We start from the raw sequence: 57,671 nt of genomic DNA, 5'->3' as shown, positions 1-57,671 counted from the left end.
ATCTAGAGAGAAACATGGCTGAACAACACACCAAAACTGCTTTAATAACGGGTATAACAGGACAAGATGGTGCCTATCTAGCAGAATTCTTATTAAAAAAGGGATACAAAGTACACGGCTTAAAGCGTCGAAGTTCTTTATTTAATACGGATCGTATTGACCATCTTTATCAAGATCCTCATCTTGACAATAGAAATTTTACTTTGCATTTTGGCGATTTGACTGATTCAACCAATTTAATTCGTATTATACAAGAAACCCAACCAGATGAGATCTACAATCTTGCTGCTCAGTCTCACGTAAAAGTTAGTTTTGACACCCCAGAATATACTGCAAATGCAGATGGTATCGGTACATTACGTATTCTTGAAGCGGTGAGGCTATTGGGGATGATTGAGAAAACCCGGATTTATCAGGCCTCTACTTCTGAGCTTTATGGTTTGGTGCAAGCGGTTCCACAAAGTGAAACAACACCTTTTTATCCCCGAAGTCCTTATGCTGTAGCCAAAATGTATGGTTATTGGATTACTGTAAATTACCGCGAAGCCTATAAGATGTATGCCTGTAATGGTATTTTATTTAATCACGAGAGCCCGGTAAGGGGAGAAACCTTCGTGACACGTAAAATCACCAGAGCAGTTGCAAAGATAGCTCTTGGACTTCAGGATAAGCTATACCTCGGTAATCTGTCCGCGCAACGCGACTGGGGGCATGCGAAGGATTATGTGGAAGCGATGTGGTTGATTCTTCAGCAGGAAACACCCGAAGATTTTGTAATAGCAACAGGTGTGACCACTACCGTTAGAGAGTTTGTGCGGATGGCATTTGCTGAATTGGGTATTGAGATTGAATTTAGTGGAAAGGGAGAACAAGAAAAGGGTGTTATTATCGATATTGATGAAGAGCGTTTGCTGCAGTTGAATATCGATCAGTCAATGATTAAATTTGGTCAGACTGTTGTCAAAGTTGATCCTGCATATTATAGGCCGACTGAGGTCGACTTACTTATTGGTGATCCGACAAAAGCAAATACAAAACTTGGATGGCAGCCAAAATATGATCTCCAAATGCTGGTAACAGATATGGTACAATCTGATCTTCACTTGATGAGGAAGGAAGAATACTTGAAAAAAGGAGGATTTGAGACTTTAAATTATTTTGAATAAGTTACAATCTGTAGCAGAAAATAAAACTGGAATAATTTTTGTTTAAACATTCAATGGTATAGATCTATACTATGAATATGACAGTATATTATGATAAATTCAGACGTTGTTTCGAGTAAGAAAGAAGAAGAAAAAAAGAAAGATTCTTCGAAAATTTACTTCTTTATCATTGCGATAGCAGCATTACTTGCAACGAATATATATTTTTATGTTAAGTTTAAAACCAACGGTGAAAAGGTTTATACGCTTACAGTAGAAAAAGAGAATCTTCAGGTACAGATAGATCGTATTGAGGCTGAATTGGATAAAATTGATGTAGAAAATGTGCAATTGACTCCTGAGATGACGCTGCAAAAAGAGGATTCCAGAATGGAGATTGCGGTGCTTCGTAAGAAGCTCGAAAATAAAAGTATTACTCCCAAAGATATCGATGAAGCGCAACAGAAGATCAACCAGCTTAAAAAACAGGTTGATACCTATCGCGTAAATGTTCAAAGGCTGATTCAGGAAAATCAAATTTTATCCAAACAAAATCTCAACCTGAACGAATCTGTAGTCGAAAAGGAAAAGCAAATTACTTCATTGGTTACTTCAAATTCTGAATTGAAAGAGAAGGTTGCAACAGCTTCTGCCCTGAAAGTTTCAAGCATTAGTATGAATGGCCTTGAAGTCAAAAAAAATGGAAAGGAATTAGTTGAAGAACGTGCGAAGAAAATTGACAAGTTAAAAATCAGTTTTACCATTGCTGATAATCCTTTAGCAAAAAATGGAGAACGTGATATATATGTTAGAATTATCGACCCACAAGGAAATCTAGTCGTGCAGGACGATAATATTTTCTATGTACATGGCGAGAAATTACAGTATACATTTAAACATAATATTTTGTTTACCAACAAGGGGGAAGATTATATCATTTATTGGGCAGCAGAGCAGGGATTTTCTAAAGGTGCCTATACGGTATTGTTATATGAAGATAATGCAATCATGGGACGATCTACGATTGTATTGCGTTAAGAGGAGATAAACAAATAAACTAAAAGCTCTTTACATGATTGTAAAGAGCTTTTTTTGTGAAGTACAAATTCTTACTATATCGATCCGTAACCATAAGGGCATGGCTTTCAAGTAGCTTTAACGTATCAAAATCCATCAATACTGAGCTATAAGCTGGATATACTTGGTTTCTCCAATTTCTCTTATCTCTGTTGTGGCTAAATCACTATTAAGATTCTGCCTGCTGTAAGGGAAGCAGGATATGAAATGTCGTGCCTTCGCCTTCTACGGTCTCAAAATAGATCTGACCGTTACTGGCTTCGATTGTTTTCTTGACAAGTACCAATCCTAAGCCATTTCCCGAACTTTTTGTGGTGAAATTTATCTGGAAAATTTTATCCTGCATTTCCTTCGGAATTCCATACCCATTGTCTTTGACATCGATTTTAACAAAATTATCCGAGTAGCGTTCAATGGAAATTTCGATCTTCATGTTTTTTCGGCCATAGCCACCCTCGATAGCATTTTTTATTAAATTATTGAACGTCCGCAAGAGTTCATTACCATCCGCTTTTACAATCAATGTTTTATGATCAGCGTTATTGATGAGACGGATACTTACACTCGGCGTATTATTGTATAACGAAATAGACTTTGTTATTTTTTCAACGATATTGATATTCTCCATCATCGTATTTGGAAATTTTGCAAAATGCGAAAATTCGGATGCAATATGCGTTAGAGCATCGATTTGCTCGATAAATGAAATAGAGAATTTATTAAATCTGTCTGGAAATTTAGGATCATCATCTTTGTAAGATCTGCGTAGTTGCTGAATACCCAATTTCATTGGTGTCAATGGATTTTTAATTTCATGTGCTATCTGCTGAGCCATCTCACGCCAAGTGGATTCCCGCTCCGTATCTTTGATTTTATTGGCATAGTCTTCAAGCTTTATGATCATAAGGTTGTATTCTTTGATCAATGTACCTATTTCATCATTTCGCTGCCAAAATAACGGCTCATTGGGTTGTCCCAAGCGCAGCTGTGAAATTTTCTTACTGATGATGCTCAGTGGATTGGTGACACTGTTGGCAACAAACGTGGCATAAAACCCAAAGCCAATGATGATCAGCGAATAAATGTTTACTATGGTATTTAATAGAAGATTTTTATTGATATTTTCTTCTTTTTGAAGGGAGAAGTTTGGTATGCCAATATAAGCCAGGGTATTGTAATTTTTGTCCCTGATGGTGGCATAACTAGTTTCAAATTGGAAAGTACCTATCCGCTCATCTTCAATCGTCTCTGACTTTTTTAATATCGATAGATTCTTCAGTGCAGCGGGATTGATGAATGTAGAGAAAAGCTCCAAATCGTAAATTCTACGCTGTGAACTATAGAGCAACCTGCCTGATTTGGAATAAAGATTAAAGTCCTTGGAAATTGTTTCGGACAATGTCTTTAGAATGCTGATGAGTTGAGTTTCGGTGGAAATTTCATCCGTATATGTCAGCATATTTTCCATCCGTTTGCCAAGTTCAATTATAAAACGTTCTTTACTTGTTTTATTGTTGTTATAAAGTTGTTTATTGATACTGATATAAGAAATTACACCTGAAATAAGAATAGCGAGTATAACGGAGGAGATAATAGATGTCTGAATACGTGTAGAATATTGTATCTTATTCACAATTCTGTAGAACTGATACTTTAAATTTCGGAAAGTAAGCTTGGTGTTTTTAAGAAAAATATAGAGTGATTTTATGAAGTGGTACAGCATAAAAATCATAAAGAACACCAGGAATAGAAAAGATGTCGTTGCTAAATAGTCCCAAAAAGAAGGTTTTTGTTTACTGATAACATAGGTTGAAAATTTATTGGCGATGTAGGCCATGTGCAGGTATGCATCTTTGTCTAGGATCTCAATATATTCTCCAGGAGTACCTTTGAGACCTCTTAAATTGTTTTCATATGTATATTTTCCAAATTGTGTTATTAGAGAACCTGCTTTATAAAGGGCTATCGAATAGTCTCCTTTATTATAATACTGTGAGTTGTTGATCCGCATATCGGTAAGGATTTCGGGATAAGGGACCGTGTAACTGAAGTCTTTATTGGAGAGATTGATAATAACGTTGACGATTCTATTTTGGTCAATCGACACTGGAATGATAGAAAAGTATTCATGTGTACCGAGTTCTCCGCCGGCACGATAGAAGTTTTGAGTTACTTTTATCGACTTATTGATCACTTTTTCGCGATACTCATTGAGCTTATTCTGGCTTGCAGCATTCAGCGGATTATTGTTCTGATCATAATAATAGGCTTTGAATTCGTATTTGGAGAGATAGCCGCTAAAGTATTTTTTCTTAATGAAGTCGTTGATGCCCTCTGTGTTTGTGTAGGGTAGACTGATATTAAATAGATGCTTTAATTCTTGATCGTTTGCCAGGCTGCTTTCAATATCGGAGAATAACGACACAGCATTCACATCATCTTCGGACTGTAGGTTGCCCAACAATATCTTCATATCAATCAAGTTTCTTTCCTGGTAGAAACGAGCGTGCGTAATAGCACTTATGATTGCCCAAAGTATCAGTACCGCGATATAGTTTGTGAGTATATGCCGATTGAAATATTTCTCACCGAAAGATTTAATAAGAATAATTAGCGCGAGTAGTAAGTTGACAAGGCTATTTTTTTCTATATAAAAGGAAATGATCAAAATGACAAAGATGACGCATGCCAGTTGGATATTTAGTAACTGTGTTGGCTTTAACTCTAATTTTTTAAGAAAAAAGAGCACAAGGTCGATGTAAATACTTAAGGCCAAAATACCTATGCCGACAATGCCAAGATCGACCCAACTTAAGAAATGTAAATCGACCAGTTTTGTAAAATCAAAATAAATATTGTTGGAGTGCGTAATTAACGTTCCGGCGATATCGTATAATAGCCCGAACGACAGGTATATACTCAGAATAAATCCGATGGCTATGGGCACTCTAAAGAGCCGGATATTTTTTATTTTGTCAAAATTAAGCTCTTTGCGAATTGAATAGATAAATAGAATGAGCCATAATATTAAAATTGTGGTGGACATGACCGACCAGATGTTCGGGAAGAAACGATTATAGGCATAGTTGCGCGAGTCGAAAATTGAAAATGTCGCATTTTCAGATAGCAAATTCCATTTGAGATCGGCGAATTTGACCAAACTAAATATCGCCAACAGCAGTAGTATAGACCACCAGGCCCTGCCTGTTTTGGCCATATGAAGGCAAAGGCTATTGAAGAAGATCAACCATGCAATTAAAGCAAGTAACCAGCAGAAAAATTGCAAAATTGTGTAAGCATTTTCATGCTCTCCGTCTTTGAGCTTAACAGAAAAAAGGTAAGATCCCTCTTTACTGTAAATGTTTTTAATGGTTACCGTATCTGTATAGGAGGCAATATCAATATTTCTGGAGTCGAAGAAGTTTCTCCGCAGTGAACTGCTTAAATAGAGATTGTTGTTATTGGTATATCCTTTTACAATAATATAGGCGAGTATACTGATATTACCAATTGTTTTCTTTCTAACGACGTAAGAGCGGTTATCATCTTGGATAAAATTGGATTTTTCAGGAAATCCCTGATCAGTAATCGGTACAAATAGATGTGTGCTCCACATCTTCGGCTCGTGGTCCTTAAAAAGAAATAGATAGACATTTTCTTTGGTTTTGAATTTTTCAAAGGCCTGATAAACCGCGATTGGATACTGATCGTAGTTTTTGAAAGTTTTGAGCAAAAGAGAATCGTTGAAAATACGGTCTACTTTTTTCTCTTGCTGAGCGATATAGTTATTTAGTGATTTTGTATCAATGTCTAATATTTCCTTATTGGTAACAGATTCTTTGATGGTGATAGCTGTTCCTATAAAGCATAGCGTTAAGATAAGTAAGAGTAGTCGAATTTTTATACCAGAATTCACGTTCATCAATTTACATTATTGTAAATATAAAAAAAAGTCCTTGCTTTCTTAGGGCAAGGACTTTTATATTATTTTTCTACATGACCTCCTTTGATTGGTCAGAGAGAATTTTTGCACTATTTTCGCTGCTTTGTAAGCTATTGAAAACACGAAAGGTATCGAATACCAATAATTAAACGTGAGGCTCTTCTTGTCTGAAGATTTTAGCAGTCAAGTACTCACGGTTTAAGCGAGCAATGTTTGTTAATTTGATACCTACAGGACATTCAGCTTCACAAGCACCAGTATTGGTACAGTTACCGAAACCTTCAGCATCCATTTGATCTACCATTGCCTGTGCACGTTCGTAACGTTCAGTTTGCCCTTGAGGTAACAAAGCAAATTGAGATACCTTTGCCGATACGAATAACATTGCAGAAGCATTTTTACATGCTGCAACACAAGCACCACAACCGATACATGTTGCTGATTCGAAAGCTTCGTCAGCAATACGTTTAGGAATAGGAATAACGTTTGCATCAGGAACACCACCTGTATTGATATTCACATATCCACCTGCTTGTTGGATACGGTCAAATGCGGTACGGTCAACCGCAAGGTCTTTCAATACTGGGAATGCCGCAGCTCTCCAAGGTTCAATCACGATAGTTTGTCCATCATGGAAGCTACGCATGTGCAATTGACAGGTTGTAGTACCTTCTTTAGGACCGTGAGGGCGACCATTGATTACTAATGAACACATCCCACAGATACCTTCACGACAATCGTGATCGAAATATACTGGATCTTCTCCTTTACGAGTCAATTCTTCATTGACAATATCAAGCATCTCTAAGAAAGACATATCATCAGCGATATCGTTTGCCTGATAAGTTACAAATTGACCTTTATCTTTATCATTTTTTTGACGCCAAACTTTCAGCGTTAAATTCATATGTTGTGCCATGATAATTTTCCTTCTTATTTATAACTTCTTTGTGTTAACTGAACGTTCTCGAATACCAAGTCTTCCTTGTGTAATTCCTCAGGTACATTGTCTCCTTTGTATTCCCAAGCAGATACATAGGCGAATTCATCATCGTTACGTTTTGCTTCACCTTCTTCAGTTTGGCTTTCCAAACGGAAGTGACCACCACAAGACTCAGCGCGTTGTAAGGCATCAACAACCATTAATTCACCCAATTCTAAGAAGTCAGCTACGCGACCAGCTTTTTCTAACGAAAGATTTAATTCTTCGTTCTCTCCTAGAACTCTAACATTTGTCCAGAATTCTTTTTTCAACTCTTGGATCAAACCTTGTGCTTTTTGTAGTCCTTCAGCTGTACGAGCCATACCACAATACTCCCACATAATGAGACCTAATTTTTTGTGGATATCATCAACAGTTTGTGTACCGTTTAAAGACAACAATTTGTTGATTTTCTCTTCAACTTCCTTACGTGTAGATTCGAAAGCAGGATGGCTGTGATCTACTGGTGCAAATGAACCTAATTTTGCTAAGTAATCTCCAACAGTGTAAGGAATGACGAAGTAACCGTCGGCAAGACCTTGCATTAATGCCGATGCACCTAAGCGGTTTGCACCGTGATCAGAGAAGTTACACTCACCCAAAGCATATAAGCCAGGGATTGTTGTCATCAAGTTGTAATCAACCCAAACACCACCCATTGTGTAGTGTACAGCTGGGTAGATACGCATTGGTTGTTTGTAAGGGTTCTCGTCAGTGATTTGATAATACATGTCAAATAAGTTACCATATTTAGCACGTACAGCGTCCTCTCCTAGACGGCCGATAGCTTCTTTGAAATCCAAGAATACCGCGAAACCAGTTTTACCGACACCACGACCATCATCGACAGCTTCTTTCGCATTACGAGAGGCCACATCGCGTGGTACCAAGTTACCGAATGAAGGATATTTACGCTCCAAGAAATAATCTCTGTCTTCCTCTTTGATATCATTGGCTTTGATCTCACCTTTGCGCAATCTTTCAGCCATCTCCTGAGTTTTAGGAACCCACACACGGCCGTCATTACGTAAAGACTCTGACATCAATGTTAACTTCGATTGGTGATCGCCAGTTACAGGGATACAAGTTGGGTGAATCTGTGTATAACAAGGGTTAGCGAAGTAAGCGCCACGTTTGTGTGCTCTCCAAGCAGCTGTAACATTACAACCCATCGCATTTGTAGACAAGAAAAATACGTTACCGTAACCACCTGTACACATCAATACTGCGTGTGCAGCATGCGTTTCTATTTTACCTGAAACCAGGTCACGAGTGACGATACCTTTAGCATGACCATCGATCATAACAAGGTCTAACATCTCATGACGCGTATAGGATTTTACTTTCCCTTTTTTTATCTGGCGGTTCAATGCTGAATAAGCACCTAACAATAATTGTTGTCCAGTTTGACCACGGGCATAGAATGTACGGCTTACTTGCGCGCCACCGAAAGAGCGGTTATCTAATAAACCTCCATATTCACGTGCAAATGGAACACCTTGAGCGACACATTGGTCGATGATATTAACAGATACCTCTGCCAAACGGTAAACGTTGGCCTCACGGGAGCGGTAATCACCACCTTTGATTGTATCGTAGAATAAACGGAAAACAGAGTCTCCATCGTTTTGGTAACTCTTTGCTGCATTGATACCACCTTGTGCTGCAATAGAGTGTGCACGACGTGGTGAATCTTGATAACAGAATGTAATTACATTGTATCCTAACTCGGCTAATGACGCTGCTGCAGATGCACCAGCAAGTCCTGTACCAACAACAATAACTGTAAATTTACGTTTGTTAGCAGGGTTAACCAGCTTCAGATTAAATTTATGATTTGACCACTTTTGGGCTAATGGGCCCGCTGGTACTTTTGAATCTAACATATCTCTTAATTTTATATTGATCGATAGAGCCGGAGCTTTATCTTAAAAGATTCTGAATTATTTAAAGAAGAAAAACAATGGCATTATTGCAAAGCCAATTGGAATTAATACCCCAAATACCCAAACACCGATTGCTCTGACAATTCCAATATATCTTCTGTGGTTAAAACCTAAAGTTTGGAATGCAGATTGGAAACCGTGAATTAAGTGGAACGCCAAAGCTGCCATCGCAATAACATACAAAGCTACCAATGCAACATTTTTGAAAGCAAAGTCAACTTGCTTGTACAAATCTCTTGCTTTTACGATTTGAACATTGTTTTCTACCGTTTCTTGGTAGTCATGAAATTCAGATGCTTGAAGTTCTCTCGCTGTGGTTTGCCCTGTTGCCAAATCAGTACGGTATTCGATGTACGGCACTTCATCATTGTGAAACTTCCACCAAAAATTAGACATGTGTGTCGCTAAGAATACTAAAATGACAGTACCTAAGATACCCATGTTGCGTGAATTCCACTTGCTGTTTGCTTGACCATCATATTTGGCATAACCAATAGGACGGGCGGCCTTGTTTTTCATCGACAATGTAATAGCATAGATGACGTGAACAATTACCGAAGCATACAATAAGTAAGAAACAACTTTGATTGGTGTAAAGTGAGTCATAAAATAGGCGTACTTGTTGAACGCTAGACCCGCATCATCTTTAAATAATTGCAAGTTACCAACCAAGTGAACAACTAGGAATAAACATAGGAAGATTCCTGTTAAGCTCATGATTAGCTTCTTCCCAATCGAAGAACTGAAAACTGGCTTTGATTTACTCATTATCCTTGTAATTTAATTTTAATTAGGCAAATCTACTATTTGCTATTAAATATGATACCATTTTGACAAGAAAAAGCAATAATTTAGAACGGTTCTAAAGTTTATTCAAATAAAAAGTCCGTTTTGAAAAAAAACGGACTTTCGAACGGTATAGAAACGCAGCTTAACCTGCTATAGAATACTAAATAATCTGTAGCCTAAACCGATACTCCACATATTGATTTTTGGATTAGCCTGACTCTCATTGTTGACTTTATTTAAGCCCATTTCATAACGGAGATCTATGCGCAAACTGGAAACATCAGCACCTACACCAAATGCCCATGAAGTACCACTCTTTTTATAGTTATTTGGATTTAATTGATCAATGAATTTAGCCTGCTTGTCATCTACATTAAATGAAAATATTGGACCAGTTTGAATCCGTGCGCCAATCGGTCCCAAACCAAAACGTTTACCCAATAAAACGGGAACATCAATACTGGTGAATTTAACATTAGTGGTAGTTGTCGAGCCATTTTCATCCTTTCCATTAACAGTCGTGTTTTTACCTGTTAAATATAACTCAGGTTGAATATGGAAACCTAATACACCAACACGGCCATAAAGGCCCGCTTGGTAGCCAGCTTTCGTGTCAGAATTGAAATATTTGCCATCGCTTTTAAGCTTTGAGAAGTTTAACCCTCCCTTAACACCCACCTCAAATCCAGGTAGAAGCTGCGCCTGTGCCGTTGCTACGCTACCACAAATCAAAAGTAATGCTGGTAAAATCTTTTTCATAATCTTTTATTTATGTATATATTGTATCTTTAAAGAAACTTTTACAGTTCAGTAAAGATATACAAATTTTATACCTAAATCTTAGTTATGCTGAAAATTAACGAAGAACAATGGCAAGTAGCCAAAGAAAAACTCCGTCGCAAGTACAATCATTTAAGTGACGAAGATTTAGCTTTTCAAGCAGGAGAAGAAGATAAGTTGATCAGTAGGTTGTCTTTGCGTTTGCGGCGGAAGCCTTCCTATATTTTATTTACAATAGGTAAAGAGATTCAGGATATCAGTAGCAATAGATTATGAGTAATACCATTAGCTGGAGCGATTTTGAGAAGGTGGATTTGAGGGTAGCAACAATTTTGGATGCGCAGGATTTTCCAAAAGCGAAGAAACCGGCCTATCAATTGAAACTCGATTTTGGTGATAAGATAGGTATACTGCAAAGCAGTGCCCAGATTACGGTACACTACAGCAAAGAAGAACTGATCGGAAAACAAGTCGTTGCAGTCGTGAATTTCCCCAAAAAACAGATCGCTAATTTTTTTTCGGAATGCTTGGTGACCGGTTTTCCAGATGAAAATGGGGATATTGTTTTGACTTCTGTTGATAAAAAATTACCAAATGGATCTAAACTTAGCTAAGTTTGTGTCATGACATTTCTAGATTTTGAAGGAACACAACTGATCGATAGCGATGAATCTTTTATGCGTATGGCATTGAACGAAGCAAAGATGGCATATGAAGAGGGAGAAGTGCCTATTGGAGCAGTTATTGTTCATCGCGGGCGCGTAATAGGGAGGGGGCATAATTTGACACAACGATTGAATGATGTGACAGCTCACGCAGAGATGCAGGCATTTACAGCAGCTGCGAATTATCTTGGTGGTAAATACCTGGATGAATGTACTTTATATGTCACCATAGAGCCTTGTATTATGTGTGCTGGAGCAGCTTATTGGACACACATCGGGAAAATAGTGTATGGAGCAAAAGACGAAAAGCGCGGTTATTCACATTTTCATGATAAAATATTGCATCCCAAAACGGTAATTTCACACGGTGTTTTGCAAGCAGAATGCGCTGATTTGGTAAAATCATTTTTTCGTCAAAAACGGTAGTAAGATATTGAATTTATTGTAACACATAAAAACATAACGTTATATATTGTGTTATATTTGTATATATAAACAAAGTAATAATCATTTAAATTAAAATAGATATGGCATTTGAATTAGAAGCGTTACCATACGCAGCCGACGCATTGGAACCACATATTGATAAGACTACAATGGAAATCCACCATGACAGACACCATCAGGCCTATGTGGATAATTTAAATAAAGCAATCGCAGGCACAGACGCAGAGAATCTATCATTATTGGATATCATCAAAAATGTAAGTAAATATTCTGCAGCTGTACGTAACAACGGCGGTGGCCATTATAACCACTCTTTGTTTTGGAAAGTTCTGGGTCCAAACGCTGGCGGAGCTCCAACGGGTGAATTAGCTGAAGCAATCGATGCTACTTTTGGTTCATTTGATGAGTTGAAAAAACAACTTCAAGCTGCTGGAGCCACTCGCTTTGGATCTGGTTGGGCTTGGTTAATCGTTGATGCTGATGGAAAATTAGCGGTAACTTCTACACCAAATCAGGATAATCCATTGATGGATGTTGCTGAAGTGAAAGGTACACCAATTCTAGGTATTGACGTTTGGGAGCACGCTTATTATTTGAAATTTCAAAACAAGCGTCCAGCGTATCTGGAAGAAATTTTTAATGTGATCAATTGGGATGCCGTAGCGCAGAACTATGCCGCATCAAAATAAAACTTCATTTGATAATAAAATCAGAAAAGCGACAATTCAATTTATTGTCGCTTTTTTTCTGAAAGTTTCCCGCGGTATTAGCTATGAAGAATCTTCAGTTCGCTCTACTTGCTGTTTGTATCTAAGGTATCGCGAAGATTTATTTCAGTAAACTGAGTCTATTTTACATATTATTTGGATTTGTGCAGCATTGCTGATAAAACTAGTACGACATCTATCGTGTACAAACAAATAGACAACTATGCATATGAAAAATTTTCTTATAATTTTTGTGGCACTTGTTACCTTTACATCCTGTCAGGGGCAGAAACCGCAGACCAAGCAAGAGGACTTCTCTAAATTGCCATTAAAAAATGCGGCTAAGCTGGATACAGCGACATTTGCCGCGGGCTGTTTTTGGTGTACCGAAGCACAATTTAAAGAACTGAAAGGTGTTGTAAATGTTGTGTCAGGATATACCGGAGGATGGACCAAGAATCCGACATATGCCCAAGTTTGTAGCGGGAGCACCGGGCATGCCGAAGCAACTCATATTATTTTTGATCCCAATCTGATCAGTTACGATAAGCTATTAGAGGCATTTTTTGTAGCACACGATCCTACTGAACTTAATCGACAAGGAAACGACGTTGGTACGCAATATCGGTCAGCTATATTTGTGCATACTAAAGAACAGCTTGACAAGACCCGGTATTATCTTTCGGCTTTGGAAAAAGAAAAGGTTTTTAATAAACCTATTGTAACCGAAGTAGTTCCGGCAACGATATTTTATCCGGCAGAAGACTATCATCAAGATTATTACCGCTTAAATGGAAAGGAACCTTACTGTCAATTGGTCATTAAACCGAAATTGGAAAAATTTAAACGTATCTTTTCCAAGGTGGTAAAAGAGGGACAGTAACTTTGGGTATTCATAATATTTAAGGTAATTTTACGCTATTAGCGCTATTTAGTGTCAAGTCAATAAGTTGAAATCATGTTCTTTCATACCAAATAATAGGTTGGATAGACTTCATGATTAATAAATAGTGTTTTTGATTGAATAATAAATACTTGTAATATGTCTAAAGGATTTTTTACAGTTCCTGTTCCTACCAATGAACCGGTGTATACTTACGCTGTCGGAACAAAAGAACGCAAATTGTTGAAAGCAGCAATTGATGAGGCACGTTCAAAACAGATCGATATCCCAATGTATATTGGCGGTAAAGAAATCACTACTTCTAAAAAAGTAACAATAGCTCCTCCACATGACCATCAACATATTTTAGGTCAATACAACCAAGGTGATAAATCTCACGTAACAGACGCAATCAATGCCGCTTTAACAGCAAAAAAAGATTGGGAAAATCTTGCATGGGAAGATCGTGCGGCGATTTTCTTAAAAGCTGCTGAATTGATTTCAGGAAAATACCGTTATGAGCTGAATGCTGCGACGATGTTGGGGCAATCTAAAAACCCCTATCAGGCAGAAATCGACTCAGCATGTGAAATCACTGACTTTTTGCGCTTTAATGTGCAATACATGACTGAGATCTATAAGCAACAACCTCCTATTTCAGGAAAAGGTGTTTGGAACCGTGTGGAACAACGCCCTCTGGAGGGGTTCGTATTTGCATTAACCCCATTTAATTTTACAGCTATCGCAGGTAATTTACCTTCATGTGTCGCCATGATGGGAAATGTCGTGGTATGGAAACCATCCAATACACAGATCTATTCGGCGAATGTACTAATGAAGATCTTCCGTGAAGCCGGACTTCCCGATGGAGTTATTAACTTGGTATACGTTTCTGGTCCTGATGCAGGTGATGTGATTTTCCAACACCCTGATTTTGCAGGTATTCACTTCACAGGTTCAACAGGAGTATTCCAGGATATCTGGAAAACGATTGGTAATAATATTCACCGATATAAAACGTATCCACGTATTGTTGGTGAGACAGGTGGTAAGGATTTTATCGTTGTTCATCCCTCGGCAGATCTGAAAGTTGCTAATACGGCATTGGTTCGTGGCGCCTTTGAATACCAAGGTCAAAAATGTTCAGCAGCATCACGTGCCTATATTCCTAAATCATTGTGGCCTGCATTGAAAGAATCTATGACGAACGATGTGAAGTCATTTACAATCGGTGGAACAGAAGATTTTACAAACTTTATCAATGCTGTTATTGATGAGAAATCATTTGATAAATTGGCAAAATATATCGATAGAGCTAAAGAATCTACTGATGCAGAAATTGTAGTCGGTGGTACTTACGATAAATCTAAGGGCTATTTCATTCATCCAACAATTATTGAAGCTTCAAAGCCAGATTACGAGACCATGGTTGAAGAGTTGTTCGGGCCAGTTTTGACTATATATGTTTACGAGGATGCTCAGTTTGAAGAAACATTAGCTATCGTCGACAAAACTTCCATTTATGCTCTGACAGGTTCCATTATTGCACAGGACCGTTATGCTATCAATTTAGCGACAGATAAATTAAGACATGCTGCGGGTAACTTCTATGTGAATGACAAATGTACTGGTGCTGTCGTAGGTCAACAGCCTTTTGGTGGTGCTAGAGGTTCTGGTACAAATGACAAAGCCGGGTCAATGATCAACTTGCTTCGTTGGGTGTCTCCACGTACAATCAAAGAGACATTTAATCCGGATACAGATTATAAATATCCTTTCTTGGAAAAAGGAGAATAAGGAAGCGAAGCTACCTTGATAAATGGAAAAGAACGCTTAAAGCGTCCTTTTCTATTTTTAAAAGAATTTCACTTCTCTACGCACATTTATTCTATTTGCATAGGATTAATTTTTATTATAGCATTAGGCGCGTTCAGCGAATTTTTTAGTGCGTTTGATTGTGAACATAATAGTATTCGATTTCTTGTAGCTTTACGGACTCAGTCTTTGAACTTTTTAACCTTGTGGCAAGGTTAAAAATAGGTCCTATAAAAAAGTAGCCATCCTATACAGAATGGCTACCTACATTATACTAATTTTTACAGCAACTAGTCTTCGTTTTCCTCGACGTTAAGCATAGGATCTTCTCCTGTTACTTCGGCGCGGATTTTTCCCTCAAGTTCATCCATTAAATCAGGATTGTCGAATAACAAGGATTTGACAGCATCCCGGCCTTGTCCTAGTTTCGTGTCACCATAGCTAAACCAAGAACCTGCCTTTTTTATGATGCCGTATTCAACACCTAAATCGATGATTTCACCGACCTTAGAGATACCTTCACCAAAAATGATATCAAATTCTGCGATACGGAATGGAGGGGCTACTTTATTTTTTACGATCTTAACTTTTACGCGGTTACCCGATACTTCATCAGAGTCTTTGATTTGTGATGTACGACGGATATCTAAACGAACAGAAGAATAGAATTTAAGTGCGTTACCACCCGTTGTCGTTTCTGGGTTCCCAAACATTACACCAATTTTTTCACGCAACTGGTTAATGAAAATACAACAGCAGTTTGTTTTTGAAATTGTACCCGTCAGCTTACGTAAAGCTTGGGACATTAAACGAGCTTGAAGTCCCATCTTAGAGTCACCCATCTCACCTTCGATTTCGCCTTTTGGTACCAAAGCTGCAACGGAGTCAATAACAATAACGTCGATTGCTCCAGAACGGATTAGGTTATCCGCAATTTCTAAACCTTGTTCACCGTTATCTGGTTGAGAAATCAATAAATTCTCCACATCTACGCCTAATTTTTGAGCGTAGTATTTATCAAAAGCATGTTCAGCATCGATGATAGCTGCAATACCGCCTTTTTTCTGTGCTTCGGCAACAATGTGTGTTGCTAAAGTAGTTTTACCTGAAGATTCTGGTCCATATATTTCAATGATACGGCCTTTTGGTACACCACCTATCCCTAAGGCGATATCCAAACCAAGAGATCCTGTAGAAATAGCCTCGATAGGCTCAACAGCAGTATCTCCTAATTTCATAATTGAACCTTTTCCAAAGTTCTTCTCTAATTTATCTAACGTCAGCTGTAACGCTTTTAGTTTATCTGTGTTGCTCATATTTTTAGTATATATTTCTCAAAATTAAAAATTAAAAATCATAAACCAACTATTATTCACTAAAAAAATTAGCTTTTTATTTCTAGCTTATCCGAAACACTTTTGATACGATGATTTTTTTCGAAATATTTGCACATATAAGTGATCGGGCATTTCTCGCAGCGTGGTTTTCGGGCTAGACAGATGTATCGTCCATGTAAAATTAGCCAATGATGCGCAATCGCAATCGTATCTTTAGGCAAGTTTTTCACCAACTGTTTTTCTACGGCCAACGGCGTTGTGGCGCGATAGGTTAGGCCTAAACGATTTGCTACACGAAAAACATGTGTGTCTACGGCCATCGCTGGATTATGGTAGACGACAGAAGAAATGACGTTAGCAGTTTTTCGACCAACGCCCGGAAGTTTCACAAGATCCTCGATTTTTTCCGGCACCTTATTGTCGAACTGCTCAAGCAGCATTTTAGCCATGCCGACAAGGTGTTTAGCTTTGTTATTCGGATAGCTTACCGATCGTATATAGCTAAATACTTCTTCTACGCTAGAAGCTGCCAAACTATGTGCATCGGGATAGCGCTCAAACAATTTGGGCGTAACCTGATTGATCCTTTTATCTGTACACTGTGCAGATAAAATAACCGCAACAAGTAATTCAAATGCATTACCATAATTGAGTTCTGTCTGTGCATCAGGACTATTTTTGGAGAAATAATCTACGAAAGCCTTGTATCGTTCTTGTTTTAACATTGCTTCAAAACTAGCCAAAATTTCCATCAAAAAAGAAATTTTGGAATGCATTACATGGGGAATAATCTACCCTTAGATTGCAAGGTGCAAAAAAACTGTCGCTGGTTTAGACCAATTGTTACTAGCGATGTAAGTTTAAAAAAGAAAGGCCTAATCTCGAGATTAGGCCTTTCTTTTTTCCAGTTGTTTAGAATATGCGAGGATATTCTTAATACATCTTTTGCTTGGATGAAGCAACATTTTTGGTAATTGAAGTTTCAATTCATTTTCAATGTCCTCGTCTGTCATTACCTTTTCATTTTGGGTGATCAAATTTTGAACTTCGTTTTCTGATTGGGTAAAATTTTCTACCATAAGCATCTTGTGTTTTGTCTCTGTAAGTTAAATAATTAAACGGACAAAAGATGGTTTTGGTATAAAAAACGAGAAAATATTTATTTTTTCTTTCTATTGGTATATTCCTCTGCTTTAATGATGGCATTATAGGCATTGACAATACCTCCAGTGACGGATATATCGGCTAAGCGAACCGTTTTTGTTGCATCTTCACCAACTTTCACGCGTACCAGTTGGTCTGGCTTTTCCACAGATTCCATAATAATCTTTTTGGTCTCCACAGCACTTAAAGTTGGATAATAAGAACGGATCATTGCGGCTAAACCGGCAACAACGGGAGCAGCCATACTAGTACCCTGTTCTTCTTTATACTTCGAATCCGGTATGGTTGAATTGATGCGCACACCAGGTGCAAAAACATCGACAGTTTTTTTGCCATAATTGGAAAAATCCGCAAGAAGTTCGTTGTCCAGGTGGAGGCCAGTTGCACCTACTGTGATCCAAGCATTGGCAACTCCGGTTGTATCCCCTTTTGCATCAGTATAATATTTCATCGGAAAATTAGGCTCAATATCGTTATCTTCACTGTCATTCCCTGCGGCATGGATCATCAATACATCTTTTGATTCAGCATATTTGATTGCATCATCTACCGTCTGTTTATTATAGGTGTAACCCTTTCCGAAGCTCATATTAATTACTTTTGCGCCGTTGTCTGTTGCATAGCGAATCGCATTTGCCACATCTTTATCGCGCTCATCACCATCAGGGACAAGTCTAACGGTGAGTATCTTAACATTGTCTGCTACTCCGTTAATACCAATGTTGTTATTACGTTTTGCACCAATAATTCCCGCCACATGGCTTCCATGTAATGCGTCTGGCCCTTTCACATCGGCATTACCATAGTATCGCTCCGAAGCATCTTCGTAATCATCACCAACGATAGGTCGAGAATTGTACGTTTTATTTAAATGGTAATCTACCTGGTTATTGAAATATTTTGCGCCTTCGGTAATATCATCGAAAAATTTGGCAAAACCACCATTTTGTATTTCATCTTTTGCATAGCCAAGTGCAATCCGTTGGGTGCTCGAGGTTGCTTTAAAATTGTCTATATCTTCTTGCGTGATGTCTTCGGGTTTCTTGCCGATTTCACGCACGACAGCATCTATATTGCGTTTAAGCGCGTCATATGAAAACTGTCCCATTTTCGCTTCTTCGAGTTTGTTTTTATATTCAGCAGTCATCTTTCGATAGTTGGCGAAGGCTTTTCGGCCTACGTCATTGAGCTCAGATGCAGCTGTGATGTTAGCAAATTTTTGATCCAATGCCTTAAGCAGCCTTGTCAATTCCAAGTTGTCAAACTGAACATTCTTTCCATCAGCGTTTCCAATAAAATTCCAGCCGTATTTATCGTTGATATAACCATTGCCATCATTGTCCACACCATTGGCGAGAGTATCTTTGGTATTGATCCACACCACATCTTTGAGATCCTCATGATGAATATCCACCCCACCATCCAGTACACCAACAATGACTGGGATAGATTTTTTCCCTTTCAACAAAGTTTTATATGTTTTTTCGGTACTGATTCCCATAACCCCATCCGTTTTATAATCCAGATTGAACCAATTTGCTGGAATGGTATCCGACTGCCCGAAAGAAAAGAGGGGTAAAGCGCCTAAAGTAATGAGATATAGTGATTTCTTTAAATTCATATGCAAATAATTATTGATAAGGTGTCTGCACTCATTTTTTTCAATGAAGCTATGACACCATGATAAGCTATTCTGTTTATATTAAATTTTCTTCCTGCGCATGTTCTTCCTACGCAGGTAAGTGCAACAACACCCGACTGAAGTAGGATAGCAAAGATAATGCTAATGGCTCTTCTGAAACTGTTAATTTTTATTAAAAGTGCCTATAATCTATCCCTTCACGCCGAACTGTTGAAGAAATATCTTAAATTCAACCCATTTATAAACAAATTCTGTTTTACTCCAGTGAAACAGTCCGTTTCCTAAAAAGAGTTCATCAAAATAGCATATTAAAAGAGCATGCAACACCATAAAAAAATATATTGGCCTAACGTGATGGCCCCAAAAGCAGCTGTTTATCCCCATATCAGAAAGGTACATAATGATACTGTTCAAGATGATTATTACTGGATGATCGATTACTTTAAAAAGGGAGAAAAAGCGCAAGAAGTGATTGATTATCTAGAGGAAGAGAATTCTTATACCAACTTGATGCTTGAAGATACTGCGCACCTGCAGGAAGATCTATTTCATGAACTTAAATCCCGTATTAAAGAAAAAGATGAGTCAGTGCCTTATTATAAAAACGGCTACTATTATTATAGCCGGACAGAAGAGGGAAAACAATATTTTAAATTCTGTCGGAAAAAGGGTACACTCGATGCCGAAGAACAAGTATTGCTTGATGTAGACCAGCTTGCTCAGGGACATGCATATTACACAGCAAAAGGATTTTCAGTGAGTCCGGATAACCGGTTGCTCGCTTTTAGTGTAGATACCGTTTCCCGTAGAGAATATACCATATATGTGAAGGATCTGGAAACTGGAGCAATTTTCCCCGATCAGATAAGGAATACCGAGGGGGCGGCAATTTGGGGAAATGATAACCTAACCCTTTTTTATACCGCAAAGAACCCTATTACGTTGCTCAGTGAAAAGATTATGCGGCATACATTGGGAAGTGATCCGGCTTCGGATGTGGCTGTTTATGAAGAAAAAGATAACACAAATTATATTGCAGTTGGTAAATCGAAAAATGGAAAATATATCTTTATCAACTCGGAGGGAACATTATCCTCGGAAATCTGGTTATTGAATGCGGATTTCCCGCAGTCAGCATTTCGTGTTTTTCAGCCTAGGATTCACGATGTTCTTTATTCTGTTGTTGTATTGGAAGATCGGTTTTTAATTCTTACGAATGATGGGGCTATTAATTTTCGAATCATGCAATGTCCATTGGATCGCACCGAGCGTATTCATTGGCAAATATTCTTAGACCATCGACCAGATGTATTGATCAGTGATATCGAAGAATTTAAGGATTTCTTGGCGATTGCTGAACGGAAAAATGGATTGACCCAATTGGCAATTTATAATTTAAGGAGTAAGCATCAGCACTATTTGGATTTCGGAGAAGTTGCCTATACGGTATACCCGGGTATTAATGTTGAATACAACAGTGATAAGTTACGATATGGTTATACCTCTTTAGTGACGCCAAATTCGGTTTACGAGTATGATATGGCCGAACAGCGTAAAGTATTATTGAAGCAACAGGAAGTTTTGGGGGGGTATGACCAAGCAGCCTATATTACCGAACGTATCTTTGCTATTGCAAGAGACGGTGTTCGGGTACCTCTATCTATTGTATATAAGAAAGGAACCAAACTGGATGGCACAGCCCCTTTATTGCAATATGCATATGGCTCCTATGGGGCTTCGATGGATCCTACTTTTTCAAGCAATAGGCTGAGTTTACTGGATCGTGGATTTATCTACGCCTTGGCACATATTAGAGGTGGAGAAGAAATGGGGCGTCAATGGTATGAAGAGGGAAAAATGATGCACAAGATGAATACCTTTTATGATTTTGTGGATTGTGGTCAATATTTGATTGACCAGCATTATTGTACATCGGAACATCTCTATGCGCAAGGGGGGAGTGCCGGAGGTCTGCTAATGGGAGTAGTTGCTAATATTGCACCCGAGCAATACCATGGCATTATAGCTCAGGTTCCTTTTGTGGATGTTGTGAATACGATGCTGGACGATACAATACCGTTGACGACAAATGAATATGATGAATGGGGTAATCCAAATGATGAGGAGGCTTATTTTTATATGAAAAGCTATTCGCCTTACGAGAATATTGAACCGAAAGAGTATCCAAATTTGCTTGTTACCACAGGGCTACACGATAGTCAGGTGCAGTATTTTGAACCGGCTAAATGGGTGGCCAAACTGCGTGCAACAAAAATTGGGGATGCGGTTTTACTCTTGAAAACAGATATGGATTATGGCCACGGTGGAGCCTCTGGTCGGTTTGACTATTTAAAGGAAATCGCATTGGAATATGCTTTTCTCTTTAAATTGGAAGGAATTATTCCAGACTATGCAAACGAACAATAAAAAAAGCGGTATTAACCGCTTTTTTTATTGTTGAGCATGATTAATACTATCCTGTTGTTTTTGTAAACGCTCTTCTCTTTCGATTTCTCTCGAATCTATCTGATGCTGTTGATAATTGTCCATTGCCACTTTACTGGCTTTCTGCGACACGTATATAGCCAATATGGCAACGATAGTAATGATTGCTATCCCCCAGGCATACTTATGCTTGTCTTGTTTAACGAGCCAATACATAAATACAATGTAAGGGACCGCAAAAATAATATAGAAAATTAAACTCGGTGACATATTATTCTCCATTAAATGATCCTTACAAAAGTATCGTTTTTGACTAAAAATAACGAACCTATAGAGAAAACAACAATTTCAATTGATAAAGCGTTAAACCTTTATCTGTTTTATTGTTAAATTAACATCGCTAATATGTGCAGTATAGTCCCGTATTGTTGCGGATTAATCGCTTGAAAATGAAGCTTACATAGTAGCCTTTATGTTAGATTTTGAATTTTTAATTTTTGCAAAAAATCAATGAGAATATTGTGGAAAAGAAAAAAATATTTTTATACATTTGCATCGTCAGAAACAATTGACAGATCATAAAAAAATGAAACAGAACAAAAAGAAAGATTATTCTTATACGCAAACTTTTGAAAAGTTTATGAAGAAGGTCTTCTGTGCTTTCATTTTCGTAGAAATACCTGTTTTACGCTTCCGACGACCCATACTACCTCGGGCTTGATTTGAGGTAGTGAATCTTTCCAAGTAAGACCATGATTGTCCGATGGTTTTGAATCCGTTATTTTAATTTATTTAGTCAACAAAACACGGCGGTAGTTGTTGTTTTATTATTAGGGTCGTAAGTCAATGACTATATCAGATTTTTTAATTATCCCGGCTAAACCTGAGCATGCACATTATGCAGAGGTTATTTGCGACGAAATGTTCGAGTCTGCAAAGGCTCGTGGCACTGGTATTGCGCGTCGTAAACCAGAGTACGTTGCCAACAAAATGAATGAAGGTAAAGCAGTGATTGCTTTACATAAAGATGGCCGATGGGCAGGTTTTTGTTATATAGAAACTTGGGGACATGGTGATTATGTTGCCAACTCCGGTCTGATTGTCAATCCCGAATTCCGAAAAGTAGGTTTGGCCAAAGCAATCAAAAAAAGAGTCTTTGACCTTTCTCGTGAAAAATACCCCAAAGCAAAGATTTTTGGCTTGACAACGGGATTCGCCGTAATGAAAATCAATTCGGAATTGGGTTACGAACCGGTTCCATATTCCGAACTGACTACAGATGATGAATTCTGGAAGGGCTGCCAGAGTTGTGTCAACTATGAGATCCTGATGAGTAAAGACCGTAAAAATTGTATGTGCACAGCCATGCTTTGGGACCCGGAAGAAAAAGAGCGTGAATTGCGTGAGAAGATCCAGCGTAAGCATGAAGCCAAGGAACGCTTGGAAAGAATTACACAAAAACAATCTTTGTTAAAACGTATACAGGCGAAGTTCTGGAAATCGGCAAACAAGTTTGCGTCTATCAATTTGTCTAAGCACAATAAAGTCGCAAAGGGATTTTGATAAGTTTAATAGGAGCGATTTGATGTCATACATCGTTCTCCGCAATTTCATACATAGTATGTCAACTGGCTTAGCAGCCATTGAAAATAAATAATGAACAGTGATGAAACAGCAGGCTTCAGGCTTAATTAAAGCCGGTCGCTTAAGAAGAGTTTCAGCATAATAAAAAAACAATTTATCTCAATGAAAAAAGTAGTTTTAGCATTCAGCGGAGGATTAGATACTTCGTTTTGTTGTATTTATCTTACGCAAGATTTAGGTTTAGAGGTTCATTCCGTCGTTGTAAATACAGGTGGTTTTTCGGATGAAGAATTGAAGAATATTGAGGCACGTGCTTATGCATTAGGTGTAAAATCACATACGGCGATTGACGAAACAGCAGACTATTACCGCGAAACTATTAAATACTTGATCTTCGGTAATGTGCTAAAGAATGCGACTTACCCATTGTCAGTGTCTGCCGAGCGTGTATGTCAGGCTACTGCTATCGCAAACTATGCAAAGCAAATCGGCGCTGAATGTGTCGCCCACGGCTCTACAGGTGCAGGAAATGATCAGGTGCGTTTTGATATGATTTTCCAGACGTTAATCCCAGGGGTTGAAATTATTACGCCTATTCGCGATCTACAATTGTCCCGCGAAGCAGAAATAGAATATTTGAACAAACATGGGGTTGAATATTCCGCCGAAAAAGCGAAATATTCGATCAATAAAGGACTTTGGGGTACCTCTGTTGGTGGAGCAGAAACATTGACATCCAATCAATATCTGCCAGAATCGGCTTGGCCGACTCCAGTGACTTCTTCAGAACCACAGCAAATTACAATAGATTTTGAAAAGGGCGAGCCAGTAGCTTTAAACGGAGAAAAAATGGCTTCTGTTAAGGTCATTCAGGAATTGCAAGCTATTGCTCAACCTTATGGAATCGGTCGTGATATTCATGTCGGAGATACCATCATCGGTATCAAAGGGCGTGTGGGTTTTGAAGCCGCAGCTTCAGTGATTCTAATTAAGGCACATCACACCTTAGAAAAGCATACCTTAACCAAATGGCAATTATCCTGGAAAGATCAGATCGCTGCTTTCTACGGTAATTATATGCACGAAGGTCAGATGCACGATCCGGTGATGCGCGATATCGAAGCATTCTTACAATCCTCACAAGAGACTGTGACTGGCCGCGTGATAGTTGAACTTCATCCATATCGTTTTGTAGTTATCGGTGTGGAGTCTGAGCATGACTTGATGTCTAATAAATTTGGTAGTTACGGTGAAATGAATAAAGGTTATACAGGTGACGACGTGAAAGGTTTCTCCAAAATTTTTGGAAATCAAACGATCATTTGGCACAAAGTGAATCAAAAATAAACCATGTTTTATGCAATGTATTTTCCCCTATGACGAAATTAATAGAAAAAAATGCATTGCATAACATTTTAAAGCATACCTAAATACTAAATTCAAGAAAATGATAAGAGTTGGGATAATTGGTTCGGCAGGATATACCGGTGGTGAGTTATTACGTGTGTTGATTTACCATCCTGAGGTGGAAATCGTATTTGCCAATAGTGCTTCTAATGCCGGAAATAAGTTATATGAAGTACACAATGATTTATTCGGAGATACGGAATTGACGTTCTCCTCTGATTTTCACTCTGATATTGATGTCTTGTTTTTATGTGTTGGCCATGGCGATGCACGTAAATTTTTGGATGCAAATGCAGTTGATGCATCTGTGAAGATTATTGATCTTTCACAAGATTACCGGCTCCGGGCAAATACGGCTTATCAAGGACAGCAATTTGTATATGGGCTTCCGGAATTAAACAAAGAAGCAATCAAGATCGCACAATATATTGCAAATCCAGGATGTTTTGCAACAAATATACAGTTGGCGCTGTTGCCATTGGCTAGTAAAGGTTTGTTGCCAAATCAGCTTCATGTCAATGCAACTACTGGGTCTACGGGAGCGGGACAGAAACCAGGAGCGACGACACATTTTTCTTGGCGCAACAATAATCTTTCGGCCTACAAGTCTTTTGAGCACCAGCATTTGCAGGAAATTTCCGAGTCGCTGGATCAACTTCAAGCGGGGTTTTTACCTGTGTCCAGCAAGTCATTACTGGAACGTGCCGCTGAAAGAATTAATTTTGTGCCGCAGCGTGGTGATTTTGCCAGAGGAATTTTTTCGGCAATTTATGTTGATACGGACTTGTCCGAAGAAGAGGCTTATGAAGTGTATGAGACGTATTATGCAGCCCACCCTTTTACGCATGTCAGCAAAAAAAATATCGACCTCAAGCAGGTTGTCAATACGAATAAAAGTATTATCCACCTCGAAAAGCATGGAAACAAGTTGCTTATTTTAAATGCAACAGACAATCTGCTGAAAGGGGCGTCTGGACAGGCGGTGCAAAATATGAACTTAATGTTCGGTTTAGATGAACGTACAGGATTAAATTTAAAGAGCGTTGGTTTTTAACTAATCAGCTCAGTGATAACCTTACAATCGATGTAATGTTATTAACATAGTTATTAACATCATGTGGAAAAGTGAAGAGTCAAGCCCTTCACTTTTTTTATGCATTGGTCATTTGTAGTACAAATCTTGGTGGTTTGATACGTTTTATCTCCTTTTCTCATCAATCGATTACAGCTGGAATCTTCTTCTTTTTATGGCTGTTTTTTTACACAATCGATTGATATACATTTGATTTCTTTTTCTCTAAATCTAACCCTTATCTTCATCCAATAATCCGGCTCAGGAACCGATACCATCCTTATTCAATAGTAAAGTGAAGGATAGCTTATACGTCAAATTTCAGAACGGATATAGCAGTTGGGCGATGTGAGGGCTTCGGGTATAACGGTAGCTTAAATTCATGGAAAGCATGAATGACCAAGTTGGTATACTAATCTGTGCATATATACATTGATAAATAAAATATGAAAAGAAAACACTTTATCCAGTACTTCTTTATGGGGGCCTTATTCTGTGGGTCAATTTCGAGTATCGCGCAGACAGCGCAACAGACTTTTACAGTTCCGCTTGCAGGCAATGCTTTCATTACCGCAGGACAAACTGGTAATGCAGAGATTTCTGGTCGAAATGGTCTTGTGAGATGGTCCAGCGAAAAAGAAGTGGCATCGGTCTATTTTAGAGCACAGAAAGCAGGGAAGTTAACACTAAAGCTGAAAGCAAAAAATGATGGTGGTAGATCTAAAATCGAAATCGCAGCATTGGGAAAAAAAGCGATCGTAGATGTAGAAGGTACTGAACTATCGGAAACAGCTGCTTTATTAATTGATATCAAGGTTCCAGGTTATGTACAGGTCAACTTAACAGGAGTAAGTAAATCAGGTCGTCGCTTCGCCGATGTAACAGCATTAGTTGTTAGTGGAGAGGCTGCATCCAATGGTCTTATCTACTCGAGTGATCCCGAATATTATTACTGGTCCAGAAGAGGGCCTTCCTGCCATTTAAATTACACAGTACCTACAGCAGGCAATGTCAGCTACTATTATAATGAGGTGACGGTTCCTCCAGGAGAAGATAAAGTTGGTTCCTATTTTATGGCCAACGGTTTTGGAGAAGGATATTTTGGTATACAGGTAAATTCGGAAACAGAACGGCGTATTCTTTTTTCAGTATGGAGTCCATTCCATACGGATGATCCGAAAAGTATTCCGGAGGAACAGAAAATCCATTTGCTGAAAAAAGGAAAAGAGGTGCATTCCGGAGAATTTGGCAACGAGGGTTCTGGCGGACAGAGTTACCGCAAGTATTTTTGGAAGGCGGGGGTAACCTATAAGTTTCTCTTGAAAGGAGAGCCCGATGGAAAAGGAAATACTGATTATACCGCTTGGTTTTTTATTCCGGAAGAGAATGCCTGGAATGTGATTGCAAGTTTCAAACGCCCACAAACGAATACCTATCTGAAGCGATTCCACAGTTTCTTGGAGAATTTTAGCCCTAATCAAGGGTATCTAGGTAGAAAGGTTGAGTTTGGCAATCAATGGGTATATGATGGGCAGTGGAAGGCTGTTCAAGAGGCGTCATTGAGTGTCGACAATACGTACCGTGCTAATCAGCGAATTGATGCAATTGGTGGTATAACAAAAAATGGTTATTTTCTAAAAAATGGTGGTTTCTTTAATGAAATCGTTAAGCCAGGAAGCAAATTTGAATTTGTTAATAAGGGAAAAGCTCCAAAAATTGACTTTGATAAATTACCTTAAAACCTATGTTTAATTTTCTTTTAAATATTTAGTAATCAATGGGCGCGGTTGGATTAAAGTTGAACAGGGGATTTTTACAGGAGCGTTGGATGCCCAATATCATTATAAATATGATCTGCAATTTAGAGATGGCAAAACTCGATTCGAACCCATTTTTGATTGTGTAAAATATGGCTCCAGTACAACGTTAAGTTTAGTTGGAAAGAAAACATTCGGATCAGGGGCAAGCGGTCTTTTTACTGAAGAAGGAAAAATAATTAGTAAAAGAGAGGTGCTGCTAATTGACAAAAATGTAACTGAATTTATTCATTCGTTGAAAGAAAAAATTTCATCAATTACTAGTAATAATTGGTAAAAAATAAAAGAGTCGCATCAAAATGCGACTCTTTTATTTTTTAACCTCTATTTCTCAATGAGCTTAATATCTCGTTCTACCGAAACATTATCACCTGTAATTGCATTACCTTCTTTGTCTACTAAAGTCAGTTTTACTTTAGTATCGCCTAATGGTAAGCCTTTTATTTCATAAGGCCCCCATTTATCCAATGTAAATGTCTGCCCGTTGATATCCGCTACGACCTTATTTCCATCTGGTGCAAGTTTAGTATTGACCAAGTAAAAATCCAACAATAGATTTTTTGTTTCATCACCCTTGTACTCACCTTTAGGTCGAGAATAGAATAGCGACGGTTCCTTTGGCATTGCATCCGTTGTCAATTTACCTGTGGCATCAATTTTAAATTTTACCAACTTAGACGCTTCAGTAGTTTTTATGGACTCATGATACGATCTCGATAAAAAAGAGAGTAGATAATGCTCCGAATTTAACGCTACAGTCACGGAGTGCTCTGGCTTATAAAGAGCCGTGTAAGGTTTATTATCTAAAATAAAATGAATGTGTTGTCCATCGTGTGAGTTTGCCATGTGAGTAGCATGGGCATCATCGGTCATTTCAGTCAACTTGAAATTTTTAATTGCATATTTTACCGATACTTTTGCGGAGTCAGTACCTACCTTTTCCGAACTGATCGATGCTATCTGTAGATCAGCTCCAGGAAATTCTTTGGAATCTGCAATTGGGCTAACCGTGATAGCGTCCATTTTTTGTGCGGTATTGGTATCAATACTGCTGCTTGAGTCAGCCCCATCTGTACTTTTTGTAGAAGAGTTGTTACATCCGATAGCGCCTGCCATCAACGCTAATGCAGCAGTAATACCTGTAATTCTGTAATACTTCATAATTTTTCTGTTTAATTTTTTAATCACTCAGCATCTTAAGTAACAGTTGGTATGCATGTTTTGTTTGTAATAAGGTTAAAAATAGGTCTTTTTCAATACCGATTTAGGAATAATCTACTGTGAAATAAATAATCTTAAAAAAATAGTCATATTAGATGTAATAAATCAATATGCTGAAATGTCTTGATGATATAAAAGGCGGAGGTGATATTGAGATGGTGCAAGAGCCGATTAGAAATTAAAAACAGAATAAATCTCAATATTGATGATAGCATGAACCAAGAGCAATTTAAAAATACCGTTTTCATCCATAAGGATAAGCTATTTCGCTTCGCGAAACGGATCTTGGTCGATGATGATGAAGCTTTTGATGCAGTACAGAATGTGATGATGCGGTTGTGGCAATTGAAAGATCAGTTGCTTCAATATAAAAACATGGAAGCTTTCTGCATGCAGAGTGTAAAAAATGAGGCATTAAATCGGATTAAAAGAGGTAAGGTTAGATCGGATTATGTCAATCAATATCAGGCGGTTTCGACAACAGAGTATACTATTGGAAATACAAAGGAGATTATTGTCAAGATGATCAATTCACTCCCAGAAAAACAACGCCTTGTCATGCATCTACGCGATGTTGAGGACTATGACATTGATGAAATTGCTGAGGTATTGGAGATGGGCGAGTCGGCAGTGCGGGTTAATCTGATGCGCGCAAGACAAAAGGTGAAAGAGCAGCTGACAAAATTATTCGATTACGAAACCGCGCGTATTTATTCCGACAGAAAATAGCTGTTATGGTTTCCAAATCAATGAACAATAAGATATAGCGTGATGGAAGATAAAAGGTTAAAGGAATTGAAAGACAAATACTTTAATGGGCAGTCGTCATTAGAGGAAGAAAAAGAATTGAAAAATTCGGAGGATTTCTTTTTTCAATCATTGAACGAAGAGAAGAATCTTAAGATGGAATGGTCCTTCGAGGATTTTGAAAGCAACATCAACGAAAGTAAAAAGGGGAATATGTGGTGGAATGATAGCTGGATAAAATACGCAGCAGCGGCAGTGCTTTTGATGAGTATTGGGTTAGCATTATTTCTAAACCAGCAATCAGCAATACAATCGCCTTTGCTCGCGAAAAAGGAAATAAATGATCTCAAACCAGCTGACAATGGGCCGGTCGGACATCAGCGCACAGAAATAGTGCATCCTCATACTGAGGATAGGATCCAGGTAATTAAACGTACTAAAACATTACAGACAGCTGAGACAGTCAAACGTCCAAAAATTGGAAAACAAACCGAAAGTCGGGCAGTGAAGAAGGAAGTAGCAACTGAAAGTTTGGAATCGGAAACGTCCTATCAGGCAGATTATGTTGTCTTGAACGGTAAGCCTGTCGCTAACGAACAGGAAGCCGTCGAATTGACGTTAAAGTCATTAGGCCTGCTGGCAAACAACCTGGAAAATGGCGTAGATAAAGCAATGAATATAAAACAAATGTCAATAACGATTAACTAAAATAATATGAAAGGTTTTTTAATAGCTTGCCTTCTACTTGTAGCAAGTATGGCAAATGCACAAATTTCAAAATTGGATAAGCTCTTTGAACAATATCAGGGAAAGAAAGGTGTAACAACACTTAAAATCGGAGCACCGATGTTCAAACTGTTGGGCAATTTAAAAATAGACGATGATGATATGCAGACCATCAGCCCGCTGCTAAAGAACGTTAAATCGCTGCGTATGCTCATCGTTGAGGATGGTGAAGATAAAGCCTTGACAGATATTATTCGGGGGGCGGTTTCCAACTTAAAGTATGAGGAACTCATGTCGCTCAATAGCGAAGGTCAGGATATCCGGTTTATGGTGGAAAATATGTCTGTAAATGCCGATATTTTAAACAATCTTCTACTTACAATCAATGGAGATGGACAAAATCTATTTATGATCCTTGATGGGGAAATACCGTTGAAAGACGTAACTAACTTGGTCAATGAAGGCAATAATAAAGCTAATAAGAACAAAGGCGATAACGAGAAAAAATAAGAATTATGAAAAGATTACTAACCTTGTTATGTCTCGTTGGCGTTCTATTGTCCATGCAGTCCTGCATGATAAAAAAAACGTCCAATATGGATTTCATCAGTCGGTCTAATGTCTCTGACAAGGCCGAGATTGTTGCCATCAATTTACCGATGTGGTTAACAAAACCCTTTATGAAAAAAGCGTTAAAGGATGAAAGCGATGAAGACGCTCGAGCCATGGCCGCGATTGTAAAGAACTTAAAAAAGTTCAGAATGCTGACGCTTTCCAATAATGATAAAACGAAGAACGCACGCATTTTGGACGACTACCATAAGTTTTTAAGGAAGAATAAATTTGAGGAACTTTTGGTTGTCAATACCGATGGACAAGAAATATCATTGAACGCCCGTATTGATAAAAACAATGTCATTCAGCGTGTTTCCCTACTGGTCCACGACAATGAAGACGAAAGTGTATTCATGGATATCAAAGGCAAGTTTTCATTGGATGAACTTATCGCCGGACTGAATAAGATGAAGTCTAAAGATAAGAAGGTGGCCAACAAACTTTAATAAGGCCGCTGATTCCATAATCCATCCTTACTCATCTATAAAAAAATGCCCTCTNNAGAGGGCATTTTTTTATAGATAGCAAAGTCTTTATGCGCTGAAAACAATATCCAAAGCATCAAAAATATGTTGTTTTGCCTGGTCAAGGTCTGCTTTCGTATGTGCGTCAGAGACAAAACCAACTTCATATCCAGATGGCCCAAAATAAACACCACGATTTAATAATTCGCGGTGCATTACTTTATACGATTCCATTGATTTAGGATCGATCTCACTTGCTTTTTGAATTTCTTGCTGTTCTGTAAATGCAAACCAAAAAATAGAAGCTACGTGGAAAAGTTGAACTTTATACCCTTTCTCGGCAATGTAAGCACGCATATCATTGACGAAAGCTTCTGTTTTGGCATTTAAATTTGTGTAAAAATCTTTTTGAGCTAAGATGCCCAATGCTGCAATACCGGCAGCCATGGCAACTGGATTGCCAGATAAAGTTCCGGCTTGGTAAACGGCACCGTCAGGAGAAATACAAGCCATCAACTCTTTCGATGCACCATAAGCTCCAACAGGCATTCCGCCACCAATAATTTTCCCGTAGGTGATAATATCCGGTTGTATATCATAGTAAGCTGAAGCACCTTCAAAGCCGATGCGGAATCCGGTAATCACTTCATCCATTATCAACAACGCACCATTTCCTTTGGTGATCTCACGCAAGAAGTGAATATATTCCTTGGACTGCAACAATAATCCATTGTTTGCAGGGATACCCTCAATAATAACTGCTGCGATCTGATCTTTAAATTCTGCAAATGCAGCTTCTAAAGCTTGCTTATCGTTTAATTCAATAACGATGGTTTCATCTGCAAATGCTTTAGGAACACCCGCTGAGGATGTCTCGCCAAAGGTGACCAAACCCGAACCAGCTTTCACCAAAAGGGAGTCGGAGTGCCCATGATAACAGCCGTCAAATTTGATGATCTTATCCCGTTTTGTGTAGCCTCTAGCCAAACGTATGGCAGACATTACTGCTTCAGTTCCCGAACTCACAAAGCGAATTTTTTCAATAAATCTATTGTTTTCAATAATCAATTCAGCCAATTGGTTTTCCAATGCCGTAGGAGCGCCAAAGCTTAATCCTTTGCCTAGTTGCGCGGCTACAGCCTCTCGAACCTGCTCATTGTTGTGCCCTAAAATTAATGGGCCCCATGAGCAGCAAAAATCGATAAATTCATTCCCATCAGCATCCCAAAGATGTGCTTTATCACCACGTTCAATAAATAATGGGGTACCATATACAGATTTGAAAGCCCTAACGGGAGAGTTTACGCCTCCAGGGAAATATTGTTTTGCTTTTTCGAATAGCTCAGCAGATTGTGCTCTTGATATATCAGGTGCTTGCATAGTCTAAATAGTTGAATGCGGAATAAAACCTTTCTCCAATACTTCCTTGGAGTGGTAAGATAGGATGGCAGTGGCGCCGGCACGTCTGAAACTTAATAACGTTTCTAGAATGACACGTTCGTCTAACCAGCCGTTTTGAATTGCGGCTTTTAACATCGCATACTCTCCGCTCACATTATACACTGCAATCGGAAGATCGAAGTTGTCCGCTAGAAGTTTAACGATATCTAAGTAGGGAAGTCCAGGTTTTACCATCAGAAAATCAGCTCCTTCTTGTGCATCAAGCTGGGCTTCGATAAGCGCTTCTTTTGCGTTTGCAGGATTCATTTGGTAGGTCTTCTTATCCCCATGTTTAGGCGCAGAACCTAAAGCATCTCTAAAAGGGCCATAATAAGCCGAAGCATATTTTGCCGTATAAGACATCAAAGAAACTTTGGTAAAACCATTATGGTCCAGTAGCTCACGGATGTAACCGATGCGGCCATCCATCATATCCGATGGAGCGATAATATCAGCCCCCGATTGTGCATGTGCCAAGGCCATTTTACCCAATACTTCTAATGTCTCATCGTTTAGGATTTCACCGTTTTCGACAATGCCATCATGGCCATCGCTACTGTAGGGATCCATGGCAACATCTGTTACGATGCAAGCCTCCGGAAAATTTTTCTTGACAGCGGCAATCGCACGTAGGTATAAACTTCCGTCACGGTAGCTTTCTGTTGCATACTTGTCTTTTAGTGACTCTTCAATATTTGGGAAAAGATCAAATGAGCGTAAGCCCAGTTTTAAGCAGCTTTCTACCTCTTTCAATAGATTGTCTATAGAATAGCGATAGATGCCCGGCATCGATTTAACCTCAGTTTTTTGATTTTGCCCATCAACAATAAAAAGAGGGAAAATCAAATTTGACGCGTCTAAACGTGTCTCTTGAATCATGTCGCGAATCACGGCAGATTTACGATTTCTTCTCGGACGTTGTAACATTATATTAAGATTATTTATGATCTAGTGTTGTTTAAATGCAAATGCGGTAAAACCATTAGCTCAGTTTGACGTACGAACGGCTTTATCCAATCACTAATACTCCAATCCAAAAACGGCTTCGGAAAGACCAATTTCATCCGGAGAATAAGGAAGTGTATAAGAAACATTCATCGCATCAAATTTTGCGCCTGTAGAACGACCAATACAGATTACTTTCTGGCCAGGTTCCAATAGATTGTCCGCAAAATAAGCTTCCACATTGCTTGGGCTCGTAAACACCAAGACTTCCGCATTCGATGGATCTACATTTTCTTCTAAAACAGTTTCATACACCGGCATGTTGATGATTTTCGTCTCAGCACTCAATGCTTTTTGGATTGTTTCCAGAGACTCTTTTGCCCGTGGAATAAGTACGGTACCACCATTCGCCAGTTCTGCAAATTTCTTTGCAATTTCTTCCATATTAATCCCCTCGCTGTCACCAGAAAAGTCCGCGACGCGATCATACTTGCGTAAAACCTCTTCTGAGCCGCGACCGATGACACCGATCTTAGTCTTTTTACTCAAACGAGGTTCCAAATTGAAGAAGTGCTCAATACCATTTTTACTTGAAAATATGATCCAATCCACGTGTTTCAAAATGAACGGATCCAATTTATTGATGATAGGAAATATTTTAATCAACGAACGGCCTTCAATTGCAATATTATGTTTGGCCATGGACCTTGCGAAATAGGAATTCTCGTCTACCTCCCGGGAAATAAATACAGACTGCGGCAGTCTTCTGTCCTTTGAATATTTGCTGAAGATGCGCTCTGCTAAACGTGTTGCGTCGGTATCTCTCAGGTAAACCCGGTCAGGGAAGTCTTCACTTGTTTCGGCAATAGAAGCCCAAGCTTCGTATTCATCACCGCTTTTGCGGCAATAACAGCCAAGCGGAGCATGACAGCCTGCGTCAAATTTATTCAATACCAAACGCTCTACAGCGATTGTTTTGGATACTTCTTCATTATTCAATGGCTGCAAAGCGTCAAAAAGCTCCTGATCAACTTCGCGAATCTGGATCGCCAACACTCCCTGCGCTGGAGCGGGGATAATTTCAACAGGAGGGATTTCTTCTACATGGAAATCACTGATATCCATTTCAATACGGCTAATCCCTGCCTTTGCAAGCACAATAGCGTCATATTGCTCGTCCCGTAACTTTTGCATCCTCGTCTGCAAGTTACCCCGGAGATCGTCAAATTCCAGATCAGGGCGAAGCGCTGATATCTGAGCTTTTCTACGGTTGGATGATGTGCCAACAGTCGCATTGTGCTTCAATGAAAGACGCTTTTTAATGTCCACACAATCTTTGTGAATAATCAATAACTCCGACGGATCTTCGCGCTCAGAAACCGCTGCAATAATCAATCCCGGTGGGTTGACTGTAGGTAAATCTTTGTGAGAGTGAACAGCTAAATCGATGGTCCCGCTTAAAAGTTCTTCTTCAAGCTCTTTGGTGAAAAATCCTTTGCCTTCCAATTTATCCAAACGAAGGTGTTGTATGATATCACCCTGTGTTTTTATGACTTTTAATTCTGCTTCAATTCCAATTTCTGCCAATCGATCTTTTACAAAATTTGCCTGCCACATGGCAAGAACACTTCCCCGGGTACCAATAATTAGTTTTCTATTCACGTTAATTTTACTTTACCTATTAAAACGATCACAAAAATGTTCTGCCGATAGCTACAAATGCTTTGCGCACTGGGCGCGTTATTGATTCAATTCAGCTTCGGAAATGAACAGTTTCGGAAAATTTGTTTAAAACAATTTATCTGAACAAAAATAAATAAATAGAAGGAATATGTTGACACGTTACTGTCATTATATGTCAGGAAATAGTTGATAAACCGAAATTTAAAGGAAACAGCCAACGATTGGCCCCACTGGACAGAAACAGAATCTACTCAAGAATTACAGGGTAAGTCAAGCACAAAAACTTCGGGGTGGGAGTGCTAGTTTTTCTCGGTTTCGGGAGTTTTAACCAAAATTTCTTTCGCCATAACCATCGGAACCTTAATGTATTTTTTTTCCATATAGTTGATTACTTTTTCCAGCACCGCTCGTGCCTCTGGAGTTAAGGCTTGCACTTCTTGGGCAAATACCTCATTTAAGGCGAAAGATTTAATTTCTTTAATCTTTTCAGGAACCTCACGCATCGCAACTTCCACACGGCGTTGTTTGATTAACGGTAAAAACTCCTCAATATTGTCCTGAATGATCTTCTCCGCACTCTCTAATTCATTATAACGCTCTTGAATATTTTTCTCTGCAATTGCTTGTAAGCTGCTCACTTCGATATAGTGAATCGGATTATTTTTGAGAACTTCAGCATCAATATCATTCGGAACGGCTAAGTCAATGATAACTTTCTTATCCGTCTCACCATTTAATAAGGATTGATAAAGTGCATTGTCGACAATTGAGGTAGGGGCGCCTGTGCAGGTTATCAGAATATCGAAACCTTCTTTATATTGACCAATGTCTGCTAAAGGAAAAGCTTCAGCATTCAATTCTTTGGCTAAGGCCTTGGCATTCTCCACAGTACGGTTGAAAATAACAAACTTAGCTTTTTGATTCTTTTGGAAATATTTCGCTAAATTCTGATTGGTTTCTCCAGAACCGATGATGACAATTCTAGGGTTTTCAACCAGTTTTAACTCACGTAATTTGCGGTAAGCAAGAGAAACAACTGAGATGGGATTTCTGGAAATTTTAGTATAGGTGTATACCTCTTTAGCTGTTTTTACAAGACGATCCATCATTAGGCGTAAAAAATCTCCCGTAAAACCAGCTTCTCTACAACGATCATAAGCCCGTCTTACCTGTGCCAGAATTTCTTTTTCACCAACGACAAGACTTTCAAGTGAGCAGGACATCCGAAGTAAATGATTTAAAGCATCCATTCCCTCATATTTATTGACCTGTCCTAAGTAGCACTGTAGCCTTTCTTGAGGTACGCAGAAGTTTAACTTACCCATAAAATCGGCGATAAATTCATGGGTCAATTCATGAGCACCATAAAATACAAACTCTACTCGGTTGCAAGTACCAATATAAAAGATCTCCGGAATATCTAAGCTATGCTTTAGATTGATGAGCCGACTTTCTAAATCCTCATTGCAGATTACTAGATTACCTAGATCTTTTAGTTCGACATGTTTATGAGTAAACGCTAATACTTTAAGATTTTTCAAAGCTCTAATCCCTCGCTTATATTTAACGGTACAAATGTAGCTTAAAAGCTTTGTGCTTGTGTCAAAAATCTGTCAAAGGGATTAATTTAGAAAGATTTTAAATAGCTATTTTTAATTTTTAACTCTTTGTTTTACAGGTTGTTGTATTTTTTTTTGTGACCAAATGATTTTCGTCACGATCGGGAGTGACGAGAATTTTGAACTAAAAAATGCAATCCCTACTCGTTAACATCCGAATTAATCCCAACAGAATCCACGGTGACATCTTCCAATTCTTCCACATATGGTGTCTCTTCTGAGGCCGTAGCTTCTTGAATTTCACTGTCACTATATTGGTAATAGCTGTCAAAAGTTTTGCTACTTTTATTGTAAATCAATGCGTATTTGGAGTTCTTATTCTTAACGATAATCCCGTCGGCAGGAGCAGGGACCAACTTCATTTCATCCATAAAAATCTTTTGTCCCTTTTTGAAACTGTTGATCAGCGGCAATTCACTGGAATATTCCTTCCAGAAGAGAATATCACCCTTTGCTGAAATGATCCAGATCGCACTGCTTTGGTAATCATTTTTTTCAATCAAAAATGCCATTTCCTTATTCCAACTATCTGAATCGTTGCGATCGGTGAAGTTTCCATAACAGAAAACAGATTTAGCGCGGTCTTTTATCCGGGTAAATTTGTATATGGGTTTATCCTCTACAGGTTCAAGATAGTTGTTGCCCATGAATATCTTTGTAATACCCCTTCTATAACGCAAGGGAATATTGTCATATTCCGGTATAGTGAAGATGGCATTGTTCCAGTGCTGATAGTCTTCCAATGAACTCCAACCATCAGCGTCTTCTAGGTCTTTGGGGTCTGCGTTCTCATATCCGATAGCAGCGGTGGCAGTGCTATCGACCTCCAATCCATGGATCGCTTGTCGCTGGTTATAATTGTAATAGCCGCCGCCAGCCAGGATAACCAATAGGACGACACCGATAATGATATAGACTTTTTTCTTTCTGTTCGGCTGTGCCGGTTGTTCTGCGGCTATTTCCTCAACTTCTCTTTTCATGTTTATTATTCGGCTTAATGCTACAATTTATTCTCCCATTTATATTCATCACCACAGTGAAGCCCTACGCCATGTGCTCTTGATTAGCATCAATGTGGCTAACACTGAACTAGAATTGTCTCTAAAAATAGAATAATTTTTCAAAAAGCGAAAGACAAGTTATATAAGTGTCAATATTCAACTTATATTCGTACGAATTTTAAAGCAATTTGAATTATGATTATTATCAAAAAATACGTTGCCATTGTCGGACTGGTGATCTGCTTTTTTTCCAGTATGACGCCGTTTTTAAAAGTACCTATTAAGGGAAATTGGAACCTCTATCAGGTAGATGCTTATTTGTTCTTTATTACCCTGCTGATTCTGGGGGTGACTGCGCTTTTGTTTTTTGTTCGTGCAGTTCGCGCTTATCAATGGATGACGCGATTGGCGGCCTGCTGGTATATTGTGAGTATCACAGCGGTCTGGTTTAAGATCAATAATTATTTCGGTTGGGGCTTTGCTGATAAATTGCTGTCTAAATCCCTGCATATGCGCTGGGGCTGGATTGTCTATCTGGTAGGCATCTTATTGTTGGTGTTGAGTACCAAAAAGGTTGTCGCGTCGGCAGCGTAGTGAAGGCTTTTGCAGAAAAAAATAAGCTAGATGAAAAACACCTAGCTTATTTTTTGTTTGGACGATGCGGTATAAAATGATTTTTCAATTTGTCCAGTCCTAAATCTTCTTCGATCTTATCCAATTCGTATGACCATATCTTTTCATCCAAAATTTCGTTAAGAATTTTAGGGTTAGTGAGGTCTACCGGACGCACACGCTGTTCTTTGTTGATTGGCGGGGTCAGCTCCTGCAAAATGCTGCTATGGCGTAAGATCTGAAAACGGAAGGTCGGCCATTTTCCAACATTTGCAAAGTTTCCTGTATAAAACTGAATCGAATCATGTGGAGGTATCTTATTGCTGAAAATACCTTTAACTTTATTCGCTGTTGCTTCGGATATGGATATCAGCAGCTCAAAGCTTGTTTCATTGATGATATGCAATTTGGCTAGCCCATCTTTGTGATCTCCAGAGATCGCCAATAGTATTCCTTTCTCGATAAATCGATGTGGTGTCAATGGTGTTGCATGCTGGTCGAGCTCATCATCCGCGCGACGCATATTGCCGAAGACAAGAGTGATTTTATCCATCGGTACTGGTATTTCAAAACCTGTATCGTCTGTGACGCCGACAATATCGTCGGGCTGCATAGATGTAATATGTCCCTCAATGGGTTCATCAACAAACCGTACTAAGTCTCCTATTCTAAATTTCATGTTTATTTTACTTTGGTGTCAATAATATATAATAGCCTTTCAAGATCCGAGTGATCGTTGTATAAATGAAATCCAACACGGATTCCCGAACCTCGCGGAAAGCATTTTATGCCTTCATCCAGAAAGGCTTGATAATAGTCGTGGTCGATCTGTATATTAAAAATATTACTCTGCGGATGCCTATTGGTGATACTGTCCAACAACAGATTTCTGTCGGAAAGCTCAGCACGGGCATCCGCGATCAATTTTTGCGTATAGTTCACTGTTTCTGAAAATCCCCACTGCTCCAATTGGATTAGAGACTGCTGCAACGTTCCGTGTGACAACGTATCCAAATGGCCGGGCTCGAAACAGAGTTGTACCACAGATTTATTCATCCATTGGTTGTTGAGAAAGCTGTAGTTTTCCTGAATACTCGCATAGAGCATCGCTTTGAGTCTTTCGCTTAAGAGCACAAAACCATTGCCAAAGCCAGCCATAAGCCATTTATATCCACTTGATAATACAGCATCAAATCCAGAAAGTGTGAAATCAAAAAGGTCTGTTCCAAGAAATTGAGTGCCATCACCCACAATCAGTAGTTCAGGATGTTGATGCTTCAATTCCTGTATGAAGGATAGATCTATTTTTAATCCCGAAATATATTGAACAATGGAGAGGATGAATACATCGGGCTTAAATGTAGCGATTGTATCCAATACATTTGCTTCCAGTTGTTCGTCCATCGTCACAAACTGATGTTCAAAACCACTTAAAATTGTTGGGAAATTAACGGAAGGATAATCATTATTCAGTAGCAGAACCTTAGATTGCTTAGGTAAACCGGCCAACAGTGCATTGAAAGCAAAGGAAAAACAACTGGATAAGAATACATTTTGGGAAGGACAATTGAAAAATGTACCTATTGTAGCCCGGCAGGCATCCAACGTCGCGCCCTGCTGTTCACGTAAGTTCGAGTTTGAATCAAAGAAATCTTGGTCTCTCTTGGCGCGCCACGCCTTTGTTTCACGTGAAAGTAAGCCCGATCCCGGTGTTGTTAGGTAAGTGACCGCTGGCGCGATGTCAAAATGTTTGCGATATGGACTACTCATCGTTGTGCTTTTTTGTTAATATAGCTAAATAATCTGTCAGCGAAAGATATTCTCCGCCCATACTTTCCAGATGACTGGTATGAAACTGGCAATCAATTAGATGTAATTCGATTTCTTGGGCAAGGTAAATCAGCGCTGCCTTCGATGCGTTGGCGACTTTAGAAAACATGCTTTCGCCACAAAATACACCATTGATTAATACACCGTAAAGTCCCCCAACCAGCAAATTGTTTTGCCATACCTCCACCGAGTGGGCATAGCCCAGTGAAGCAAGTTTGCTATAGGCATCTATCATGTCCGCCGTAATCCAGGTGCCTGCCTGATCTTTTCTATTCATAGTCGCGCAATGATGAATGACTGCATTAAAGTTGCGGTCTATCGAGAACGAAAATATATTTTTCCGAAGGACGCTCGCCATGCTCTTGCTGATTTTTATTTTGCGCGGATCGATCACGAATCGAGGGTTTGGGGCATACCAGAGAATAGGACTGAGCTCGTCAAACCAAGGGAAAATTCCGTTACTATAGGCGAGTAGCAGGCGATCGACGGAAAGATCCCCACCTACAGCAAGTAAACCATCTCCTTCTGCATAGCTTGGGTGTGGAAATTCAAGTTTTTTAGTATCCAGTTCAAATACCATTGTTGTTTAGCATACTGCGAAAGAGGATGTTATTCGGGTTGACGTGGCTCTTTACTGATTTCATCAAATAGTTTGTCCATGTGTTCAACATACTCGTTGGTATCGTCAAGGAAAAATTCCAATTGAGGAACGATCTTTACTTGGTTCTTAATTTTTGCACCTAGTTTGTAACGTATTTCAGCTGTTTTGGAACGAATGGACTGAATACCTTCCTGTGCTGTCTTGGTGTTTAAAAAGCTCACGTAAACGCGTGCTATCGCCAAATCTGGCGTAACACGAACACGTGTAACCGTAATAAATGCTCCGGGAGCCCATGAATTACCATCGCGCTGAAATAATGCCGCTAAATCCTGTTGAATCACCCCAGCAAAACGTTGCTGTCTCTTGCTTTCTGTTCCCATCGTATACGTTTTATGTATTGAATATGCTCAATTGTGTCAAACAAAAATAGCCAAAATTTCAATTAAAAGAGAACTTTGGATTGACCTCTTGTCACTTAGTTGACAAAAAATACCGCGATAACGCGCCAGTTCGAAAAGAATGGAGAATACGGATTGAAAAATAAAATAAGCCAAAAAAGAAAAAAGGCACATCTTGGTTCGACGTGCCTTTAAATTTCGATTCACAATTGGTTAGGTAATTTCTTTCAAGTTTTAAGACTTTGAGGTCTATCATATTTGGTTTGAAATTTCGGTGTATTTAAAGCGGTAAGTATTTACTAACCCTACCATCTTCTATTTTTTCATCTCCCTTACACTACAAACATAGGAATACTTAAAAAACTGACAAAATAACTTTTAAAAATAAAGTGAGTGATCACTTATAATGTGTGTTTATCGCGATTTAACAAACTTTTAACATTTTATTTTTTTTGTAATAGCCTATTTTAACGACGCTATTTTTCCATTTTTTAACGAAGTCATCCAAAAAATGTATGCAATCTTTGCATTGATATAACCATTTGCAATTGGTATTTTTGTAAAAATCGGATGTCATAAAATTATCAGGAGCTTCAATCCATCCTAAACCTGCCATAAGCTTTTGATCAAAATAGCATTTAAAAAATTAGAAGAATGAAAATCTGGCAAAAAAATATAGATGTAGATTCTTTTGTAGAATCGTTTACTGTGGGCAATGACCGGGTCATGGATCTGCAACTTGCTGCTGCAGATGTTTTGGGCTCATTGGCTCATACACGTATGTTGAACAGTATAGACCTCATGACGGATGAGGACCTGGCGCTCGTACAGAAAGAGCTAAAAAATATCTATAGCGAAATCCTTGCTGGAGATTTTCGCATTGAAGATTCTGTGGAAGACGTGCACTCGCAGGTTGAAATGCTGCTTACACAGCGTATCGGTGAAGCAGGGAAAAAAATCCATTCAGGCAGATCCCGTAATGATCAGGTATTGGTCGATCTAAAGTTATACTTTCGCTCCGAAATTCAACATATCATCCACAATACAGAAGCGTTTTTTAGCGAATTAATAAAACTCAGCGAGCAGTACAAGCATATCCTCATTCCTGGTTACACCCATTTGCAGATCGCCATGCCTTCATCGTTTGGGTTGTGGTTTGGTGCTTACGCCGAAAGCCTTGTTGATGATCTGGAGATGATGCGTGCAGCCTGGAAGGTTTGTAACAAAAATCCGTTGGGATCCGCTGCAGGTTATGGATCATCTTTCCCTTTAAATAGGACCCTGACCACGCAATTGTTGGGGTTTGAGGATCTCAATTATAATGTGGTCTATGCGCAGATGGGACGTGGTAAAACCGAACGTATCTTGGCACAGGGGATGAGTTCAATAGCCGCAACCCTAGCTAAGTTTGCCATGGACGTCTGTCTTTATATCAACCAGAATTTTGGCTTTATCTCATTTCCTGCACATTTGACCACAGGATCGAGTATTATGCCGCATAAGAAAAATCCTGATGTCTTTGAGTTGATCCGATCGCGCTGTAATAAGATTCAAGCATTGCCAAATGAGATTGCATTGATGACAACAAATTTGCCATCCGGTTACCATAGGGATCTTCAGTTGTTAAAAGAGAATTTATTCCCGGCTTTTAAATCACTCAATGAATGTCTTGAAATTGCAACCTTCATGTTGGAAAACATTTCCGTTAAAGAGAATATCCTGGACGATCCAAAATATGATTATCTGTTTTCCGTAGAAGTGGTAAACAATGAAGTCCTTAAAGGGGTGCCATTCCGTGAAGCCTATCGTACTATAGGCATTGATATTGATGAAGGGCGCTTCAAGCCATCGAAAGAAGTAAATCATACCCACGAAGGGAGTATTGGAAATCTATGCAACGATCAGATTCAACGTATGTTTGAAGAGGTCAAAGCGACTTTCTGTTTTGACAAAGTTAATTCTGCAATAGACGATCTTCTAAAATAAAAGGTGCTGTTGTCTTCTTGGAAAAAGACATCACATAGCAAAATAGACCGGCCGGTCTATTTTGCTATTTTTTTATTGAGAACTTAAAGTGTGTCTCGGAGTCAAATGACTCTCCGGCTTTCAACAAAGTAGAAGGAAAGTCTGCTTGGTTGGGCGTATCCGGAAAATGCTGCGTTTCCAGACAAAATCCGGCATAGGGGAGGTACTTATGGCCTGTTTTACCATAATCATTTCCCGTCATCCAGTTTGCTGTATAAAGCTGTACACCTGGTTCGGTGGTGAAAACATCCAGCTGAATGCCCGTATTTTTCGAATAAGCTGTCGCACAGGGCAGGGAGATGGGCTGATTATTGACATAACAATGGTCGTATCCTTTCGCAGCAATTAATTGTTCATTGTTAGCTGCGATGTCCTGAACAATAGGTTTCGGGATGCGGAAATCAAAAGCTGTGCCTTCTACAGGTACTATTGCATTCGGTATCTGATTCTCGTCTACAAATAAAACTTCATCTGAATTGATCTGAAGGATCTGCTGCAATACGTCACCACTACCTTCCCCGTCCAGATTGAAGTAGGTATGGTTGGTTAAGTTGACATGTGTATCAGCATCCGATTGCGCATGATATTTAATAATGATCTCATTATTTCGCGATAAGGTATAGGAAACCATCACTTTTAGGTTCCCAGGAAAACCTTCCTCACCATCTGGAGAAATATAATAAAATTCAACGTGCGATTGATAGGTAACCCTTCTATCCCAAACCTTGTCATGAAAACCCGATATACCGCCATGAAGACAATTATTGCCATTGTTTTGAGGAAGTGTGTAATGCTTTCCGTTGATTTCAAATTTACCATCTGCAATGCGATTTGCGAAACGCCCTGCAGTGCAACCATGGTATTTCTCGTCTGAATCGAGATAGGCCTGAATAGAATCAAACCCCAGTGCAACGTCTACCAAATTTCCTTTGTTGTCAGGAACCAAAATACTGACAATACGTGCACCGTAGTCAGTTAAGAGGACTTGCATGCCCCCTTCATTTTTTAATAAGAGCAAATGCGTGTTTTTGCCGTCAATTGTACCTTCAAAATGTTTTGGAATAAGTGTTTGATATTTTGTCATGATTGATCCCTATTGGTATTGTAGCATAAAGATACAGAATATAACCAGTATAAAAATGACTTTGATCGCGGGCATCTATAAAATTTGCTACCATTCAACCGAGAATTTTGGTATAAAAATCGCAATTTAATAAGGAAATAAAGAAGTCAGCAGTGAATGTGGGCCAAAGATGTTTAGGGTAATTTTGGGGCAGTGCCGCAAGGATTATAATTGTATTTAAGGGCAAATTTATCTAAGTTTGCGCTATGTCTGAAAAAATGAATTGGAAAGATTTGCTCTCCGCAAAGCGCTGGGGTTACGAAGATCGGAGCGTAGATAGTTATCTCGTGGCGCGGTCGGAATTTCAACGGGATTACGATCGTTTGATCTTTTCTTCCCCATTTCGAAGATTACAGAATAAAACACAGGTTTTTCCGCTACCTGGCGCTGTATTCGTTCACAATAGATTGACCCATAGTTTGGAAGTAGCCAGTGTTGGACGCTCTTTGGGACGTATGTTTTATGCGAAGTTGAAAGAGGAAAACCCCAATCTTGATGCGGATTATCCGTTTCTTCAGGAAGTCGGCAATATTATTTCTGCAGCATGCCTTTCACATGATTTGGGTAATCCTGCCTTTGGCCACTCGGGTGAGTCCGCCATATCGACTTACTTCACAGACGGAGACGGGCGTAAATACCAAGAGCAGGTTACGGCTGAGGAATGGGCCGATTTAACCCATTTTGAAGGAAATGCAAATGCCTTACGTATCCTGACACATGCCTTTCAGGGCAAAGATCCTAAAGGATTTGCATTGACATATACTTCCTTGGCTTCCATCGTGAAATATCCATGTCTAGCCATTGATGGGCATCTTAAGAAAAGTCATCACCGCAAGAAGTATGGCTTTTTTACAGAAGAGCAAAAAGCATTCGAAAAAATCGCCAATGAATTGGGCTTATTAAAAGATCCTTCTAATCCAAAAGGCTATCTGAGACATCCGTTGGTTTATCTGGTGGAGGCTGCAGATGATATCTGTTACAATATTATAGACCTGGAAGATGCTCATCATCTGAAGATTTTGTCCTATCAAGAAGTGGAAGAGTTGCTATTGCCGCTATGTGGTAAAGAGAATCTTCGCGACAGACTCGACGGTCTGCTGGATACGCCGAGCCGAGTAGCATTGTTGCGGGCCAAAGCTATCAACACCTTGATTAAAGGATGTGTTGACGTCTTTGTACGTGAACAGGACAAATTCTTGTCTGGAACATTCGGGTCAGCGCTAATGGATGCACTTGATGAAGAAATTGTTGCACAGATGAACAAAATCTCGAAGATTTCTATCGCAAAAATCTACAATGCTCCCACGGTTGTACAGATTGAGATTGCTGGCTATCGGGTGATGGATGCACTTTTAAAAGAATTTGTTCCAGCGTACCTCAAGAAGAATAAGAATAATTACGATAAGAAACTTGTCGCTTTAATTCCTGAACAATTTTATACAGAAAAACAAGATTCGTATTCGAAGATCCGTTGCGTATTGGATTTTGTATCAGGCATGACCGACGTTTATGCGATAGAGCTGTATCGTAAGATCAAGGGAATAACGATACCTTCGATCGACTAACATCTAACATCTAATATCTCATAGCTAAAATGAAGGTTGTAATTGCTGAAAAGCCCTCCGTGGCACGTGATCTAGCTCGGGTGATGGGGGCGAAGGAAGTCAAAGACGGGTATATTGCCGGTAATGGGTATGCTTTTACGTATGCTTTCGGACATTTGGTCCAACTCTGTACACCTCAGGCCTACGGATATAATTCGTGGACAATCTCAAACTTGCCCATCATTCCACAAACTTTTAAACTGGAGTCGAAAAAGGTGAAGCGTGATGGCAAGCAGATGGACGATACTGGAGCAGTAAAGCAGCTCAATACCATTAAATCCCTTTTGGATCAGGCCGAAGAAATCATTGTGGCTACCGATGCCGGACGGGAAGGCGAATTGATCTTTCGCAATATATATTATTTTTTAGGGTCTAAAGTGCCGTTTAAACGCTTGTGGATTTCAAGCCAAACGGATAAAGCCATTAAGGAGGGATTTGCCAATTTGAAGGAAGGTACGGAATACGATAGCCTCTACATGTCTGCCCGCTCACGCTCGGAGTCGGACTGGCTGATCGGTATCAATGCAACGCAAGCCATCACGTTAGCAGCTGGTAATAAAGGCCTGCTTTCTTTAGGTCGCGTGCAGACACCAACTTTGGCCATGATCTGTTCGCGCTATCTGGAAAATAAAGACTTTAAACCGCAGGCATTTTATAAAATCCAGGCCGGGTTTGAAAAAGACAATATCAGTTTTAAAGCTACCTCTGCTAAGATCGATAAAAAGGATGTCGCTGAAGAGACCGTTGCGCGACTCACGGTTGGTTCCAATGCACGTGTGGCAAGGGTAGAAGCCAAAGAAACAAAAGAGCAACCACCGCTGTTGTTTGATTTAACATCGCTGCAACAGGATGCGAATAAAAAATATGGTTATTCGGCCGATCAGACGCTCAGTATTGCGCAAACACTGTACGAAAAGAAGGTTATTACTTATCCGCGTACTGGTTCCCGTTATATTGGTGAAGATGTTTTTGAAGAAATTGGCGCACTTTTTCAACATTTGGCAGATACAGCAGAAGAGTCCATTGCATCAATCGCAAAAAATCTGATCGGCGCGAAATTGAATAAGCGTTCTGTCGATGATAAAAAGGTAACGGATCACCATGCTCTGTTAGTGACGGATGAAAAGCCCGGACCCATGCTGAAAGAGCAGCAGAATATCTACAATATGATTGCCAAGCGCATGGTCGAAAGTTTTTCGGAAGTATGTATAAAAGATATTACTACCGTTACGATAGATGCACAAGGTGTTGAGCTCATTGCCAAAGGTACTGTGATCAAGCAATACGGCTGGCGGTTGTCTGCAGAGCAGATCGAAGCGCCGGATGAAGATAAGAACAATGAGGATCAGGACAACGAAAATGCGCAATTACCGAAGCTGTTAGCCGAAGAATTATTGCAGATTCTGACCCTCGAACTTGCCGAACGTTTTACCAAAGCCAGACCCATACATACCGAAGCCTCATTATTGAAGGCCATGGAAACTTCGGGAAAGGAAATTGAAGACGATGAAATGCGTCAGGCCATGAAAGACTGTGGCCTAGGTACCCCAGCTACACGTGCTGCAACTATTGAGACGCTTTTTCAACGTGACTACATAAAGCGCGATAAGAAAAAACTGATCCCAACAGAAAAAGGACTGGCCGTGTATAACCTTGTAAAAGATCGTTCCATTGCCAAGGTAACGTTGACAGGTAAATGGGAACAGAAGCTGGAGGAAATGCGCGCCAATAAGGTTTCCTATGATGTTTTTATGAAACATATTAAGGATTACACCGCCAAAATTACTAAAGAACTGTTGACGCTGCGGATTTCACTTGCGCAGGAGGAAGTTAAACCCCAGCAGAAAGGAAAAATAAAATGTCCGAAATGTGAGAGTGGGCTAATTTTGCTCTATGATAAAGTCGCCCAATGTGACCATTATGCCCGTGGATGTGATTTTAAGATCTGGCGAACATTGAACGGTATCTTTCTAGACGAAAAGGAGATGAAGAACCTGTTGGAGAAAGGCAAAACTTCGGAGTTTAAAGGCGTGAAAAATAACGAAGGCACTATTGTTAATGCGCCGCTTGTATTTGAAAATTTTAAAGTTAACGTGGGATAAGCCAGTGTATCCCACGTTGTTATCTTTTTTACTGTTAACCAAGTTGAAGAATATCCTCCAGCGCACTCGAAATGGTAGGAAATTTGAATCTGTAAGCATGATTTTCCAATCTTTCCGGTAATACCCAACGACTTTTCAAAAGGAGCTCTGTTTCCGTACCGATCAAAGCAGCTCCTATCTCCAGTAGCCATTTGGGAGAAGGTAGCCCAATTTTACGATGCATGATCTGCCGAAAGGTGTCCATAAAGGTTTTATTCGTAATCGGATGGGGAGCCGCACAATTGATGACACCACTAATGTCGTCATGGCGTTGTAAGAACTGGATGATCTGAAAAAGATCTTCGATATGGATCCAGCTAAAATATTGCCGGCCATTACCCTGTATACCACCGAGGCCAAAACGGACCAGGTTTTTAAAAGGATGTATAACGCCACCATCCGGCCCCAGTACAATGGCCATACGGAGTGCTACCTGTCGAGTCTGCGGTAATTTAAAATCGAAAAAGGTTTTTTCCCACAGCATGGCAACATCAACGGAAAATCCTGTTCCGATTTCACCCGAACTTTCAGTCATCGGACGGTCCTCAGCGTGACGGTAAATGGTCGCAGTGCTAGAATTTAGCCATAATTTTGGTGGATTGGTACAGCCTGCTATTAGTTCACCGAGAATCGATGTCGTATCTGTTCTCGAAGAAAATATTTCGGCTTTATTTTTTTCAGTGTATCGACAGTTGACAGATTTTCCAGCTAGATTGATTAGGATAGCCGCATTTTCCAGTGCATCAGAAATACTGGAGTGATCAGTCCATTGAATAGTGCCCCGACGTCGCCCAATCACGACAACTTGAAAACCTAAAGTTTGAAATCTCTTGGAAAGATATTGTCCAACAAAACCTGTCCCTCCAGCAATGACTATTTTATCCATGGTATTTCTATTTGAGAACCTTTCAGATTAGCTATCGTAAGTAGTATCCAATGCTCTTCTTTGTTTAGCGATTCGTTTGCCCCTAAAGAAGAGAAACATATTGAGGAAAAGCATCACACCAAGATATATGCTAAACCCACCGATTTTATAGCTTAGGCGCTCAATGAGTTCCTGAAGACTTGGCTTGTAAAGGCTGATTTCAAGGATATAAAGCGCAAATCCCAAATTCATCAGGTAGAATCCGATGCGGAAAAGATTATTAGTCGCATGGGCTACCTCCGGCCTGCCGGCGAAGATATCATCCATGTACACTATACTATTTTTGAAAAGCACGTAGGCGACATAATAGGTTAATCCTAGTGCAATGGGTAGGTAAATAAAGTACCCGATAACGGTTAAATTTCCCATGATATTAATGTTTAATGGTTAATGAATTTTTTCTTTTTCCGAAGAAATAAATAGCGAGCATATTGATGTAATGTAAGCCAACAAGGACAAAAAGTAATCTTCCTGTTTTGAATGCAATACTGCTGATTAGTTCATCAAATGATGCGATTTGTTTCCAGTAACTAAATTGTAAGATGGCATAGCCAATGTTGAGCAGATAATATCCTAGGAGCAATAGATTGTTAGTCGTATCGGCCAAGTTGATATCCTGTTGAAAAAGCGATAGGATAAAAATCCGGCCGTTTCTGTGGAATAACCGCCCCACCCAAATGATGATATAACAGGTGAGTAGGCCATAGACTGTGTACGCTAAGATATTAAAGTTCATAATGCTACATCATTAGTTTGATGAATTTAATCAATAAATCTCCGCCGCTTGTATTGAAAATTTTGTTGGCAATAGTTTCGAGTTGATCCGTCAGATTCTGGATGTCTTTGACCGTTTTGTGAAACTCTTTGCCCTCTGCTGTCTGATCTTTTTCCGTATTTCGGCTTATATCTTTTAGAATGTCCATGACAGGGTCGAGTTCTTTCTGCTTACGCATGACCGCAATTTTCATGGCCCATTTTAAGACTTCTTTCTCCGCAACAAAATATTCTTTCCTGTCGCCGGCAATATGTTTTTTGTAAACTATCCCGTAGTCGATCAATTGTCGGATACTCATATTGGCGTTCCCCCGCGAGATAACCAACTTTTCCATAATCTCGTCGGTAGACATGGGGTTACTTGCCGAGAGGAGTAATGCATGAACCTGAGCGACAGATTTGTTGATGCCCCATTCAGAACCTAAAGCTCCCCATGTGTCTATGAATTGTTGTTTTGCTTCTTGTAATTCCATTGAGCTTTCTTTTTGTTCGTATTTAAATTTTTCCTTAAGCGATTCTTACGTTCAGCTTATTTACAGCATCCTGTGAATTTGTTAGATCAAAGTTATTTAAAGTTTTTGAATTTTCAAAAATTTCTGAAAATAAAATAAGTTATGTTCTACGAGTCACCCTTTCGTAATAAGAATTTGCTTTTCTTGTGGACTTTTCGATTTGTTTTAACTTTGTCCGCATTATGGCGACAACTTTGTATAATCCTTTCAAACAATTTCAGTTTGATTCAGATATTTGTTTTTTAACAGGAAGTAAGCTTCAGTCGGAAGAAGAATCCATTCAGGTCTTTCCAGTGTGGATGATGAAATCCTTTCAATTGGAAGATAAACCTTTTAAAATGCTAGATGAAAATCTGGTGACTTACAAATCGTTGAAACTACCTTGTTCCATGGCGGCGGCAGCGGCTATTGAGCAAATGGAACGGTTGGTAGAGCAGTCATTTGAGCAGGGGTATGAGGCGGTTAAGCAGTTGGATCCGCTATTGTTGTTTCAATGGATGACAAAAATTATTTATGGCGTAGTTTTTAATGAAATTCTTGCAGGAATTCGCCAACAAAAAGCTTCGGGTGAGGAGATGAATTTTTCACAGGCGCTTGCACAGCGTTTTACAAATTTGCATGCGATGTTGCAATCATTGGTCGTACCAATGGAGTTTGAAAACACGTTTCCATTTTCACTGGTTGTTGTACCTGTGGAGAATGCGCCCGATACATTTATGTATCGGGACGAAATCAACACATTGATCTTCTCTATTCGTATGAAAGACTTTGCCTTAGTAGCCTGTCTGCAAGATAATGCTACAAACAATATTTATCATGAAGATATCCTGAAAATCATTTCGGGTAAAACATTGCACCCTATCCAATTTGAGGAATTGTGCGCGCGCTATTTTTATTCAGCCTACTTATTTAATCGTTTGCCAGATTATACTTACTTAAATACACCACAGAAAGTATATGTAGAGCCGATGCCATTAGCTGATATGTCGATGAAACCTATTTTTGATCCTTGGCAAAATAAAACCTATGGCCAGGTGCTGGAAAATTTTTGGAAACCCTGGGGGTTGACCTTGTTCGAGATTATTAAGAATCCGGAGCATCCCATTAGCTTTCTTGTTAACGAAAACGGAGATTTTGTTGCTCATGTTGATATGCCACTGAATTAATAGTGTATTGCTTCACGCAATAAATGATCGTATGCAAGCGTTAAATGGTACGATTATGGTTAGTATAGGTTATGTATTTAACAGGCTTCAAAACTTTTTTTTCGATTCTACTTTTCTTGTTCGTATGTACTTCTGCAAGTGCGCAGGTGATTGCTAAGCGTGATATCCCGGCCGACAGCATTGCACAGGACGTTGATAATTTTCCTTATTTTAAAGGCGGAGCAGTGGCATGGTCCAGGTTTTTGCAATATAATCTAGACTTATCAAGAACTGTTGGAACAATGGATAGTGTGGCCTATGCAAAATATGGCCCCAAACAGACAGCCATTCTCAAATTTATTGTATGTGAGGATGGGTCTATCTGCAATATCGAAATCGAGAACCCAGAAAAGGTTAGCCCTGAGTTTGCAAAAGCTGTATTGTCCGTTATGCGAAAATCGCCGCAATGGATGCCAGCACAAGTTAATGGAAAATCAGTTAAAACAAGATTTAGACAGCCTGTAGTAGCTGTAATTGAATAAAATTTGAATAGAAAAATAATCGCTTAAATTTTCACCATTTATAAGATACTATGACATTTTGGGATAAAGTCAAAAAAATTATGAGCAGTGGAGCGGAAGAATCCGCGTCTGAAAAAAAGGATCCGGAAATTACACCGGGGGGATCTACCGTATACCGTTATGAAGATCAGTCTGAGGATAACGATCCGAAGAACTTATTTCCGGAGATCCAATGTGTCTATCTTGATGAAATAGAGGAACACTTGACAAAATATATTGCCGAACCCGATATGGTGTTTCATGAAATTGTCTCCGAACTAGTCCATATTGATGTGCATTGGATTAAACCAAGTGCAAACTATCCATACCATATATTGGTCACTTCAGGTATGAGTGATTTACCGATGCAGGTTCCGGATGAGGTGGAAAATAAGGAAACTTATGAACGTGCTGAGTTAATGGTTGTGTTGCCTGCAGATTGGAAAATAGGGGAAGAAGAATTTCAGGACGATAACAATTATTGGCCAGTATATTTTTTGAAAAGATTAGCGCGGTTTCCACATGAGTACAAAACCTGGTTAGGTTATGGACATACCATTCCCAATGGAATGGAAGCCGAAGATATCGCAAATACCGGGTTTGGTTGTATGTTACTGCTTCCGCCTATGCTAAGTTTTGATGAAGATTTTTTGGAGTTGAAAACTAAAGATGGAAATATCATCAATTTTTATGCGATGATTCCAGTATATAGAGAAGAGATGGATTATAAACTTGAGGAGGGCACCGATGCCCTTTTAGATCGTTTTGATGAATACGGAATTTCGGAACTGGTTGATGTTGATCGCCCTAATGTCTGTAAAGATAGATAGGTTTTAAAAAAAGATATGCAATGCTACAGGCACCGAAACAGTATAGCATTGCATATCCTTTAGGAAATACTTTTTTCCATAAGGGTTATCGTCTTGTCGATATCCGTATAACTCACATTAAGATGCGGTCTAAAGCGAACACTTTTCTCACCACAACCTAACATGATAAGCTTATTTGCATAGGCATTCTTGATAAATTCATTGCGTCCGCTTTCAGCGTCAAAATCCAATGCAACAAATAGTCCCTCGCCCCTTAAATTAGACAGCTGTGTTTTTTTTGCGATCAACTTCTGGAGCTCCTCTTGGAGGTAACGTCCTTTTTCGGCCGCATTTTGAACGAGATTTTCCTGTTCTATGACTTCAAGAATTAATTTAAAGCGGAGCATATCCATAAAATCGCCACCGAATGTGGAATTGATACGACTTGATTCTTTGAAAACATGATGTTCCACTTGATCAAATTTCTCTTTGCTGGCCAGTATCCCACATACCTGTGCTTTTTTGCCAAAAGCAATGATATCAGGAATTACATTGTAATGTTGGTAAGCCCACATTTTACCAGTGATTCCCAATCCAGTCTGTACTTCGTCAAAGATCAATAGAATCTGATTTTCGTCACAGATTTTACGGAGTTGTAAGAAAAATTCCATCCGGAAATGATTGTCGCCGCCTTCACCCTGAATCGGTTCAATTAAGATGCAGGCGATATCATGTGGGTTCGCTGCAAGGGCTTCATGTATTTCGTAGACAGCTTGTTTCTCCAAAGCAATGGTTTGATCAATATGTTCCCTTGTTAAGGGGTAGCTCAGCTTCGGATTGGTAATGCGTGGCCAGTTGAACTTGGGGAAATAGAGGTATTTTCTGGGGTCTTGTGTATTTGTTAAGGAAAGTGTATAGCCAGATCTACCGTGAAATGCCTGTCTAAAGTGAATTACCTGGCTCGCTTCTTTTTGTATTCCTTGGGCAAAATTCAGTCTTGTTTTCCAGTCGAATGCAGCTTTTAAAGCGTTTTCCACTGCGAGAGTTCCTCCCGAGATGAAAAAGGCATAGGAAAGTTCTTTCGGTATGGCCACACGATCAAATGTGTCAACAAAATCAGCAAACTCTTTCGTGTAGATATCCGACATGGCAGGTTTATTGACTGCCATTTTACCTAAAAAATCACGTTGTTTGACCAAATGGGGGTGATTGTAGCCCACGGCCATCGAGGCAAACATGCTGAACATATCAAGGTATTCGTCACCATTTTCATCTACGACATAAGAACCATGGGATTTTTCCATATCCATAACCAAAGGAAACCCATCGGCTAATATATGTTTGCTTAATCTTTCATGTACGTTGTTCATAGTTTTGTGTGTAAATGGTTTATAAATCAAATTTGATCCCTTGTGCCAAGGGCAGATCAGTCGTATAATTGATGGTGTTTGTCTGACGGCGCATGTAGGCTTTCCAGGCATCAGAACCAGATTCCCGACCGCCACCGGTTTCTTTTTCGCCTCCAAATGCTCCTCCGATTTCGGCCCCTGAAGTGCCGATATTGACATTGGCAATACCGCAATCAGAGCCTGCAGCACTTAGAAACAGCTCAGCTTCCTGCAGATTGTTTGTCATGACCGCAGAAGACAACCCCTGGCCAACACTGTTCTGAAGATCTATAGCGGCACGGATATCACCCTTATATTTGATCAAATAAAGAATCGGGGCAAAGGTCTCTTGCTGTACGATTTCATAATGGTTTTCCACTTCTGCAATGACTGGCTGCACATAACAGCCGCTTTCATATCCCTTACCTTCAAGAACCTTTCCCTTAATTAGCAATTTTCCTCCTTGTTTTTTAATGTTTTCCAGTGCGTTTAAGTATGATTTTACGGCGTCTTTGTCGATCAATGGTCCTACATGATTTTTCGTATCTAAGGGGTCTCCAATTTTTAGTTGACCATACGCTTTAGTCAGTTGTTTTTTAACCTCTTCATAAATGCGCTCATGGACAATAAGTCTTCGTGTGCTTGTACAACGTTGTCCAGCTGTACCTACAGCTCCAAAGACGGCGCCGATAATGGTCATTTTTAAGTCTGCATCGGGCGTCACGATGATTGCATTGTTACCGCCAAGTTCCAAAAGAGTCTTACCAAGACGTTGCGCTACAGTAACGGCGACTTCTTTTCCCATACGGGTAGAGCCTGTGGCAGAAATTAAAGCAATGCGATTGTCTGCGGTGAGCCACTCTCCGGCTTGCCTGTCGCCTATAATAAGGTTGGATATTCCTTCAGGTAGTCCGTTGTGATGTAAGATTTCTGCAAGTATTTTTTGGCAAGCTAGCGCACATAATGGCGTCTTTTCGCTTGGCTTCCACACCACCGTATTTCCGCAGACTAAGGCTAGCGCAGTGTTCCATGCCCAAACGGCTACTGGAAAATTGAATGCGGTAATAACACCCACCACGCCCAAGGGGTGATATTGGTCGTACATACGGTGCCCCGGGCGTTCCGAGTGAATGGTGTTGCCATATAATTGGCGGGATAGACCCAAAGCGAAGTCGCATATGTCTATCATTTCCTGTACTTCGCCCATACCCTCCTGATAAGATTTACCCATTTCATAGGAAACTAACTTTCCGAGGATGGGTTTCAGTTCACGAAGTTTGTCTCCCAACTGGCGAACAATGTTCCCTCTTTTCGGAGCGGGCAGTAGACGCCATTGTAAAAAAGCATCAGCAGCCTGCTTAACAACTGCTTCATAGTCTTTACTATGACTGCCTTTTATCTTCGCGATGAGTTTTCCGTCGACAGGTGAAAAGGACTCGAATTCTTTGCCTTTGGAAAACCATTGCTGTCCAGTTGATGACCCTAAATTTTGAGAAGATATCCCAAGTGTTTTAAGCGCTGATTTTATCATAATGGTTTATTTTATTCGCTGAATGATTTAAATATATGAAATAAGTTTTTTGTTGTCAAGTTTATACTGAATATTGTTCAGTGAAAAAATTTTCTTTATCTTAGATAAGCTAATGTAGACTATATGATGACTAAACAGATCAATACCGATTATTATCAAGTGGATGATTTATTGTCCGAAGAACATAAACTGATACGGCAGTCTGTCCGCGATTTTGTGAAAGCAGAGATTAAGCCTTTTATTGAGGATGCGGCACAGGAGCATCGTGCTATTGCTGGTTTGATGCCTAAATTAGGTGCTATTGGAGCCTTGGGTCCTTATATTCCGACTGAATATGGCGGAGCCGGTTTGGATCAGATCTCTTATGGCTTAATCATGCAGGAACTGGAAGCTGGTGACTCGGCCATTCGGTCGGCAGCTTCTGTGCAATCCTCTTTGGTGATGTTTCCGATTTACACCTATGGTAGCGAGGAACAGCGTGTTAAATATTTGCCGCGGCTGGCGTCGGGGGAGTTGGTCGGCTCTTTTGGTCTTACTGAGCCCAATCATGGGTCTGATCCCGGTGGAATGGAAACTAAATTAACCACCAAAGGTGATGGCTTTTTATTAAATGGAGCCAAGATGTGGATCACAAATTCACCCGTATGTGATATTGCTGTGGTCTGGGCGAGGGATGAGTCCGGAAAAGTAAACGGGGTGATCGTTGAGCGTGGAATGGCAGGTTTTGAAACGCCAGAAACCCTACATAAATGGTCGTTGCGCGCCTCGAAAACAGGTGAATTGGTTTTTCATGATGTTTTTATCCCAGCAGAAAATGTGCTTCCAGGTGTAAATTCAATGCGGGGACCGCTTTCCTGTTTGAATTCAGCCCGCTATGGGATTTCATGGGGCGTTATTGGAGCAGCAATAGATTGTTATGAAACTGCCGTTCAGTACGCGCAGGAACGTCATCAGTTTGGTAAGCCAATTGCTGGTTTTCAATTGCAGCAAAAGAAACTTGCAGAATTCCTTACGGAAATTACTAAGGCGCAGTTGTTATCATGGCGTTTAGGTGTACTCAAAAATGAAGGACGCGCGACACCACAGCAAATCTCCATGGCCAAAAGGAACAATGTCAATATGGCGCTGCAGATTGCACGAGAATCTAGACAGATCCTTGGTGGAATGGGGATTGTCGGTGACTTCCCGATAATGCGGCATATGATGAACCTGGAGTCTGTAATTACCTATGAGGGAACTCATGATATTCATTTATTGATCACAGGTCAAGATATTACGGGTCTAAACGCATTTTCATAATGTAAATTTTGGTTACGCAAAAGGGTTTTGTGTTCCTTTATCCTGCGCACATACGCGTATTTATTTCTTAAAAGCTATTTTTCGGCATGGATAAGCTGAGGTTTGTGCTGCGGTTGGACTCGTCTTTGACCTGGGTGTTATCCTTAGTTATAGCAGTGTCTTATCCCTAAAAAATACACAGTTACTACTTTCTTATCCCTTAATATGGTTTTTGTTTACCTATAACTTAGCCTTAAGTTAGGTTTAGTATAGCTTTTACCTATATTAAACCTAAACTAACCCTAAC

The 57,671-nt window shown here is 39.4% G+C and carries 52 protein-coding genes; 25 read left to right on the top strand and 27 right to left on the bottom strand.

Going from position 1 to position 57,671, the window contains the following annotated elements:
• Window positions 1–14 precede the first annotated feature (14 nt).
• Window positions 15–1,166, top strand: a complete 1,152-nt coding sequence (gmd, locus tag B3139_RS16705) for a GDP-mannose 4,6-dehydratase (RefSeq protein WP_209577742.1) — start codon at window positions 15–17, stop codon at window positions 1,164–1,166.
• Window positions 1,167–1,256: 90 nt separating this feature from the next.
• Window positions 1,257–2,183, top strand: a complete 927-nt coding sequence (locus tag B3139_RS16700; protein WP_293884687.1) for a hypothetical protein — start codon at window positions 1,257–1,259, stop codon at window positions 2,181–2,183.
• 208 nt (window positions 2,184–2,391) lie between these two features.
• Here the strand turns inward: B3139_RS16700 and B3139_RS16695 are convergent, their stop codons facing one another.
• The 5 genes from B3139_RS16695 to B3139_RS16675 all read right to left on the bottom strand — a co-directional run bounded on the left by B3139_RS16695 (window position 2,392) and on the right by B3139_RS16675 (window position 10,641).
• Complete coding sequence (locus B3139_RS16695) at window positions 2,392–6,144, bottom strand: ATP-binding protein (RefSeq protein WP_293884686.1); 3,753 nt, start codon at window positions 6,142–6,144, stop codon at window positions 2,392–2,394.
• Window positions 6,145–6,310: 166 nt separating this feature from the next.
• Window positions 6,311–7,084, bottom strand: coding sequence for a succinate dehydrogenase/fumarate reductase iron-sulfur subunit (locus tag B3139_RS16690; RefSeq protein ID WP_293884685.1), 774 nt, complete (start codon window positions 7,082–7,084; stop codon window positions 6,311–6,313).
• A 14-nt stretch (window positions 7,085–7,098) separates the two neighbouring features.
• A complete protein-coding gene (locus tag B3139_RS16685; RefSeq protein WP_293884684.1) occupies window positions 7,099–9,033 on the bottom strand; it encodes a fumarate reductase/succinate dehydrogenase flavoprotein subunit in 1,935 nt (644 codons plus the stop codon).
• A gap of 57 nt (window positions 9,034–9,090) precedes the next feature.
• Window positions 9,091–9,861 carry a succinate dehydrogenase cytochrome b subunit gene (locus B3139_RS16680; RefSeq protein ID WP_209577750.1) on the bottom strand — a complete coding sequence of 257 codons (771 nt, stop codon included), beginning with the start codon at window positions 9,859–9,861 and terminating at the stop codon, window positions 9,091–9,093.
• Between the two features lie 171 nt (window positions 9,862–10,032).
• On the bottom strand, window positions 10,033–10,641 hold the full coding sequence (locus tag B3139_RS16675) for a porin family protein (RefSeq protein ID WP_293884683.1): 609 nt from the start codon (window positions 10,639–10,641) through the stop codon (window positions 10,033–10,035).
• Window positions 10,642–10,728: 87 nt separating this feature from the next.
• On the opposite strand from B3139_RS16675, the gene B3139_RS16670 reads away from it, so the two are divergent.
• The 6 genes from B3139_RS16670 to pruA all read left to right on the top strand — a co-directional run bounded on the left by B3139_RS16670 (window position 10,729) and on the right by pruA (window position 15,161).
• The gene (locus tag B3139_RS16670) at window positions 10,729–10,938 is read left to right on the top strand and encodes a hypothetical protein (protein ID WP_293884682.1); all 210 of its coding nucleotides are present in this window, start codon (window positions 10,729–10,731) and stop codon (window positions 10,936–10,938) included.
• Entirely contained in the window at window positions 10,935–11,276 is a 342-nt protein-coding gene (locus B3139_RS16665; RefSeq protein ID WP_293884681.1) for a tRNA-binding protein, read from the top strand. The genes B3139_RS16670 and B3139_RS16665 overlap by 4 nt, the downstream gene beginning before the upstream one ends.
• Before the next feature lie 9 nt (window positions 11,277–11,285).
• Window positions 11,286–11,753, top strand: a complete 468-nt coding sequence (locus tag B3139_RS16660; RefSeq protein WP_293884680.1) for a nucleoside deaminase — start codon at window positions 11,286–11,288, stop codon at window positions 11,751–11,753.
• Window positions 11,754–11,854: 101 nt separating this feature from the next.
• Window positions 11,855–12,463: a superoxide dismutase gene (locus B3139_RS16655; protein WP_293884679.1), complete on the top strand. Its 609-nt coding sequence runs from the start codon at window positions 11,855–11,857 to the stop codon at window positions 12,461–12,463.
• A gap of 247 nt (window positions 12,464–12,710) precedes the next feature.
• Complete coding sequence (gene msrA, locus B3139_RS16650; protein ID WP_293884678.1) at window positions 12,711–13,364, top strand: peptide-methionine (S)-S-oxide reductase MsrA; 654 nt, start codon at window positions 12,711–12,713, stop codon at window positions 13,362–13,364.
• 159 nt (window positions 13,365–13,523) lie between these two features.
• Complete coding sequence (pruA, locus tag B3139_RS16645; RefSeq protein ID WP_293884677.1) at window positions 13,524–15,161, top strand: L-glutamate gamma-semialdehyde dehydrogenase; 1,638 nt, start codon at window positions 13,524–13,526, stop codon at window positions 15,159–15,161.
• Window positions 15,162–15,469: 308 nt separating this feature from the next.
• Here the strand turns inward: pruA and recA are convergent, their stop codons facing one another.
• From recA to B3139_RS16625, 4 genes are all read right to left on the bottom strand, one after another.
• Window positions 15,470–16,495 carry a recombinase RecA gene (recA, locus tag B3139_RS16640; protein WP_209577765.1) on the bottom strand — a complete coding sequence of 342 codons (1,026 nt, stop codon included), beginning with the start codon at window positions 16,493–16,495 and terminating at the stop codon, window positions 15,470–15,472.
• Between the two features lie 68 nt (window positions 16,496–16,563).
• A complete protein-coding gene (nth, locus tag B3139_RS16635) occupies window positions 16,564–17,241 on the bottom strand; it encodes an endonuclease III (protein ID WP_293884705.1) in 678 nt (225 codons plus the stop codon).
• Window positions 17,242–17,403: 162 nt separating this feature from the next.
• The gene (locus B3139_RS16630) at window positions 17,404–17,595 is read right to left on the bottom strand and encodes a hypothetical protein (RefSeq protein WP_209577767.1); all 192 of its coding nucleotides are present in this window, start codon (window positions 17,593–17,595) and stop codon (window positions 17,404–17,406) included.
• 80 nt (window positions 17,596–17,675) lie between these two features.
• Window positions 17,676–19,301: a S8 family serine peptidase gene (locus tag B3139_RS16625; RefSeq protein WP_293884676.1), complete on the bottom strand. Its 1,626-nt coding sequence runs from the start codon at window positions 19,299–19,301 to the stop codon at window positions 17,676–17,678.
• Between the two features lie 339 nt (window positions 19,302–19,640).
• Here B3139_RS16625 and B3139_RS16620 point away from each other — a divergent pair, with 339 nt between their 5' ends.
• A complete protein-coding gene (locus B3139_RS16620) occupies window positions 19,641–21,749 on the top strand; it encodes a S9 family peptidase (protein WP_293884675.1) in 2,109 nt (702 codons plus the stop codon).
• Window positions 21,750–21,773: 24 nt separating this feature from the next.
• On the opposite strand, the gene B3139_RS16615 is transcribed toward B3139_RS16620, so the two are convergent.
• A complete protein-coding gene (locus B3139_RS16615) occupies window positions 21,774–22,037 on the bottom strand; it encodes a hypothetical protein (protein ID WP_293884674.1) in 264 nt (87 codons plus the stop codon).
• Between the two features lie 576 nt (window positions 22,038–22,613).
• On the opposite strand from B3139_RS16615, the gene B3139_RS16610 reads away from it, so the two are divergent.
• The 4 genes from B3139_RS16610 to B3139_RS16595 all read left to right on the top strand — a co-directional run bounded on the left by B3139_RS16610 (window position 22,614) and on the right by B3139_RS16595 (window position 27,569).
• Complete coding sequence (locus B3139_RS16610; protein ID WP_209577775.1) at window positions 22,614–23,330, top strand: GNAT family N-acetyltransferase; 717 nt, start codon at window positions 22,614–22,616, stop codon at window positions 23,328–23,330.
• Window positions 23,331–23,513: 183 nt separating this feature from the next.
• Complete coding sequence (argG, locus tag B3139_RS16605) at window positions 23,514–24,698, top strand: argininosuccinate synthase (protein WP_209577777.1); 1,185 nt, start codon at window positions 23,514–23,516, stop codon at window positions 24,696–24,698.
• Window positions 24,699–24,798: 100 nt separating this feature from the next.
• Complete coding sequence (argC, locus tag B3139_RS16600) at window positions 24,799–25,812, top strand: N-acetyl-gamma-glutamyl-phosphate reductase (RefSeq protein WP_209577779.1); 1,014 nt, start codon at window positions 24,799–24,801, stop codon at window positions 25,810–25,812.
• 464 nt (window positions 25,813–26,276) lie between these two features.
• Window positions 26,277–27,569: a DUF3472 domain-containing protein gene (locus B3139_RS16595; protein WP_293884673.1), complete on the top strand. Its 1,293-nt coding sequence runs from the start codon at window positions 26,277–26,279 to the stop codon at window positions 27,567–27,569.
• 402 nt (window positions 27,570–27,971) lie between these two features.
• Here B3139_RS16595 and B3139_RS16590 read toward each other — a convergent pair whose 3' ends face one another.
• Window positions 27,972–28,808, bottom strand: coding sequence for a hypothetical protein (locus B3139_RS16590; RefSeq protein ID WP_293884672.1), 837 nt, complete (start codon window positions 28,806–28,808; stop codon window positions 27,972–27,974).
• Between the two features lie 273 nt (window positions 28,809–29,081).
• On the opposite strand from B3139_RS16590, the gene B3139_RS16585 reads away from it, so the two are divergent.
• From B3139_RS16585 to B3139_RS16570, 4 genes are read left to right on the top strand one after another with little or no spacing between them, the layout of a single operon-like run.
• Window positions 29,082–29,597, top strand: a complete 516-nt coding sequence (locus B3139_RS16585) for an RNA polymerase sigma factor (RefSeq protein WP_293884671.1) — start codon at window positions 29,082–29,084, stop codon at window positions 29,595–29,597.
• A gap of 42 nt (window positions 29,598–29,639) precedes the next feature.
• Window positions 29,640–30,323 (top strand): hypothetical protein, encoded by a 684-nt coding sequence (locus tag B3139_RS16580; RefSeq protein WP_293884670.1) that lies wholly within the window; start codon window positions 29,640–29,642, stop codon window positions 30,321–30,323.
• Window positions 30,324–30,329: 6 nt separating this feature from the next.
• Window positions 30,330–30,851, top strand: a complete 522-nt coding sequence (locus B3139_RS16575) for a DUF4252 domain-containing protein (RefSeq protein ID WP_209577788.1) — start codon at window positions 30,330–30,332, stop codon at window positions 30,849–30,851.
• A 5-nt stretch (window positions 30,852–30,856) separates the two neighbouring features.
• Window positions 30,857–31,402: a DUF4252 domain-containing protein gene (locus B3139_RS16570; protein WP_293884669.1), complete on the top strand. Its 546-nt coding sequence runs from the start codon at window positions 30,857–30,859 to the stop codon at window positions 31,400–31,402.
• An 87-nt stretch (window positions 31,403–31,489) separates the two neighbouring features.
• Here the strand turns inward: B3139_RS16570 and hemL are convergent, their stop codons facing one another.
• From hemL to B3139_RS16545, 5 genes are all read right to left on the bottom strand, one after another.
• Window positions 31,490–32,800 carry a glutamate-1-semialdehyde 2,1-aminomutase gene (gene hemL, locus B3139_RS16565; protein WP_293884668.1) on the bottom strand — a complete coding sequence of 437 codons (1,311 nt, stop codon included), beginning with the start codon at window positions 32,798–32,800 and terminating at the stop codon, window positions 31,490–31,492.
• Between the two features lie 3 nt (window positions 32,801–32,803).
• On the bottom strand, window positions 32,804–33,787 hold the full coding sequence (hemB, locus tag B3139_RS16560) for a porphobilinogen synthase (RefSeq protein WP_209577791.1): 984 nt from the start codon (window positions 33,785–33,787) through the stop codon (window positions 32,804–32,806).
• Window positions 33,788–33,880: 93 nt separating this feature from the next.
• Window positions 33,881–35,467, bottom strand: a complete 1,587-nt coding sequence (hemC, locus tag B3139_RS16555) for a hydroxymethylbilane synthase (protein ID WP_293884667.1) — start codon at window positions 35,465–35,467, stop codon at window positions 33,881–33,883.
• 320 nt (window positions 35,468–35,787) lie between these two features.
• The gene (gene hemA, locus B3139_RS16550) at window positions 35,788–37,029 is read right to left on the bottom strand and encodes a glutamyl-tRNA reductase (RefSeq protein ID WP_293884666.1); all 1,242 of its coding nucleotides are present in this window, start codon (window positions 37,027–37,029) and stop codon (window positions 35,788–35,790) included.
• A 218-nt stretch (window positions 37,030–37,247) separates the two neighbouring features.
• Complete coding sequence (locus B3139_RS16545; RefSeq protein WP_293884665.1) at window positions 37,248–38,087, bottom strand: hypothetical protein; 840 nt, start codon at window positions 38,085–38,087, stop codon at window positions 37,248–37,250.
• 216 nt (window positions 38,088–38,303) lie between these two features.
• Between B3139_RS16545 and B3139_RS16540 the strand changes: the two genes are divergently transcribed.
• A complete protein-coding gene (locus B3139_RS16540) occupies window positions 38,304–38,702 on the top strand; it encodes a hypothetical protein (protein ID WP_293884664.1) in 399 nt (132 codons plus the stop codon).
• 46 nt (window positions 38,703–38,748) lie between these two features.
• On the opposite strand, the gene B3139_RS16535 is transcribed toward B3139_RS16540, so the two are convergent.
• From B3139_RS16535 to rbfA, 4 genes are read right to left on the bottom strand one after another with little or no spacing between them, the layout of a single operon-like run.
• Window positions 38,749–39,399 carry a hypothetical protein gene (locus B3139_RS16535; RefSeq protein WP_293884663.1) on the bottom strand — a complete coding sequence of 217 codons (651 nt, stop codon included), beginning with the start codon at window positions 39,397–39,399 and terminating at the stop codon, window positions 38,749–38,751.
• Window positions 39,400–39,401: 2 nt separating this feature from the next.
• Window positions 39,402–40,490, bottom strand: coding sequence for an aminotransferase class V-fold PLP-dependent enzyme (locus B3139_RS16530; RefSeq protein ID WP_293884662.1), 1,089 nt, complete (start codon window positions 40,488–40,490; stop codon window positions 39,402–39,404).
• Window positions 40,483–41,130, bottom strand: a complete 648-nt coding sequence (aat, locus tag B3139_RS16525; protein ID WP_293884661.1) for a leucyl/phenylalanyl-tRNA--protein transferase — start codon at window positions 41,128–41,130, stop codon at window positions 40,483–40,485. The genes B3139_RS16530 and aat overlap by 8 nt, the downstream gene beginning before the upstream one ends.
• 29 nt (window positions 41,131–41,159) lie before the next feature.
• Window positions 41,160–41,531, bottom strand: a complete 372-nt coding sequence (gene rbfA, locus B3139_RS16520; RefSeq protein WP_293884660.1) for a 30S ribosome-binding factor RbfA — start codon at window positions 41,529–41,531, stop codon at window positions 41,160–41,162.
• 672 nt (window positions 41,532–42,203) lie between these two features.
• Between rbfA and argH the strand changes: the two genes are divergently transcribed.
• Window positions 42,204–43,535: an argininosuccinate lyase gene (gene argH, locus B3139_RS16515; protein ID WP_293884659.1), complete on the top strand. Its 1,332-nt coding sequence runs from the start codon at window positions 42,204–42,206 to the stop codon at window positions 43,533–43,535.
• 64 nt (window positions 43,536–43,599) lie between these two features.
• Here the strand turns inward: argH and B3139_RS16510 are convergent, their stop codons facing one another.
• Window positions 43,600–44,658: an aldose epimerase family protein gene (locus tag B3139_RS16510; RefSeq protein ID WP_293884658.1), complete on the bottom strand. Its 1,059-nt coding sequence runs from the start codon at window positions 44,656–44,658 to the stop codon at window positions 43,600–43,602.
• A 245-nt stretch (window positions 44,659–44,903) separates the two neighbouring features.
• On the opposite strand from B3139_RS16510, the gene B3139_RS16505 reads away from it, so the two are divergent.
• Window positions 44,904–46,262 carry a deoxyguanosinetriphosphate triphosphohydrolase gene (locus tag B3139_RS16505; RefSeq protein ID WP_209577802.1) on the top strand — a complete coding sequence of 453 codons (1,359 nt, stop codon included), beginning with the start codon at window positions 44,904–44,906 and terminating at the stop codon, window positions 46,260–46,262.
• Window positions 46,263–46,291: 29 nt separating this feature from the next.
• Window positions 46,292–48,403: a type IA DNA topoisomerase gene (locus B3139_RS16500; protein WP_293884657.1), complete on the top strand. Its 2,112-nt coding sequence runs from the start codon at window positions 46,292–46,294 to the stop codon at window positions 48,401–48,403.
• Window positions 48,404–48,437: 34 nt separating this feature from the next.
• Here B3139_RS16500 and B3139_RS16495 read toward each other — a convergent pair whose 3' ends face one another.
• Genes B3139_RS16495 through B3139_RS16480 form a run of 4 tightly spaced genes read right to left on the bottom strand, consistent with a single transcriptional unit; the run spans window position 48,438 to window position 50,614 of the window.
• Entirely contained in the window at window positions 48,438–49,328 is an 891-nt protein-coding gene (locus B3139_RS16495) for a TIGR01777 family oxidoreductase (RefSeq protein ID WP_293884656.1), read from the bottom strand.
• A 27-nt stretch (window positions 49,329–49,355) separates the two neighbouring features.
• Window positions 49,356–49,736 carry a hypothetical protein gene (locus B3139_RS16490; RefSeq protein WP_293884655.1) on the bottom strand — a complete coding sequence of 127 codons (381 nt, stop codon included), beginning with the start codon at window positions 49,734–49,736 and terminating at the stop codon, window positions 49,356–49,358.
• 4 nt (window positions 49,737–49,740) lie between these two features.
• Window positions 49,741–50,103, bottom strand: a complete 363-nt coding sequence (locus B3139_RS16485; protein ID WP_293884654.1) for a hypothetical protein — start codon at window positions 50,101–50,103, stop codon at window positions 49,741–49,743.
• Window positions 50,104–50,107: 4 nt separating this feature from the next.
• Window positions 50,108–50,614, bottom strand: a complete 507-nt coding sequence (locus B3139_RS16480; protein ID WP_209577807.1) for a GbsR/MarR family transcriptional regulator — start codon at window positions 50,612–50,614, stop codon at window positions 50,108–50,110.
• Between the two features lie 221 nt (window positions 50,615–50,835).
• Between B3139_RS16480 and B3139_RS16475 the strand changes: the two genes are divergently transcribed.
• The 3 genes from B3139_RS16475 to B3139_RS16465 all read left to right on the top strand — a co-directional run bounded on the left by B3139_RS16475 (window position 50,836) and on the right by B3139_RS16465 (window position 53,188).
• On the top strand, window positions 50,836–51,819 hold the full coding sequence (locus B3139_RS16475) for a hypothetical protein (protein WP_209577808.1): 984 nt from the start codon (window positions 50,836–50,838) through the stop codon (window positions 51,817–51,819).
• Window positions 51,820–51,890: 71 nt separating this feature from the next.
• Window positions 51,891–52,340 (top strand): energy transducer TonB, encoded by a 450-nt coding sequence (locus tag B3139_RS16470; RefSeq protein ID WP_293884653.1) that lies wholly within the window; start codon window positions 51,891–51,893, stop codon window positions 52,338–52,340.
• A gap of 80 nt (window positions 52,341–52,420) precedes the next feature.
• Window positions 52,421–53,188, top strand: a complete 768-nt coding sequence (locus B3139_RS16465; RefSeq protein WP_293884652.1) for a suppressor of fused domain protein — start codon at window positions 52,421–52,423, stop codon at window positions 53,186–53,188.
• Between the two features lie 59 nt (window positions 53,189–53,247).
• On the opposite strand, the gene lat is transcribed toward B3139_RS16465, so the two are convergent.
• Both lat and B3139_RS16455 read right to left on the bottom strand, forming a co-directional pair.
• Entirely contained in the window at window positions 53,248–54,537 is a 1,290-nt protein-coding gene (lat, locus tag B3139_RS16460) for an L-lysine 6-transaminase (protein ID WP_293884651.1), read from the bottom strand.
• A gap of 19 nt (window positions 54,538–54,556) precedes the next feature.
• Window positions 54,557–56,086, bottom strand: a complete 1,530-nt coding sequence (locus B3139_RS16455) for an aldehyde dehydrogenase family protein (protein WP_293884650.1) — start codon at window positions 56,084–56,086, stop codon at window positions 54,557–54,559.
• Window positions 56,087–56,209: 123 nt separating this feature from the next.
• On the opposite strand from B3139_RS16455, the gene B3139_RS16450 reads away from it, so the two are divergent.
• Window positions 56,210–57,385 (top strand): acyl-CoA dehydrogenase family protein, encoded by a 1,176-nt coding sequence (locus B3139_RS16450; protein ID WP_293884649.1) that lies wholly within the window; start codon window positions 56,210–56,212, stop codon window positions 57,383–57,385.
• Window positions 57,386–57,671 lie beyond the last annotated feature (286 nt).

Source organism: Sphingobacterium sp. UBA1498 (genome assembly GCF_002325125.1).
GTDB lineage: Bacteria > Bacteroidota > Bacteroidia > Sphingobacteriales > Sphingobacteriaceae > Sphingobacterium.
Note: the sequence above shows the minus strand (reverse complement) of the source record. Positions and strands in the feature narration are given on the sequence as shown.

What these genes read in the sequence shown, in the direction of transcription:
- gmd (WP_209577742.1), top strand. Translation starts at nt 15, where the DNA reads ATGGCTGAACAACACACCAAAACTGCTTTAATAACGGGTATAACAGGA.
- B3139_RS16700 (WP_293884687.1), top strand. Translation starts at nt 1,257, where the DNA reads ATGATAAATTCAGACGTTGTTTCGAGTAAGAAAGAAGAAGAAAAAAAG.
- B3139_RS16695 (WP_293884686.1), bottom strand. Translation starts at nt 6,144, where the DNA reads ATGAACGTGAATTCTGGTATAAAAATTCGACTACTCTTACTTATCTTA.
- B3139_RS16690 (WP_293884685.1), bottom strand. Translation starts at nt 7,084, where the DNA reads ATGGCACAACATATGAATTTAACGCTGAAAGTTTGGCGTCAAAAAAAT.
- B3139_RS16685 (WP_293884684.1), bottom strand. Translation starts at nt 9,033, where the DNA reads ATGTTAGATTCAAAAGTACCAGCGGGCCCATTAGCCCAAAAGTGGTCA.
- B3139_RS16680 (WP_209577750.1), bottom strand. Translation starts at nt 9,861, where the DNA reads ATGAGTAAATCAAAGCCAGTTTTCAGTTCTTCGATTGGGAAGAAGCTA.
- B3139_RS16675 (WP_293884683.1), bottom strand. Translation starts at nt 10,641, where the DNA reads ATGAAAAAGATTTTACCAGCATTACTTTTGATTTGTGGTAGCGTAGCA.
- B3139_RS16670 (WP_293884682.1), top strand. Translation starts at nt 10,729, where the DNA reads ATGCTGAAAATTAACGAAGAACAATGGCAAGTAGCCAAAGAAAAACTC.
- B3139_RS16665 (WP_293884681.1), top strand. Translation starts at nt 10,935, where the DNA reads ATGAGTAATACCATTAGCTGGAGCGATTTTGAGAAGGTGGATTTGAGG.
- B3139_RS16660 (WP_293884680.1), top strand. Translation starts at nt 11,286, where the DNA reads ATGACATTTCTAGATTTTGAAGGAACACAACTGATCGATAGCGATGAA.
- B3139_RS16655 (WP_293884679.1), top strand. Translation starts at nt 11,855, where the DNA reads ATGGCATTTGAATTAGAAGCGTTACCATACGCAGCCGACGCATTGGAA.
- msrA (WP_293884678.1), top strand. Translation starts at nt 12,711, where the DNA reads ATGAAAAATTTTCTTATAATTTTTGTGGCACTTGTTACCTTTACATCC.
- pruA (WP_293884677.1), top strand. Translation starts at nt 13,524, where the DNA reads ATGTCTAAAGGATTTTTTACAGTTCCTGTTCCTACCAATGAACCGGTG.
- recA (WP_209577765.1), bottom strand. Translation starts at nt 16,495, where the DNA reads ATGAGCAACACAGATAAACTAAAAGCGTTACAGCTGACGTTAGATAAA.
- nth (WP_293884705.1), bottom strand. Translation starts at nt 17,241, where the DNA reads ATGTTAAAACAAGAACGATACAAGGCTTTCGTAGATTATTTCTCCAAA.
- B3139_RS16630 (WP_209577767.1), bottom strand. Translation starts at nt 17,595, where the DNA reads ATGGTAGAAAATTTTACCCAATCAGAAAACGAAGTTCAAAATTTGATC.
- B3139_RS16625 (WP_293884676.1), bottom strand. Translation starts at nt 19,301, where the DNA reads ATGAATTTAAAGAAATCACTATATCTCATTACTTTAGGCGCTTTACCC.
- B3139_RS16620 (WP_293884675.1), top strand. Translation starts at nt 19,641, where the DNA reads ATGCAACACCATAAAAAAATATATTGGCCTAACGTGATGGCCCCAAAA.
- B3139_RS16615 (WP_293884674.1), bottom strand. Translation starts at nt 22,037, where the DNA reads ATGTCACCGAGTTTAATTTTCTATATTATTTTTGCGGTCCCTTACATT.
- B3139_RS16610 (WP_209577775.1), top strand. Translation starts at nt 22,614, where the DNA reads ATGACTATATCAGATTTTTTAATTATCCCGGCTAAACCTGAGCATGCA.
- argG (WP_209577777.1), top strand. Translation starts at nt 23,514, where the DNA reads ATGAAAAAAGTAGTTTTAGCATTCAGCGGAGGATTAGATACTTCGTTT.
- argC (WP_209577779.1), top strand. Translation starts at nt 24,799, where the DNA reads ATGATAAGAGTTGGGATAATTGGTTCGGCAGGATATACCGGTGGTGAG.
- B3139_RS16595 (WP_293884673.1), top strand. Translation starts at nt 26,277, where the DNA reads ATGAAAAGAAAACACTTTATCCAGTACTTCTTTATGGGGGCCTTATTC.
- B3139_RS16590 (WP_293884672.1), bottom strand. Translation starts at nt 28,808, where the DNA reads ATGAAGTATTACAGAATTACAGGTATTACTGCTGCATTAGCGTTGATG.
- B3139_RS16585 (WP_293884671.1), top strand. Translation starts at nt 29,082, where the DNA reads ATGAACCAAGAGCAATTTAAAAATACCGTTTTCATCCATAAGGATAAG.
- B3139_RS16580 (WP_293884670.1), top strand. Translation starts at nt 29,640, where the DNA reads ATGGAAGATAAAAGGTTAAAGGAATTGAAAGACAAATACTTTAATGGG.
- B3139_RS16575 (WP_209577788.1), top strand. Translation starts at nt 30,330, where the DNA reads ATGAAAGGTTTTTTAATAGCTTGCCTTCTACTTGTAGCAAGTATGGCA.
- B3139_RS16570 (WP_293884669.1), top strand. Translation starts at nt 30,857, where the DNA reads ATGAAAAGATTACTAACCTTGTTATGTCTCGTTGGCGTTCTATTGTCC.
- hemL (WP_293884668.1), bottom strand. Translation starts at nt 32,800, where the DNA reads ATGCAAGCACCTGATATATCAAGAGCACAATCTGCTGAGCTATTCGAA.
- hemB (WP_209577791.1), bottom strand. Translation starts at nt 33,787, where the DNA reads ATGTTACAACGTCCGAGAAGAAATCGTAAATCTGCCGTGATTCGCGAC.
- B3139_RS16545 (WP_293884665.1), bottom strand. Translation starts at nt 38,087, where the DNA reads ATGAAAAGAGAAGTTGAGGAAATAGCCGCAGAACAACCGGCACAGCCG.
- B3139_RS16540 (WP_293884664.1), top strand. Translation starts at nt 38,304, where the DNA reads ATGATTATTATCAAAAAATACGTTGCCATTGTCGGACTGGTGATCTGC.
- B3139_RS16535 (WP_293884663.1), bottom strand. Translation starts at nt 39,399, where the DNA reads ATGAAATTTAGAATAGGAGACTTAGTACGGTTTGTTGATGAACCCATT.
- B3139_RS16530 (WP_293884662.1), bottom strand. Translation starts at nt 40,490, where the DNA reads ATGAGTAGTCCATATCGCAAACATTTTGACATCGCGCCAGCGGTCACT.
- aat (WP_293884661.1), bottom strand. Translation starts at nt 41,130, where the DNA reads ATGGTATTTGAACTGGATACTAAAAAACTTGAATTTCCACACCCAAGC.
- rbfA (WP_293884660.1), bottom strand. Translation starts at nt 41,531, where the DNA reads ATGGGAACAGAAAGCAAGAGACAGCAACGTTTTGCTGGGGTGATTCAA.
- argH (WP_293884659.1), top strand. Translation starts at nt 42,204, where the DNA reads ATGAAAATCTGGCAAAAAAATATAGATGTAGATTCTTTTGTAGAATCG.
- B3139_RS16510 (WP_293884658.1), bottom strand. Translation starts at nt 44,658, where the DNA reads ATGACAAAATATCAAACACTTATTCCAAAACATTTTGAAGGTACAATT.
- B3139_RS16505 (WP_209577802.1), top strand. Translation starts at nt 44,904, where the DNA reads ATGTCTGAAAAAATGAATTGGAAAGATTTGCTCTCCGCAAAGCGCTGG.
- B3139_RS16500 (WP_293884657.1), top strand. Translation starts at nt 46,292, where the DNA reads ATGAAGGTTGTAATTGCTGAAAAGCCCTCCGTGGCACGTGATCTAGCT.
- B3139_RS16495 (WP_293884656.1), bottom strand. Translation starts at nt 49,328, where the DNA reads ATGGATAAAATAGTCATTGCTGGAGGGACAGGTTTTGTTGGACAATAT.
- B3139_RS16490 (WP_293884655.1), bottom strand. Translation starts at nt 49,736, where the DNA reads ATGGGAAATTTAACCGTTATCGGGTACTTTATTTACCTACCCATTGCA.
- B3139_RS16485 (WP_293884654.1), bottom strand. Translation starts at nt 50,103, where the DNA reads ATGAACTTTAATATCTTAGCGTACACAGTCTATGGCCTACTCACCTGT.
- B3139_RS16480 (WP_209577807.1), bottom strand. Translation starts at nt 50,614, where the DNA reads ATGGAATTACAAGAAGCAAAACAACAATTCATAGACACATGGGGAGCT.
- B3139_RS16475 (WP_209577808.1), top strand. Translation starts at nt 50,836, where the DNA reads ATGGCGACAACTTTGTATAATCCTTTCAAACAATTTCAGTTTGATTCA.
- B3139_RS16470 (WP_293884653.1), top strand. Translation starts at nt 51,891, where the DNA reads ATGTATTTAACAGGCTTCAAAACTTTTTTTTCGATTCTACTTTTCTTG.
- B3139_RS16465 (WP_293884652.1), top strand. Translation starts at nt 52,421, where the DNA reads ATGAGCAGTGGAGCGGAAGAATCCGCGTCTGAAAAAAAGGATCCGGAA.
- lat (WP_293884651.1), bottom strand. Translation starts at nt 54,537, where the DNA reads ATGAACAACGTACATGAAAGATTAAGCAAACATATATTAGCCGATGGG.
- B3139_RS16455 (WP_293884650.1), bottom strand. Translation starts at nt 56,086, where the DNA reads ATGATAAAATCAGCGCTTAAAACACTTGGGATATCTTCTCAAAATTTA.
- B3139_RS16450 (WP_293884649.1), top strand. Translation starts at nt 56,210, where the DNA reads ATGATGACTAAACAGATCAATACCGATTATTATCAAGTGGATGATTTA.